Below are 56587 nucleotides of genomic sequence, written 5' to 3' on the forward strand. Positions count from 1 at the left end.
AGGCACCGCGGTGTTCGCATCGCGGCTGAAGCCGCTCCTACAGGTACGGCGCAGGCCTACTCGATGACCTGAACGGTCATCCCCACCTTTAGCTCACCCTCGCCGTCCACTGCCAGATTCTGGCCGAACAGCACATCCCCTTCCCGCTCGCGGAAAGTCTTCAAGGTGGTCAGGGGCTCCCGGTCCAGGCTGCGCTCGCCGGTTGCCGGGTCCAGTGTGGTCAGGATGCAGCGCACGCTTGGCTTGAGTACACGGAAGGTCATGTCGCCGATGCGGATACGCTTCCAACCATCTTCGGCGAACGCCTCTGCACCCTCGACAACAAGGTTCGGCCGAAAACGCAGCATTTCCATGGACCGCCCGACGCGTCGACTCAGTTCATCGAGCGAAGCCTGGCCAATGAGCAACAGGGGAAAACCATCGGGGAAGGCCGCACGGTCGCTGTTCAAGCCGTAACCGCTGGGCAGGTAGCGTGCCCGCTGTTCGGGGCAATGCACCAGACGCACCGACTTGCCAAGCACCTCGCTCAACCAGGCAGCGGCGGCATCACCGGCATCGGGCACGCGCAAGGTGTCACGCCAGATCGTTACGCCACGCAAGGCATCATCGGCAACCGGCTGCGCCACCTGCAACGGCGCAAGCCCGGCCGTCTCGAGCCGCAACCCGCCATCTGTCGCATGAAGAGCCTTGACCTGACCCAACCGTGGCCAGGCGCGCTGAGTGAGGAAGCGGCCGTTTTCCGCCTCCACCACCATCCAGCGCCGATCCCCCTCCAGCCCCAGGTTACCGACGGGTGAAGCCTGCAGACTCTGGGCCTGCGCCGACTTCACCGGATAGCGATACAACGCACTGAGAATCATCCTTGCCCGCCTTGCGCCCGTGAAAAACCCAAGCTTATACCGGACGGCGCAGGCGTGCAGGCATCAAGCCGGGACGTTGTCCATGCTCAAGCGCTGGCGCACCACATCCACCAGCCGGTCAGGCTGGAACTTGGAGAGGAAGTTGTCACAGCCGACCTTCTTCACCATGGACTCGTTGAAGCTGCCCGACAACGAGGTGTGCAGCACCACATACAGACCACGCAGGCGTGGGTCGCTGCGGATCTCGGTGGTCAGGCGATAGCCGTCCATCTCGGGCATTTCGGCATCGGTGAATATCATCAGCAGCTTTTCGCAAACATTCTCGCCCGCATCGGCCCAACCCTTGAGCAGGCGCAACGCCTTGAGGCCATCGCTGGCCACATGCAGCTTCACCCCCAGTTGCGACAGGGTGTCGCGCAACTGCGCCAGCGCCACGCTGGAGTCGTCCACCAGCAGCACCTCGCGGCCGCGGGCGCGTGCCAGCACCGGATCTTCCAGCTTGTCACGGGAAACCTTGGCGCTGTAGGGGACGATCTCGGCCAGCACTTTCTCCACGTCGATGATTTCGACCAGCTTCTCGTCGACCTTGGTGATCGCGGTGAGGTAATGCTGACGACCGGCACTGGTCGGCGGCGGCATGATCGATTCCCAGTTCATGTTGACGATACGGTCGACACCGCCCACCAGGAACGCCTGCACCGAGCGGTTGTACTCGGTCACGATGATGGTGCTGTCGGGGCTGGGCTGCAGCGGGCGCATGCCGATGGCCTGGGAAAGATCGATCACCGGCAAGGTCTGGCCGCGCAGATTGACCACGCCACAGACGAAGGAGTGACGCTGCGGCATCAGGGTCAGCTTCGGCAGTTGCAGCACTTCCTGGACCTTGAACACGTTGATGGCGAACAGCTGCCGACCCGCCAGGCGGAACATGAGGATTTCCAGGCGGTTCTCACCTACCAGTTGCGTACGTTGGTCTACCGTGTCGAGAATGCCGGCCATGTGGACAACCCCCTGGCTTGAGTCGGGAAAAATGATTGCATCCACCTTGTATCGGCGGATACTCGCGTAGCTTGACCCCCGGTGGAAAAAGCTGCGCAGAGCGATTGATATCACTTTACCATCATGCTTTACTGCTGCCACACCTGCCGCCTTACTCCCCCTCATCGAACGAGCCCGCCGAAACCACATCAGGGAAACCCCTAGTGGCAATCGGGTGCAACCTGATGTTCGCAATATCCATTAGCCATTAATGTGACGCCATTCTCAATGCATGAACGGAGTCAGGCTTTTGCTAGCGATCGTCTCGGTGTGGCCAACCCTTGCCCCAGCCCTGCACGCTGGAGCGTCATGATGGACAGCACGCCCCAGAACAGCACAGCCTTGCAGGACTTTTTGCTGGATGCACAAGACCTGCTCACGAAGTCCCAGGAATGCCTGCAGCACCTGGAACTGATCGACAACGACCCGGATGCCTGCCAGTGCCTGGGGGAGACCCTCGACCTTCTGGCCCGCCGGGCGGACTCGCTTGGCCTGCTCGAAGTCGCCCACTACACCCGCACCCTGCAACAATTGCTCGCCCCCGCATGCAATCAACGCCACCTGCGTGGCGAAGCCCTGCCGGCACTGGGCGCCTGCCTGACACTCCTGGCCTGGCAACTGGAGCTGGTCGACCCTCTGACGGGCCGCCTGGGCATGGATATGCAGGAGCAGCACCTGCTGCTCAGCGACTTGGCCACCTCGTTGGGGCAGCCCGCCGCGCAATTGTGCGCACCATGCCAGGAAGTCGGTCGCTTCTGCGCCCATCCGCACACCCACGAATTCGACAACGACGGCGTGCCCACCACGCCAGACTGCAATCACTGACCGCTTGAGCGCGCGGCAACTTAGCATCACCGCAAGCAACTTGTGAAAGTTGCATGAGCGCCTTCAATGCGCTCTAGCGAGGGCATTCTTAGTTGCACTCACAGAGAAGGAAGCGCTGTTCAGTACTGGCACTCTGCTAGTTGCACCTTCACCCCTCCGTTACTCGCCAGCCCAGAAATTCAGAGGTTTCAAGCAGTTGCACCCCCGCGACCAAATCAGACCAAAGTGATAACATGCGCACATTCGAACATGCGCACCGTGGATAGTGGGCGATTGAACGCGTGCCCGGCGCTTTATTGAGAGCGGGACGCCAAAGCTCTGGCCAGACATGTGCAATGCCCACCAACAGCAATAACTCAGTGGCCTCCCTCTCTATGCTTCCACGCTTGAAGATTCTCCAGCGTAGCCGCTCCAGAGCTGTCCTGCTCCGATGGGCGACCACGCTGCTGTGCGTGGTTTCGCTCACAGCGAACCTGCTGTGCTATCTACGCGGCCAACCACTGCCGACCGAATTGCTGCTGTTGCAGCTGGCGGCGATGATCGGTGTGGGTTGGCATTTGCGCCATTGGGCACGCTCCATCAGCTTGCGCCCCGCCGAACTGGCCGACCGGATGCTCAAGGTGCAGGAAAGCGAACGGCAACGCCTGAGCCGTGAACTGCATGACGACATCGGCCAACTCCTGACCGCCGCCAAGCTGCAGGTCGATTGGCTGCATCGCCGCGTGCCAACGGAACTACAGGCCCACTGTGGCACCTTGCGCAGCACCCTGGACCACACGTTGAGCAACGTGCGCGACGTTTCCGCCATCCTCAACCCCCGGCAATTGGCCAGCCTGGGCCTGGAGGCCAGCCTGCGCGCCCACCTGCTGCGCACACTGGAAAACTGCGACGTGCACTGGAGCCTGGAGTGCCACCAACGCCTGGGCGGCATCAGCGAAGACGTGGCCATGGCGGCCTTTCGCATCACCCAGGAAGCCGTGACCAACATTCTGCGCCATGCCAGCGCCCGCAACCTGGTCATTCGCCTGCAACGCACGCCTTCCGGCCTCGCCCTGACGATCCAGGACGACGGTCGCGGTTTCGTGCCCGCCCCGGACCCTGCCGAAGCCGGGCAACGCGGCATGGCTGGCATGCTCGAGCGGGCGACCGCACTGCAAGGCAGCCTGCACATCTCCAGCCGGCCCGACGAGGGCACCCAGATCAACGCCTTGTTCCCATGGCCGCCTCGCAGCCAGGAACGCGCCAGGACCCCTGCCTCCAATGACCTGTAGATTGCTGCTGGTGGACGACCATTCCCTGATTCGCGCCGGGGTCCGCTCACTGGTATCGGATATTCCCGGATACGCCGTGGTTGGCGAAGCCGAGGATGGCGACCAACTCCTCGACCATGTGTTGCGCCTGAACCCCGACATTGTCCTGCTCGACATTTCCATGCGCTCGACCAGCGGGCTCGACGCACTTACGCAATTGCGCGCAAACGGTTGCACCTGCAAGGTCCTGATCCTCTCCATGCACACCGATCCGGACCTGATCATGCGCGCACTGGAGAGCGGCGCCCATGGTTACCTGCTCAAGGACACCACCGGCAGCGAACTGGAGCAGGCCCTGACGGCGCTGCGCAACGACGAACGCTACCTCAGCCCGGCGATCGCCCATACCGTGATCAACCAGGCCCTGATACGCGCACAGAACGGCAACGATTACCGCCAGCACCTGACCGCGCGCCAATTGGAAATCCTGCGCCTGATCGTGCGCGGCAAGTCCACGCGGGAGATCGCCGGCGGCCTGGGCCTGTCGATCAAGACGGTGGAGACCCACCGCTCGCAGATCATGAAGCGCCTGCAGATCTACGACGTGGCAGGCCTTGTGCTGTTCGCCGTGCGCGAACGGATCATCAGCCTGGACGACTGAGCAATGGCGAGCCTGCCGGCAAGTGCAGGCGCAAGGCGCCGGGCAGCGCCTCGAAGCGCAGGCTGTCTGCCTGCAGCGGCTCGCCATCGAGGTTGATATCCAACCCCTGCGAACATTTGATTTCGACCCATGGCAGACGCGCCCGCACGAACAACTCCTCGCCCGCCAGCAAGCCGCGCAAGGCCCCCACCACTTCCTGTGGCGCGGGAAGAATGCCGATATCCAACAGACCGTCATCGACCTTGGCATCCGGGCACAAGACGTGTCCGCCGCCCGCCTGCCGGCCATTGCCGATTCCCAGCGCCAGCAACGCTCCTTGCCAGTGGAACCCTGGCCCCTGCAGCGTCACCGAGGCCGCCTGCAACTCACTGAAGCGCGACAACCCGGTGAACAGGTAGGCTGCAGCCCCGAGCACCTTTTTCAGGTCTTCGGAGGTGTTGGCCGTGACCTGGCTGCCAAATCCACCGGTCGCCATGTTCAGGAACAACTGATCCCCCACCTGCCCCAGATCGATGGACTGTGCCGGCGCCTCCAGCAAGGCCAGGGCTGCGGCGGGCTCGAGTGGCACCCCGGCGGCCCTGGCGAAGTCATTGGCAGTGCCAAGCGGCAGCAGTGCCAGGCTGGCCTGGGTACGGGCAAGCCCCATGGCTTCAGCCACATCGCGCAGGGTGCCGTCGCCACCGCCGGCCACCAACTGAACATAGCCTTGCTCCAACGCCTCATCCACCAGGCGCCGGGCGTCGCCGGCCTCCCAGGTGAGGCGCACATCCAGGTCCCACCCACGCTCGCGCAACTGGCCGACTGCGGCGCGCACTTCGTCATTGGTGGCCTGCTTGCCATGCAGGATCAGCATTGCCTTGCGTTCGCCCATCGTCGTGCTCCATGAAAAGGCCTGTGGTTATCTCGACCACTGCAATTCGAGAATGACTCCTCTGCGTCGGAAAACGATCAGGCGCCCCGCAATGGCCATTGAAAGCCCCACGCATCGGGTGCATCATGTGACAAATATTTGGCCATCACGGAAAAGCATGCACATAAAAGTCATTTAATTGACTTGCCGCTGCCCGATGCCTGACAGGTCGTGTTTCCTTCATCGCGCCGCCCCTCTACATCTGATATCGAGGCTTTGACTATGAGCGCACCGATTCCCTGCATCATTGCCGACGGCGCCGACACCCGAATGTTGCCGGTCTTCCGCAAGGCCATGCCCAACTTCCGCCCCCAGGACGAATACCGCCAGGCCAACCAACCGCGACTCGCCCTCGACTTCATTACCGAAGCGTTCGGCCTGGTGATGATCGAGTTGCAAAGCGGCGAGTACCTGGGCGAAGAGGGCATCGTGCGCTTTACTGATATCCATGGACGCGCCCCGGCAGCCGCTCTCGGTTGACTGCCCTCGGGCGCGTTTTTCTTCCAGGGCCATCAACGAGGAATCGGGGCCATGCGCATACTCTGGACACTGCCCTACCTGCCCTGGCCCACGACCAGCGGCAGCAAGACCCGGCAATACCATCTGCTGCGCGCACTGGCGCAGCGTGGTCACCGGATCACCTTGCTGGTGCAGTCGAAAATTCCGCTGGGCGAGGCCGCGCGCGAGGCTCTGGAGCCCTGGCTGGAACGCCTGATCGTGCTGCCCAGGCGCCCTGTGCACAGCCCGTTGAACCTGCTCGCCTCGCCCATCATCGACTACCCCATGCGGGCAATCATCAATGGCCTCGCACCCTGCCTGCGCCACCGCTTCGAGCAACTACTGGACGAACCTTGGGACGTAGTGCAGATCGAACACAGCTACAGCTTCCAACCCTTCGAGAAAGCCCTGCAGGCGCGCGGGTTACCCTTCATGCTCAGCGAACACACCCTGGAATCGGTGATGGGCGCTGTCCGCCACGACCGCCTGCCCCTGTGGTTGCGTCCACTCAACGCTTTCGATCGCTGGCGCTACCGGCGCTGGGAGCAACGTGTGCTGCGCCAGCCCAGCGAGGTGGTGGCAGTCAACCCTCACGACGCCGACCTCATCGGACAGATCAGTGGGCGCCCGGTCAATGTGGTGGTCAGCGGGGTGGACTGTGATCATTACCAGGACATTCGCCCCGCACCGCACAGCCAACGCCTGTTGTTCGTCGGCAATTTCGAATACGGCGCCAACCTCGAAGCCATCGAATGGGCGCTGGAGGAGATCCTGCCCCAGGTCTGGCTGAGCAACCCGGCAGTGCGCCTGGCCATTGCCGGGCACGCCCTGCCCGCCAGCTGGAAACTGCACTGGAACGACCCGCGCATCGAGTGGGTCGGCTACCGACCCGACCTGCGCGAGCTGCAACGGCGCTCGGCACTGTTCTTCGCCCCACTGCGGCATGCGGGCGGCTCCAAGGTGAAGATCCTCGAAGCCATGGCCGCCGGCCTGCCGGTGATCACCACCAGCAGCGGCGTGTCAGGATTGGCGGTCAACAATGGCGAACACTACCTGGGCAGCGACGACAGCGGCCAACTGGCACTGCTGGTCACCCAACTGCTCAACCAACCCTGGCGCATGTCGCAGTTGGGCGAGGCTGGCCGTCAGTTCACCCGCCAGCGCCATGACTGGAGCGTCGCCGCGCAGCAGCTGGAAAACGTGCACATGCGCCTGACCCAGCAGGCCACAGCCGGCGTGACGGCCCTCGGCGGGGCTAGCCCAGCAGCTCGCTGAAGGGGATGAAAGGCACCGGATCCCCTTGTCGCGGCGTACTGCCCTCGCGCACTTCCACCACGCCCTCGGCCCAGGCGGCACTGCGCAGCACGCCTGAACTCTGGTTCTTGTAGATGCGCACGCGGCCATCCTCGATACGCGCACGCAGGTATTCCCGGCGAACGCCCGGTTTGGGCCAGTCGAAACCGGCCGGCACACTGAAGCGCAGCGGCGCGACATCGGCCACACCCTGGCGGCGCAGCAAGTAAGGGCGAGTCAGCAGGCCGAAGGTGACCAGGGTCGACGCCGGATTGCCCGGCAAACCAATGACCGGAACGCCCTGGTAATGCCCGAAGGTGAGCGGCTTGCCCGGCTTGATCGCCAGCTTCCACAACGCCAGCTCACCGGCCTCGCGCAGGGCCATGCCCAGGTAGTCGGCCTCCCCGACCGAAACGCCACCGGTGGAAAGGATCAGGTCGACATCGCCCAGGCCGGCCAGGCACTGACGGGTGCGCGCCAGGTCATCGGCAAGGATGCCCGCATCCACCACTTCACAGCCCAGGCGCTGCAACCAACTGACCAGCAGCCTGCGGTTGCTGTTGTAGATCTGCCCCGGACCCAGCGGCAGACCAGGCTCGACCAGTTCATCCCCCGTCGACAGCACGGCCACCCGTGGGCGACGCACCACTTCGAGCCGGGCGAAACCGAGGGTGGCGGCCAACCCCAACTGAATCGGCCCCAACCGGGTACCGGCGCTCATCACTTGCTCGCCGGCACGGGTTTCCTGCCCCTTGGGGCGCACATTCTGTTCGATGGCCAGCGACTCGAGAAAACGCACCCGGCCATCCTCGAGTACCTCGGTGTTTTCCTGCATCTCGACGCAGTCGGCCCCCTCTGGCAGCGGCGCCCCCGTGAAGATCCGTGCGCAAGTACCCGGCTGCAGCGGCGCCGGCGCATGGCCGGCGAAGATCCGCTGGCTGACCGGCAGCGGATCGCCCTGCCAGTCCGCGAGGCGCAGGGCATAACCATCCATGGCGCTGTTCGGCCAGGGCGGGAGGTCCAGCCCAGCCACCAGCGCTTGGGCGAGCACCCGGCCTTCGGCTACCGCGAGGTCGACCGTTTCAGTCTGCCGGATCGGCGCGGCCTCGGCCAACGCCAGTAAACGCTCCAGCGCCTCCTCCACCGGCATCAGTGGCCGGGCCTGCATGGCCTCAGCCACGGCTGTCGCAGGCCGCTGCCTGCTTGAGGTGAGGCACGAAGTTGCATGGACGATGACGCGCGTCGAGCTGCTCGGCCAGGATGCCGTCCCAACCGGTGCGCACTGCGTTGGTCGAGCCCGGCAGGCAGCACACCAGGGTACCGTTGGCCAGGCCGGCCAGGGCACGGGACTGGATGGTGGAGGTGCCGATATCGGCCACCGAGATCTGCCGGAACAGTTCGCCGAAGCCTTCCACCTGCTTGTCCAGCAGGCACGCCACGGCTTCCGGCGTACTGTCACGGCCGGTAAAACCGGTGCCACCGGTAACCAGCACGACCTGGACCTGCTCGTCGGCGATCCAGGTGGCGACCTGCGCGCGGATCTTGTACAGGTCGTCCTTGAGCAGCACGCGCGCGGCAAGCTGGTGACCAGCCGCGGTGAGGCGGTCGACGAACAGCTGGCCAGAAGTGTCGGTGTCGAAGGTACGGGTGTCGCTGACCGTCAGCACGGCAATGTTCAGCGGCACGAAAGGGGTATCTGCCTTGGCTTTCATGAGGGTACGTCGCAGGGGAACAGGGATGTGCGCTGTTATATCACAGGCCGGCCCCGCCGTAGTTCTTGGTCAATCCCGTTGCGATGGCGCTATGCTGCCCTTTTCAAGGAACTTGCGTGGACGCCCTGCGTCTCAATGTTATCTAGCACCCTCGCACTGGAGAAACACGATGATCCAACGGACCCTTCCCGCCTTCCTGCTCGCCCTGGGCCTTGGCGCCCTTGCCGGCTGCTCCTCGCCCACCGTCATCACCCTGAACGACGGCCGCGAGATCCAGGCGGTGGACACCCCTAGCTACGATGAAGACTCCGGCTTCTACGAGTTCGAACAGCTTGATGGCAAGCGCACCCGCATCAACAAAGATCAAGTCCGCACCGTCAAGGACCTGTGATCGACACGGCTTTTTCTCATAACCCCTTTTTGCAACAAGGGGTTGCGTGAGAAAAAGCGATGCAGTAGGATTTTGGCCATCGGAGTGTAGCGCAGCCAGGTAGCGCGTCTCGTTCGGGACGAGAAGGCCGCAGGTTCGAATCCTGTCTCTCCGACCAAACCCCTCAAAAAAACCCGCCTCGAGCGGGTTTTTTGTTGCCTGCGCAAAAATACGATTTCGTAGGAGCCGGCTTGCCGGCGAACGGGGTTGTACCCGATTCGCCGGCAAGCCGGCTCCTACGTAGTGTCAGTGCGCGGCTTCCGGCAACACCGGCACGTACAGCAGTTGCAGGCGCGCGCTGCTCCACTCGCGGGTCGTGTTGGTCAGCACCAGGTCGTTGTTGAGCTTGCGCCCATAGGTCGGCACGATCTCTTTGAGCTTCGCCTGCCACTCCGGCGTCTTGATCCGATCCTTGAAAGTCTTCTCCAGCACGCTCAGCATGATCGGCGCAGCGGTCGAGGCACCTGGCGAGGCACCCAGCAGCGCGGCAATGCTGCCATCCTGGGCGGCCACCACTTCGGTACCGAACTGCAGCACGCCGCCGTGCTCAGGGTCCTTCTTGATCACCTGGACGCGCTGCCCGGCCTGGAGCAGTTTCCAGTCTTCGTTCTTGGCGTTGGGGAAGTACTCGCGCAGCGCCGCCATGCGGTCGTCGAAGCTGAGCATCAACTGGCCCATCAGGTAGGTGCTCAGGTCGATGTTGTCGATGCCGGCATGCATCATCGGGCTGAGGTTGTGGCTGTTCAGGGAGGCGAACATGTCCAGCAGCGAGCCGTTCTTCAGGTACTTGGTGGAGAAGGTCGCGAACGGGCCGAACAGCAGTACCTCCTTGCCATCGATCACCCGGGTATCGAGGTGCGGCACCGACATCGGTGGCGCGCCGACCGAAGCCTTGCCGTACAGCTTGGCCTTGTGACGGGCAACCAGGTCCGGGTTGTCGGTCATCAGGAACTGGCCACCCACCGGGAAGCCGGCGTAGCCCTCGGCTTCCGGGATGCCGGACTGCTGCAGCAGCTTGAGCGCGCCGCCACCGGCGCCGATGAACACGAACTTCGCCTTGACCACACTCTGCTTTGCGCCGTTGGCCAGGTCGGCCACCACCACGTTCCAACTACCATCCTGGTTGCGGGCGATATCGCGCACTTCATGGCTCAGGTGCAGCTTGACGTTAGGGTTGCGGGTCATCGAAGCGAACAGCTGGCGGGTGATCTCCCCGAAGTTCACGTCGGTTCCGATCGCCATGTGGGTGGCGGCGACCTTCTGCCCCGGATCACGCCCCTCCATCACCAGCGGCACCCACTTGCGGATCTGCTCGTGGTCCTCGGAGATCTCCATGCCACGGAACAGCGAGCTGTGGCGCAAGGCCTCGACGCGCTTGTGCAGGAATGCGACGTTCTCGTCACCCCAGACGAAGCTCATGTGCGGCACGTTGTTGATGAACGAACGTGGGTTGTTCAACACACCCTGTTCGACCTGGTAGGCCCAGAACTGCTTGGACACCTCGAACTGCTCGTTGACGTTGACCGCCTTGCTGATATCGATGCCGCCATCCGCACCGACACTGGTGTAGTTCAGCTCGCAGAAGGCCGAGTGCCCGGTGCCGGCGTTGTTCCAGGCGTTGGAGCTTTCCTCGGCGACCTGGTCCATGCGCTCGTAGACGTCAACGGTCCAGTTCGGTTCCAGCTCGGTGAGGTAGGTCCCCAGGCTCGCGCTCATGATGCCGCCGCCGATCAGCAGGACATCGACGGTCTTTTCCGGCTCCGAGGGCTTGGAGCAGCCGATGACGCTCAGGCACAGGAGCGTCAGCAGGAGTTTTTTCATTAGCTCAATCCAATTGAAGTGAAGGACTGGCAGTCGTTGCCCCCGGTGTGCACGCCCGGATGTTGTTGTTCTGGTTCGCAGGAGTCTTGCGGGATCGGGGCACGATCGCCTCGGGCCGTGGCCCGGAGCGCCGTAAAGCAGGGAGTGTGCCAGGTGTGGCGGGGCCAGTATCCATGCGGGGACTGGGCTGCACACGGGCCCATGGGGTGGCGGTAATCCGCCAAGCACATGAATATCTGGCGGATTCCCCGCTCCCTGTAGGAGCCAGCCTTGCTGGCGAACCGGCGATCGACATGACGTCGGTGTCGCATTGGTTCGCCAGCAAGGCTGGCTCCTACAGGGGATAGTGTCAGCGAGTGAGGCGCGCGGTCACTTCACCCAACTGCCCCGACAAGCCATGCAGGTGCTGCCCGGCCTGCTCGGTATGCTGCACCGCCTCCTGGTTGGCCGTGGCGATACGGGTGATCTCGACCAGGTTGCGGGAAATGTCCTCGGCGACGCTGGTCTGCTCCTCGGCGGCCGTGGCGATCTGCCGGTTCATGTCGCGGATCGCCTCCACCGCGGTGGTGATGCGCTGCAGCATCTGCCCGGCCTGCTGCACCTGCTCGGCACCCTCCTCGCTGCGTTGCTGGCCGCTTTCGATGGCCTTGACCGCTTCCACCGCGCCGGACTGCACGGCCTCGATGATCTGGTGGATCTCGGCGATCGACGCCGCGGTGCGCTGGGCCAGGCTGCGCACTTCGTCGGCGACCACCGCGAAACCGCGCCCGGCCTCGCCGGCGCGGGCGGCCTCGATGGCGGCGTTGAGCGCCAGCAGGTTGGTCTGCTCGGCAATGCCACGGATCACCTCGAGCACCTTGCCGATGCGCGTGCTGTCGTTCTCCAGGTGGCGGATCACCGCAGCCGTGCCAGCAATCTCGCGGTTGACCAAGGCAATGATATCGATGGTCTGCTGCATCACCCGATCACCCGCCTGGGCACTGTGGTCGGCATCGTCCGCCGCACGCGCCGCCTCAGCGGCATGGCGGGCCACTTCCTGGGCCGTGGCGGACATTTCGTGCATGGCGGTGGCAACCTGGTCGGTGCGCTGGAACTGGTCCTGGGTACCGTGGGCCATGTCGCCGGCAATATTGCGCAGCCGGCCGCTGGCGCTTTCCAGCTCTTCGGCGTTGCCTTTGAGCCGGCCAACGGTGTCGGCGAGAAAATCTCGCAGGGTGTTGGCCGCCAGCGCCAGCCGCCCCAGTTCGTCTTCGCGGTTGCTTTGCACCCGGGCGCCAAAGCGGCCCTGGCTGAGCTGGGCGACGTATTCGATGAGCTGACGGATCGGCTCGACCAGGCTGCGGTTGACCAGCCACAGGCTGAACAGACCTACAAGCACCGCCGAGGCCAGCATCACCAGCACACCCAGCCATACAGTGCGCTCGGCGCTGGCGCTGATGGCGCTGGCGCGACTACCGGCATCGGCCCGCAGTTGCTCGACCAAGGCGCTCATCTGGTCACTGGTGGCGCGATCAACGCCCTTGACCGCCAGGTCACCTGCCACGGGGTCGCCACCGGCGGCGAGGAAGGCCTGGCGCCCTTGTTCATAGGCCGCGCCCAACTGGCGATGGCTGTCCTTGAGTTGCTCCAGGCGGCCCTTGAGCGCCGGGTCGCCATTGGTGATCAGTTGCCCCAGCAATTGCTGCACCTGCTGCTCACGCGCCTGGAACTGCTGCCAGTACTTGTCCAGCTCGGCCGGCTGGCGGCCGCGCAGCAGCACGTTCTTCCATTCCTGCACCTGGATCTTGAACTGCAGGTTGGCTTCATCAATCAGTTGCGAGGCACGCAACGGCCCGTCAACCAGCTCGGCATAGCCACGCACGCTGGAGGACAGGAACTGGAAGCACACCAGCGCGATCAGCAGGATCGCCACCAGGCTGCCACCAAGCAGGGAGAGAATTTGCACTCTGAGGGATTTACGCAACATTGCGGATCTCGGAACAAGGAAGTAAGGAAACGGCACACGCGAGCGCTGCCGGCAGAGGCATCCTTGTCCTCGTTCTCGGGCCAAAAAAAAGCCGCCATCGGTCGATAGCAGCCAGGTCGAGCACTTACGCAACAGCTGAGCCAGATAGTCTCAGGCAATTGCTACAGAAATGTTACAAATTCGCGACAAGCTCACCTGCCATTGAATTGCAGCGCTGCCAGCCGGGCATACAGCGGGCTGTCCTCGAGCAACTGGCGGTGTGTACCAAAGGCGACCAAGCGGCCCTTGTCGATCACCGCGATACGGTCGGCATATTGCACCGTGGCCAGGCGATGGGCAATGACCAGCGTGGTGCGTCCGACCATCAGCAGTGGCAGTGCCTGCTGGATCAAATGTTCGCTTTGCGCATCGAGGGCGCTGGTGGCCTCATCCAGCAGCAGGACCGGGGCGTTCACCAACAATGCCCGGGCAATCGCCAGGCGCTGGCGCTGCCCACCGGACAGGCCGCCACCGCCCTCGCCCAGTGGCGTCTGGTAGCCCTGGGGCAGTTGCACGATGAATTCGTGAGCATGGGCACTGCGCGCCGCGGCTTCGACGTCGGCCAGGCTGGCTTCGGGCCGGCCATAACGAATGTTGGCCTCCACCGTGCCACGAAACAGCGCGGGCTGCTGGGCGACCAGGGCGAACTGGGCACGTAGCTCGGCTGGCGACAATGTGCTGATAGGCTGGCCGTCGAGCAGGATGCTGCCGGACTGCGGGTCGTAGAAGCGCAACAGCAGGTCGAACAGGGTCGACTTGCCGGCGCCAGAGGGTCCGACCAAGGCCACCGTCTGTCCGGGTTGAACCCGCAGGCTCAGGCCATCCACGGCCGCCGCCGAGGGGCGTGACGGGTAGGCGAAACGCACCTCGTGCAGCTCGATGGCACCACGGGCACGCCCACCCGGCAGGCAGCCCGCCTCGACTGGCGGCAGGATCGCACTCTGCGCGGCCAGCAGCTCAGCAATGCGCTCGGCGGCGCCCGCCGCCCGTTGCAGTTCGCCGATCACTTCGCTCAAGGTGCCGAAGGCGCTGCCGACGATCAAGCTGTAGAACACGAACGCCGCCAGCTCACCGCCAGAGATCCGCCCGGCGATCACATCCATGCCGCCCACCCAGAGCATCACCCCCACCGCGCCGAGCACCAGCACGATCACCAGGGTGATCAGCCAGGCACGCTGGGCGATTCGCCGCCGCGCCACAGCGAACGCCGCCTCCACGGTCTCGGCGAACAACAGGCGGTCACGCGCTTCATGGTTGTAGGCCTGCACGGTCTTGATCTGGCCCAGGGTTTCGGCGACATAGCTGCCGACATCGGCGACCCGGTCCTGGCTCTGGCGCGACAGGCTGCGCACCCGTCGGCCGAACAGCAGGATCGGTGCCAGCACCAGCGGCAGGGCCAACACCACGATGCTGGTGAGCTTGGGGTTGGTCACGAACAACAGCAGCACACCCCCGACCACCATCAGGGCATTGCGCAGGAACATCGACAGCGACGAGCCAATCACCGATTGCAGCAGCGTGGTGTCGGCGGTCAACCGAGACTGGATTTCCGAGCTGCGGTTATCCTCGAAAAAGCCGGGATGCAGGCTGACCAGATGATCGAACACCACTCGACGGATATCGGCGACGCAGCGCTCGCCGATCCATGACACCAGGTAGAAGCGGGCGAAGGTGCCGACCGCCAGCGCCATCACCAGCAGCAGGAACAAACCGATGGTCTGGTTGAGCTGGTGGGGCGAGCGGGTCATGAAGCCCTGGTCGACCAACAACCGAATACCCTGCCCCATCGACAAGGTGATGCCGGCGGTGACCACCAGCGCCAGCAAAGCCAGCAGGGCCTGGCGACGGTATGGGCGGATGAATTGCCAGCCCAGGTGCAGGGCACGGCGTTGGCGGGAAGAAATCGTTTCAGGCATGGCGACCGTCGTTCGACACAGGTGAGCACAAAGACTACCACTCGTCCGCCTGGCGGGAACGCCTGGCAACCGGTGGCATCGCATCACAGGTAGGTGAAACGGCCACTCGACAGTCCCTAGACGGATTCGTTCTAACGTATCACTGGAGCTTTGCCGTGGTTTCTGTTGGACTGTCCTGGCCGTGACACCCAGGAGCTGTCACAGGTTTTTCACGGCGCGGACAGTATCCTGAGCTTGAACCTGAAGAGGAGACAGGACATGAGTTTGCAGCACCGCAACGAGACCCCGAAGGCGCAACAACCGTCGCAACCCCAGGTGTGCGGTTCGGTCATCGATGCCCAGGGCCGCGAAATCCCGATTACCGAGCAGATGATCCAGAAAGCGTGCGAGGATCTTGAACAAAGCCGGGTCAAGAAAGTCCGCAAGGGCTGAAAGCCAGAACAAGAATTCACTGCAACCCGGCGCATGCGCCGGGTTTTTGTTGGGTTTCGTGTCGTGTGCACCAACGCCTGTAGGAGCGGCTTCAGCCGCGAACACCGGCGCAGCCGGTGCCAGGCACCGCGTCGCTTGCTTCGCGGCTGAAAGCCGCTCCTACAGGGGTCACGCTACGCAGACCAGCTCCGCTCCCAGTGCACTGACCATCTGCGCCAGCTGTGGTGCTTCACCGCGCACACCTACTGCCAACCCTTCGATCTCCCGCCGCACCGGGTAGTGCTTGCGCAGCAGGTCGAATGCCGCGCGCTGCTCAGCCACGTCATCGCTCAGGCTGCGGCGGAAATCGGCATCGTCGCGGCGCGGGTCATACACCGCACGGCACAGGGTGGCCAACGCCCAGGCTGGTTCTGCATTGGCATCCAGTTCGATGCGCGCCAGCGAATGTGCCGGCAGCAGGTCGGCCAGGCGCACCTGCTCGGGCTCACCGCGCCAGCGACAGAACGCCTGGTAGATCTGCGCGGTGCCGCGTTGCTTGCCATCCAGGCTGTAGCCGGCGATGTGCGGGGTGGCCAGGGTGCACAGGTCGGCCAGTTGCAGGTCCACCTGCGGCTCGCCTTCCCAGACATCGAGCACCGCATGCACGTCCTCGCGGTCAAGCAGCAGCTCGCGCAGGGCCACGTTGTCCACCACAGGGCCGCGGCTGGCGTTGATCAGCCAGGCACCGGGGCGCAGGCTTGCCAACCTTGCCTGGTCAAGCAGATGCCAGGTCGGATGCTCGCCACCTCGCTGCAGCGGCGTGTGCAGGCTGATCACGTCGCACTGCGCAAGGATCGTCTCAAGGCTGGCGAACGCCCCCCCTTCACTGGCCTCGCGCACCGGGTCGCAGACCAGCACTTTCCAGCCCAGGCCATGCAGCACCCGCACCAGGCGCCCCCCCACCTCACCCGCGCCGACCACGCCATAGACACGCTTGTCCAGGTCGACACCTTCGAGTTCGGCCAGGGTCAGCAGGCTGCCCAACACATAGTCGACCACACCGCGGGCGTTGCATCCCGGGGCACTGCTCCAGTGGATGCCGGCACCGGAGAAGTAGTCGAGGTCCAGGTGGTCGGTGCCGATGGTGCAGGTGCCGACGAAGCGCACCTTGCTACCATCGAGCAGTTGCCGGTCGACACGGGTCACCGAACGCACCAGCAGCACGTCGGCGTCCTTGACGCTGGCGGCATCGATGGCACGCCCAGGGTAACGACGGATCTCGCCGAACCCGGCGAAGAAGGCATCGAGCAGCGGGATATTCTCGTCGGCAACTATCAGCATGGCGCTCTCCTGTCAGGGGAGCGCAGTGTAGCGCGATCGCGCGGGGCTCAGTCGGCCTTCTTGCGGATCCAGTACAGGTAGGTGCCGGCCTCTTCCTGCTGGGACAGCAGCTCGTGGCCGAGGAAGACGCAGAATTTGGGAATGTCGCGGCGGGTCGACGGGTCGGTGGCAATCACCTTGAGCACGCCGCCGGCTGCCAGCTCGCGCACATGCTTGTGCAGCATCATCACCGGCTCCGGGCAGTTGAGGCCGGTGGCGTCGAGGGTCGCGTCGTGGGTCAGGTCGGTCATGGGGGGCTCCGCTAAATGAAAGGCATTGTGGCGCATCGCCGGATGGACTCCAAGCCCACCTGCCGGCGCTCATGGATTTGGCGCGACCTCTGTAGGCGCGACTTCAACCGCGATCACCCGCGAAACGGGCGTCGCCTGCATCGCGGCTGAAGCCGCTCCTACGGAAGGCCCTGTTCCCTGCGCGATTTCCTGCGGGGCATCAGCTCAACGCGGCTTCAGGTCCAGCCGACGCAGGTGGCAGGTCACTTCCTCACGGTCGTGATACAGCTGCTTGCAGGCGATCGACACCTTCACCTTGCGCTCTTTGAACCCGGCTTCGATACGGTCGAGCAACTTGCGCACTTCGGCATGGCGCTGCTTCATCGGCAACTTGAGGTTGACCACCGCCTCGCGGCATAGCCCTTCGCCCAGCCACGTCTCGATCAGCGAGGCCGTGCGCGCGGGCTTCTCGACGATATCGCAGACCATCCAGTCCACCGTCTGCTTGGGTTTCCAGGTGAAACCGTCGGCCATCAGGTGCGTCACCAGGCCGGTGTCCATCAGGCTCTCGGCCATGGGGCCGTTGTCGATGGCGGTCACCAGCATGCCGCGCTTGACCAGCTGGTAAGTCCAGCCGCCAGGCGAGGCCCCCAGGTCGACACCGGTCATGTCGTCGTTCAGGCGCTGGTCCCACTGCTCACGCGGGATGAACTGATGCCAGGCCTCCTCGAGCTTGAGGGTCGAGCGGCTGGGTGCCTCGCGGGGAAACTTCAGCCGTGGGATGCCCATCGGCCACAGGGCCGAATTATCCGCCTCGGCCAGGCCCAGGAACACACGCCGACCACTGATGAACGTCAACAACAGACGCGGGCGCCGGGCATCGTCGACCAGCCTGCCGGCTTTCTCCAGCGCTTTGCGCAGGGGCACTTCGAACTTGCGGCAGAAGGTCGACAGCTCCTTGCCTTCGTTGCTGTCGAGCACTTCCAGCCACAAGCCGCCGCACACCGGCAGGTCGGCCAGGTGTTCCAGCAGCACGCTGATGCGGTCTGTCTCCGGGAGTTCGACGAAAGCCCCCCTCGCCCACTGGCGCGGGAAGATCAACTGGGCAAAGCGCAACTCATGCATCAGCCGCTGCGCGCCATCGGGCTCGGTGCAGACGAACTCGGCGCACGCACTCTGTGGTTTGCCCTTGGCATAGCCGGCCACCCCAAGGTGGGCAGCGTGTTCGCTGATTTCGGCGCAGACCTCGCCCTCGAAGCCGGGCCGGCAATGCATGAACAGGGTATTCATTTCTCACTCCACATCACTGGCGCAGACGGCGCCAGGGCGGCGAATGATAAAGGAAGATCGGAACCGACGACATGCCCCATCGGTCCAGAAAAGGGGCAGGCCCGGCAAACGGGTCTAACCTGACTGTTCAGCCAGGTCCGTGCCGTGCGGACCGATCCAGAGCGGTGACACCGGCGAGCAACCTGTATCAGCCGGGCACCGGAGCACTAAGGAGTTGTAGATGCCCTCGCTCGACAGCCTGAAAACCCTCAAGACCCTCGACGTGGCCGGCCACGTCTACCACTATTTCAGCCTCGCCGAGGCCGCCCGCCAGTTGGGTGACCTGCAGCGCCTGCCCATGTCGTTGAAGGTGCTGCTGGAAAACCTGCTGCGTTGGGAGGACGGCAAGACCGTCACCGGCGACGACCTGCGCGCCCTGGCCAAGTGGCTGGCTGAACGCCGCTCGGATCGCGAGATCCAGTACCGCCCGGCGCGGGTATTGATGCAGGACTTCACCGGCGTACCCGCGGTGGTCGACCTGGCCGCCATGCGCGCCGCCATGGCCAAGGCCGGTGGCGACCCGCAGCGCATCAACCCGCTGTCGCCGGTGGACCTGGTGATCGACCACTCGGTGATGGTCGACCGTTACGCCAGCCCCAGCGCCTTCACCCAGAACGTCGACATCGAGATGCAACGCAACGGCGAGCGCTACGCCTTCCTGCGCTGGGGCCAGAGCGCCTTCGCCAACTTCCGCGTGGTGCCGCCGGGCACCGGTATCTGCCACCAGGTCAACCTGGAGTATCTGGGCCGCACGGTCTGGACCAACGAGCAGGATGGGCGCACCTACGCCTTCCCCGACACCCTGGTCGGTACCGACTCGCACACCACCATGATCAATGGCCTGGGCGTGCTCGGCTGGGGCGTGGGCGGCATCGAGGCCGAGGCGGCCATGCTCGGCCAGCCGGTATCGATGCTGATCCCCGAGGTGATCGGTTTCAAGCTGACCGGCAAGCTGCGCGAAGGCATCACCGCCACCGACCTGGTGCTCACGGTCACGCAGATGCTGCGCAAGAAGGGGGTGGTGGGCAAGTTCGTCGAGTTCTACGGCGATGGCCTGGCCGACCTGCCGCTGGCCGACCGCGCCACCATCGCCAACATGGCCCCGGAGTACGGCGCCACCTGCGGTTTCTTCCCGGTCGACCAGGTAACCCTGGACTACCTGCGCCTGTCCGGGCGCCCGGAGGCGACCGTGCAACTGGTCGAGGCCTATTGCAAGGCGCAGGGGTTGTGGCGCCTGCCTGGGCAGGCGCCACAGTTCACCGACACGCTCGCCCTGGACATGCATGAAGTGGAAGCCAGCCTGGCCGGGCCCAAGCGCCCGCAGGACCGGGTGGCACTGGGCCAGGTCAGCCAGGCGTTCGACCACTTCATCGAGCTGCAACCCAAGCCTCTGGCCAGGGAGCTCGGCCGCCTGGAAAGCGAAGGCGGCGGAGGCGTGGCAGTGGGCAATGCCGACCAGGCCGGCGAAATCGACTACGCCCATGACGGCCAGACCCACACCCTGCGCGATGGCGCCGTGGTAATCGCCGCCATTACCTCCTGCACCAACACCTCCAACCCCAGCGTGATGATGGCCGCCGGCCTGGTGGCGAAGAAAGCCGTGGAAAAGGGCCTGCAGCGCAAACCCTGGGTCAAGAGCTCCCTCGCACCGGGCTCGAAGGTGGTCACCGACTACTTCAAGGCCGCAGGCCTCACCCCCTACCTCGACCAGCTCGGCTTCGACCTGGTCGGCTATGGCTGCACCACCTGCATCGGCAACTCCGGGCCACTGGACGATGCCATCGAGAAAGCCATCGGCAGCGCCGACCTGACCGTCGCCTCGGTGCTGTCGGGCAACCGCAACTTCGAGGGGCGCGTGCACCCGCTGGTCAAGACCAACTGGCTGGCCTCGCCGCCCCTGGTGGTCGCCTACGCGCTGGCCGGCAGCGTGCGCGTGGACCTGACCCAGGACGCCCTGGGCACCGGCAAGGACGGCCAGCCTGTGTACCTGCGCGATATCTGGCCCAGCCAGCAGGAGATCGCCGAGGCGGTCGCCAATGTCGACACCCGCATGTTCCACAAGGAGTATGCCGAAGTGTTCGCCGGCGATGCCCAGTGGCAGGCCATCGCAGTGCCCAAGGCCGCCACCTATGCCTGGCAGGGCGACTCCACCTACATCCAGCACCCGCCGTTCTTCGACGACATCGGCGGCCCGCCGCCGCAAGTCCGCGACATCGAGGGTGCGCGCATCCTCGCCCTGCTGGGTGACTCGGTGACCACCGACCATATCTCCCCGGCCGGCAACATCAAGGCCGACAGCCCGGCCGGGCGCTACCTGCGCGAGAAGGGCGTGGAGCCGCGGGACTTCAACTCCTACGGTTCGCGGCGCGGCAACCACGAAGTGATGATGCGCGGCACCTTCGCCAACATCCGTATTCGCAACGAGATGCTGGGCGGCGAGGAAGGCGGCAATACCCTGTACGTGCCCAGCGGCGAGAAGCTATCGATCTATGACGCCGCCATGCGCTACCAACAGGATGGCACGCCACTGGTGGTGATTGCCGGCCAGGAGTACGGCACCGGCTCGAGCCGCGACTGGGCGGCCAAAGGCACCAACCTGCTTGGGGTCAAGGCCGTGCTGGCGGAAAGTTTCGAGCGTATCCACCGCTCGAATCTGGTCGGCATGGGGGTGCTGCCGTTGCAGTTCAAGGCCGGGGACGACCGCAAACGACTCGGCCTGACCGGCAAGGAGCGCATCGATGTGCTGGGACTCTCCGGTGCACAGATCCGCCCCGGCATGAACCTGCCCGTGCGCATCACCCGAGAGGATGGCCAAACGGTCCAAATCGAAGTGCTGTGCCGGATCGACACATTGAATGAAGTGGAGTACTTCAAATCGGGAGGGATCCTGCACTATGTACTGCGGCAATTGATCGCGGGGTGAAAGACGACAGCCTTGCTGTGATCTTGAGATCGAGCGCCGCCCGTGCGGCGCATCGCGGATGAATCCGCTCCTACAGGAGCGGATTCATCCGCGATAGCGAAAGCAAGTGCCCCGAGGCCCCTCAGGTGAGTCCAACTCTCCACGGACTCACCGGCACAAGGAACTCCAATGCCTCTCCTCCACTGGATCGCTCTGCTCCTGCTCGGCCTCGGCTATATCCTCGCACTGACCTTCGGCAACCTGGGCCTTGCCGCCCTGCCCGCCTTGCTCGCCCTGCTGTGCAGCGCCTTGCTGGCACGTCGGCGGGTGCGCTGGCAGCAAACCCTCGGCCACGCCCTGTTCGTCGCCCTCGCCGTCGCCCTGGCGCTGCACTGGCTACCGGGTTTCAACGGTGCCAGGGTGATCGACAAAGTCGTGCTCAGCGAAGGCGCCATTCCCTTCTCGATGTACCTGAATCTGGACAAGCCGCTGATCGGCGCATGGCTGCTGCTGGCCTGCCCATGGTTGGTGATGCTGCGCCTGCGTGGCCTGGCCACGAGTCTGGGTGTGATCCTGCCACTGACGCTGCTCGCTTGCCTGGGTGGCGCCTGGTCGCTGGGCCTGGTGGCCTGGGCCCCCAAGTGGCCGGACCAGGCCTGGCTGTGGCTGCTGAACAACCTGCTGCTGGTCAGCCTGACCGAGGAATTGCTGTTCCGTGGTTATATCCAGGGCGGGCTGCAACGTCTGTTCAAGCATGAGGGTCTGGCGTTGATCGCCGCCGCGCTGCTGTTTGGCCTGGCACACCTGGGCGGTGGCTGGCAGTGGTTCTACCTGGCCAGCCTCGCCGGGGTGGGGTATGGTCTGGCCTATCGCCATGGCGGACTGACGGCAGCGGTGCTGTGCCATGTTGGTGTCAACCTGGCGCACTTCGCCGGCTTCACTTATCCGATGCTGGCCCAGAGCTGAACAATCGGTCATTATCCGACCTAGCCGTCACAAACCATAAAGAAAACTGCAACATTGGCAGCAACTTACGCGATCATGCCGGCTTCACTACTTCAGCCGCAGCATCGCCACCTTGCGCCAGGTCAATGGCAGTTAAATATTCATTCAATAAAACCAGAGGCTTGCCGATACCCGTCGAAAGCCTTGCGGATTGAACAGCCAATGCGTAACAACCAGCCGATTACCCAGAGAGAACGGACTTTCCCTGCCCAGCAGCGGTTGATCTCCACCACCAACGCCAAAGGCGTGATCACCTACTGCAACGACGCATTCATCGAGATCAGCGGTTTTTCCCGCGAGGAACTGATGGGCGCGCCGCACAACCTGGTTCGCCACCCCGATGTGCCGCCGGCCGTATTCGCCCACATGTGGCAGACCCTCAAGCAGGGCCTGCCGTGGATGGGTATCGTCAAGAACCGCTGCAAGTCGGGCGATCACTACTGGGTGAACGCCTACGTCACCCCAGTGTTCGACAGCAACCAGGTGGTCGGCTACGAATCGGTACGGGTCAAACCCACCGCCGAGCAAATCCGCCGCGCCGAGGCGCTGTACCAGCGCATCAACCAAGGCAAGTCGGCCATCCCGAAACGCGACAAATGGCTACCGGTGCTACAAGACTGGCTGCCCTTCATTCTCATCAGCCAGGTCGGCTTCCTGATCGGCAACTGGCTGGGCCACTCCTGGGGCTTCGCCCTGGCGGCCGGCCTGTCGGTCCCCCTGGGCCTGCTTGGTCTGAGCTGGCAGCAACGCGGCCTCAAGCGCCTGCTGCGCCTGGCCGAACAGACCACCTCCGACCCGCTGATCGCGCAGATGTACACCGACAGCCGCGGTGTCCAAGCCCGCCTGGAAATGGCCATGCTCAGCCAGGACGCACGGATGAAGACCTGCCTGACCCGCCTGCAGGACAGCGCCGAGCAACTGAGCGACCAGGCTCGCCAGTCCGACGCCCTCGCCCACCAGAGTTCCTCGGGCCTGGAGCGCCAGCGCGTGGAAACCGAGCAAGTGGCCGCCGCGGTCAATCAGATGGCCGCCACCACCCAGGAAGTGGCCAACCACGTGCAACGCACCGCCGACGCCACGCAAGAGGCCAATCGCCTGACCAGCCAGGGCCGCCATATCGCCGGCGAGACGCGCGACGCGATCGAACGGCTGTCCGCCGCCGTGGGCGAGACCGGCCTGACCGTCACGCAACTGGCCAAGGACAGTGACGAAATTGGCGGCGTGGTCGATGTGATCAAGGGCATTGCCGACCAGACCAACCTGCTGGCACTCAATGCCGCCATCGAGGCTGCCCGTGCCGGCGAGATGGGCCGGGGCTTCGCGGTCGTCGCCGACGAAGTCCGCCAACTGGCCCAGCGCACCGCCGAGTCCACCGGGCAGATTCATGGCCTGATCGCCAAGCTGCAGCAGACCGCCAACAATGCGGTGCAAACCATGGAAACCGGCCACCGCCAGGCCCAGGAAGGCGTCGAGCGAGTGATGGAGGCAGACCAGGCCCTGGTGGGCATCAGTGAAGCGGTGGCCAACATCACCGACATGGCCACCCAGATCGCCGCCGCCACCGAGGAACAGACCGCGGTGGCCGAAGAGATCAGCCGCAACATCAGCACCATCGCCGACCTGGCCGACCAGACTGCGGGCCAGGCCCAGCGCTCGGCACTGCTCAGCGAAGAGCTGACCAGCACCGCGGGCACTCAATACTCGCTGGTGGAACGCTTCAACCGCTAGACAACGGACGGCGCCCCAAGGGGCGCCGTCTGCTTTACCACGCCAGGCTCAACCTGCTTTCGAAATACCGCTCCTCGCCACTCAACGGATCCTTGAAACGCAGGCTGTGCGCCAGCAGCTTCAGCGGCCGCGTGTAATCGTCCTGCTCATTGGCCAGCTGAGGATAGAACGGGTCATTGCAGATACCCGCGCCCAGCGAAGCCATGTGCACCCGCAACTGGTGGGTCTTGCCCGTCACCGGCGACAGGCCATAGCGCCATAGTTCGCCCTGTTTCTCCAGCACGCAGGCGTGGGTTTCGCTGTTATCGGCCCCCTCGACCTCATGCATGCGGAAGAACGGCTCGCCGTGCACCAGGCGGCTGCGGTGCACCAGAGGAAACACATGCTGCGGCATGGCCGCGGCAATTGCCTGGTAGTGCTTGTCAATGCGCCGCTCCGGGAACAGGCGCTGGTAGGCGCCACGGGTCTGTGGGTTGGCGGAGAACAGCACCAGGCCGGCCGTATGCCGGTCGATGCGGTGCAGGGGAACCAGATGCGGGTTGTCCAGGCGACGGATCAGGCGACGCAGCAGGGTCTGCTCGACATATTCGCCAGTGGGTGTCACCGGAAGGAAATGCGGTTTGTCCGCTACCACCAGATGCTCGTCCACGTGCAGGATCTCTTCCTGCACTGGAATCGGCTTCTCGTTGGGCACCTCGCGAAAGTAGTGCAGGCGCAGGCCTTGGCGATAGGGAAGCTGCGCGGCAATCGCACGGCCTTCACTGTCCAGCACCCGGCCACGGGCAAAGCGATCGAGCCACTGCTCGCGGGGGATACCCTTGAAATGATCGCACAGGCAATCCAGCACCGTCGCCCAGCGACCTGGAGGCAGGCATACGGTGCTGGCTTGCTGGTGGGCGGGGTTGAAAGGTGTGGTCATCGGCGGGCTCGGCATCACAGGAGTAATGCATTATCCCCGAGTCAGCGCGCCTCAACCAGCCTCGCTGGCCGGCTCACAGCGCGCCTTCAGCCAGCGCAGCACCTGCACGGCGTCCCAGCGCCCCGGGTCATAGAGGGCATAGCTCAGGCCCTGGTAGCCCACGACATCCAGCGGGCGATGAAACCCCGCGCGCTGGAACAACGCCTCGATCTCGGCGAAGCAGGTGTTGAAGTGAACCTTGCCAAAGGGCGTCTGGTCGTCGGTCACGATGCCATCAAGTCGCAATTCCAGCACAGCGTCACGCACACGCTCAGGGGACATGTGGTTGATGCTGTACTTGAGTTGCTCGACATTGAGCATGGCTTCACCTCGATACTGTATTTATATACAGCATACGGAGCGCGCCACCCTATCGTCAATCAGCGGTTCAGCGCAGAAACGCCACCACCTGCTCGGCATCGAACGGCCAACCCAGTTCAGCGCCTGTATCGCAGCGGCGCAACACCGGAATCTGCAGGCCGTAACGCTCGAACAGCGCCTCGCTATCCGCGATGTCGACCAACTCGACCAGCAGGCCGTGCTCGACGAACGGCATCAGCATGGCTTCCGCCACTTCACACAGATGGCACCCGAGGGTACCGAACAACTGGCATTCAGGGAGCATGAACGGACCCGGAAATCATCTTCAAGGATGCTTATTCTAGGTCCAGACCCTGCAACCTGCACCTGCGCCAGGTCAATCCTGGCTGGTCGCGCCAATGCGGTGCAGCGACAGGTCGGCGCCCTGGAACTCCTGCTCGTGGCTGAGGCGCAGGCCATGCAACGCCTTGATCGAACCATACACGACAAAACCGCCGGCCAACGCCACCACGACACCAGCGAGGCTGCCCAGCAACTGACTCACCAGGCTGACACCGCCCAACCCGCCCAACGCCGCCTGCCCGAACACGCCACAGGCGACTCCACCCCAGACGCCACACAGGCCATGCAGCGGCCACACACCGAGCACATCGTCGATCTTCCAGCGGTTCTGTGCCGCGGTGAAGCTCCAGACGAACAGGCCTCCCGCCACCAGACCGACCACCAGCGCCCCCACCGGGTGCATCAGGTCGGAACCGGCGCAAACCGCCACCAGCCCGGCCAGCGGGCCGTTGTGCAGGAAACCCGGGTCATTGCGCCCTGCCAGCAAGGCCGACAAGGTGCCGCCCACCATGGCCATCAACGAATTGATCGCCACCAGCCCGCTCACGCCCTGCAGGGTCTGCGCGCTCATGACGTTGAAGCCGAACCAGCCAATGATCAGGATCCAGGAGCCCAGCGCCAGGAACGGGATGCTCGACGGCGCGAAGGCCACCAGCCGGCCATCGCGATAACGACCGCGACGCGCGCCCAGCAGGATGACCGCCGCCAGGGCCAGCCACCCGCCCATGGCATGCACCACCACGGATCCGGCGAAGTCATGGAACGGCGCGCCGAAGCGTGCCTGCAGCCATGCCTGGATACCCAGGTTGCCATTCCACACCACCCCTTCGAAGAACGGATAGATGAACGCCACGATCAACGCGGTCGCGCACAATTGCGGTATGAAGCGTGCCCGCTCGGCGATTCCACCCGAGATAATCGCCGGGATAGCCGCGGCGAAGGTCAGCAGGAAGAAGCATTTGACCAAGGCGTAACCATGGTCGCGGGCCAGCTCGGCCGCCGGCTGCAGGAAGTTAACGCCATAGGCGATCCAGTAGCCGATGAAGAAGTACACCAGTGCCGAGATGGCGAAATCACTGAGAATCTTCGACAAGGCGTTGACCTGGTTCTTGTGGCGCACCGTACCGACCTCGAGAAAGGCGAAGCCGGCATGCATGGCCAGGACCAGGATCGCTCCCATGAGGATGAACAAGGTGTTCGAGCCATGGACCAGGGAGTCCATCGCGTTGTGCATGTTTTCCATGAAGTGGCAGACCTGCAAAAAGGCACCAGGACAGTTCAAGAACCGGCATCCCTGCACCTGATCGGTGCCAGGCCCCTGCTCCATTTCAGTGACCGTGCGGGTGCCTGCGTGGTTTTTTCTTGGGTTTGTCGTGGATTGGGTTAAGGTTTGTCGGTGTCCGCGCGGCTGGCGCACGCTTTCAGCGCAGGCGCCGGCAGGCACGCCCCGATTGATAGCAAGGGCCGTACCAGCCCCTGCCACTGAACCTTCAGCGCGCGTCATTACTCGAAATAGCCATACACACCCACAGGGAGAGGCCCATTCATGGCCAGCAAATCGGCAAAGACTGCACAAGACATACTGATGGCTGACTTCCAGGCCCTGGTCCGCGACACCGAAAAGCTGCTCGCCGACACCGCCAACCTGGCGGGCGACCAGGCCGATGAACTGCGCGAGCAGATCCACGAGCGCCTGACACAGGCCCGCGAAACCTTGCAACTGACCCAGGATTCGGTACGCCAGCGCGGCCAGGCCGCCCTTGGCAGCGCCGAGCAGTACGTGCAGGAAAACCCCTGGCAGGCCATCGGCATCGCTGCCGGCGTCGGCTTGCTGATCGGCCTGCTGGCCAAACGCTGAGAGGTGCCCATGGACAACGACGGCAACAGCGCCGCCACCTCTGGCAGACGCCTGGGTGCGGCGGTGCTGGGTTTGCTGCACAGCCATATCGAGCTGTTCGGTATCGAGTTGCAGGAGCAGAAGGCGCGTACCCTGAGCCTGCTGCTGTTCGCCGGGCTTGCGCTGGTCTTTGCCCTGCTGCTGCTGACCGCCCTGTCCGGGCTGGTGCTGGTGCTGCTGTGGGACAGTTATCGCCTGGCCGGCATCATTGGCCTGTGCGTGTTCTATGGCTTGGCCGCGCTGTTCTGCGGCTTGCGCCTGAAAGCTGCGGTGTTCGACGAGTCTTCACCGTTCGGTGCCACGCTCGAGGAGCTGGCCAAGGACAGGGAGCGCCTGCTGCCATGAACCTGCCCGAAATACCTGATACCCGAAACCCACGGGAACTGCGCAAGGCGTTGCTGCGCCTGCGCATGGAAATGCACCGCCAGCAGATCCACCACGAATCCACCCAGTTGCTTGAACCGGTGCGCCGCCTGCGCGGCATGGGCAGTTCATTCGGCGAGGGCCTGGGCGTCCGGCATGGCTCGCTGTGGGGCCTGGGCGCTGTCGTGGCGCTGGGCTTCCTCACTGGCAAAGGGGTGCGCAGTGGCAACTTGCGGCGCCTGTTGCGCCTGGGCTCCAGCCTGGCACCGCTGATCCGCCTGTTCCTGAGCAGCGGCCGCCGCCCCTGAGCCCTGCACGCCCGTGCTTGCACGGGCGTGCCAGACACGGGAAGCTATGCCTACTCAATGACGGGAGAACGAGCCTTGGACTGGCATACCCTGCTGACCCGCGAACGCCTGGGCAAGGCCCTCGGCAGCTCTGAGGAACTGGGCCGCAGCCCCTTTCACAAAGACCACGACCGCGTCATCTTCTCTGGCGCCTTCCGCCGCCTGGGGCGCAAGACCCAAGTACACCCGGTCAACAGCAACGATCACATCCACACGCGCCTGACCCACTCGCTGGAAGTGAGCTGCGTCGGCCGCTCACTGGGCATGCGCGTAGGCGAGACCCTGCGCGACAGGCTGCCGAACTGGTGCGAGCCCAGCGACCTGGGGATGATCGTGCAGTCTTCCTGCCTGGCCCACGACATTGGCAACCCTCCGTTTGGCCACTCCGGTGAAGACGCCATACGCCACTGGTTCCAACAAGCAGCCGGACGTGGCTGGCTGGACGACATGACGGATGACGAACGTGCCGACTTCCTGAATTTCGAAGGCAACGCCCAAGGTTTTCGCGTCCTCACCCAACTCGAATACCACCAATTCGATGGCGGTATGCGCCTGACATACGCCACCCTCGGCGCCTATCTCAAGTACCCCTGGACCGCTCGCCACGCCGATGCCCTGGGCTACAAAAAACACAAGTTCGGCTGCTACCACAGCGAGCTGCCGCTGCTCGAGCAGATCGCCGGCAAGCTTGGCCTGCCTCAGCTCGAGCACCAGCGCTGGGCCCGCCATCCCTTGGTCTACCTGATGGAGGCGGCCGACGATATCTGCTACGCCTTGATCGACCTCGAGGATGGCCTGGAAATGGACCTGTTGCAGTACGCCGAAGTCGAGGCGCTGCTGCTCGACCTGGTCGGCGACGACCTGCCGGAAACCTATCGCCAGCTAGGGCCCGGAGCGTCACGCCGGCGCAAGCTGGCAGTCCTGCGGGGCAAGGCGATCGAACACCTGACCAATGCCGCCGCCCTCGCCTTCGTCGAACAGCAGGATGCCCTGCTTGCTGGGCGACTACCGGGGGACCTGGTCGAACACATGCACGGCCCGGCCCAGCGTTGCGTACTGCAAGCCAAGGACATGGCCCGCAAGAAGATCTTCCAGGACAAACGCAAGACCCTCCAGGAGATCGGCGCCTACACCACCCTGGAAATCCTCCTCAATACCTTCTGCAGTGCCGCCCTGGAACAGCACGGCGGGCGCACGCCTTCGTTCAAGAGCCAGCGCGTGCTGGACCTGATCGGCAACAACGCCCCCAATCCGCACGGTACCTTGCACGACGCCTACCTGCGCATGATCGACTTCATCGCGGGCATGACCGATGGCTATGCCAGCGAAATGGCCAGCGAGATGACCGGGCGCTCCAGCCCGACATAACGGGCGTGCAGCAGTGATGACGGCATAGGCCGTCAACCACTGCATTAATCTGTAAGAAACTTCTTACCTCCTGGCGACAGGTCAAAACACAATTTCAATTTTTCGCAAAAACAACCAAAAATCCGAGTGACAAACCACTCAACCTCTACACGTCCTGTAGCAGGATATCGATTTAGCTGTAAGCAAATTCCTATATATAGTTTTCCAACTAACCTTCTCTGCCCGCCGACATTCATCTGAGCTAATGTGCCGACTGTTTTCGTCACGCCGCATGGAATGTTGAATATGCACTCAGTATTTATTGTCGACGACCACCCAGTAATCCGCCTGGCAATCCGGATGTTGCTGGAAAATCAGAATTACACAGTGATTGGTGAATCGGACAATGGCGTCGATGCCATGCAGATGATTCGCGAAATACGCCCGGACCTGGTAATCCTGGACATCAGCCTCCCCAAGCTCGACGGCCTGGAAATGCTTTCCCGCCTGCAGACCATGGCCATCCCCCTCAAGGTTCTGGTACTGACCGCGCAATCGCCAGCGCTGTTCGCGATCCGCTGCATGCACTCGGGGGCCGCCGGCTACGTCTGTAAACAGGAAGACCTGAGCGAGTTGCTCAGCGCCATAAAGGCGGTGCTTTCCGGCTATAACTACTTCCCCAGCCAGGCACTCAATCCGGCCCAGGTAGATCGAGGGCAGGAACTGGAACTGTTCCGCCAGGTGAACGACCGGGAGCTGATGGTCTTGCAACTCTTCGCGCAGGGTAGAAGCAACAAGGAAATTGCCAAGGGCATGTTCCTCAGCAACAAGACCGTCAGCACCTACAAAAAGCGCCTCATGCACAAACTGCGCGTAAACACGTTGGTGGAACTCATCGACATCGCCAAGCGCAACGCGTTAGTCTGAGGTCACAATGTGGAGGTACTTTGCAACATCCCTGCTCTGCCTGAGCCTCGGCACCCCCCTGCAGGGTGCCTGTGTATCCAATTCCCCAGGCCAAACATACACCCTGCTCAGCCGCGCTTCACCGACATCGGTCCAACCCTCGCTCACCCCGGCCCAACGTGATTGGCTCACTACCCGTCAGGAACTGGTCCTGGGAACATCGGCACCGGATTATCCACCGTTCGACATTGCCACCCGCGGCAATGAGTACCAGGGGCTCACCGCAGACTACGCTGGCGTGATCGGCAACGCCCTCGGCCTGCCGGTCCGTGTGCAACGCTTCCCCAGTCGGGCTGCGGCGGTCGCCGCCTTGAAGAATGGCCAGATCGACCTGCTGGGAAGCGCCAATGGCTACGAAGCCTCGACGCAGGGCCTGGCCCTGTCACGGCCCTATGCCATCGACCAACCGGTGCTGGTGACCCGCGAAGACGAGACACGCGCGCTGGATACAGGCCTGGACGGCATGCGCCTGAGCATGCTCTACCACTACCTGCCACCCGAAGAGATCAACGCCACCTACCCCCAGGCCGAGCTCCTGACCTTCGAGTCGTCCACCCAGGCCTTGAACGCGGTGGCCTTCGAGCAAGCCGACGTGTTCATCGGCGACACCGTGTCCACTCACTACCTGATCAGTCGCGGCCATTTGCCACGCCTGCGCATGGCCAATTTTGGCAAGCACGAGGCCATTGGATTCAGTTTTGCCTTGCGCGACAACAACGGGATGCTGCTGACGTTGGTCGATGCTGCGCTGGAAGCCCAGTCAAACAGTACACGAAACGACATCTTCAAACGCTGGAGCGCCAGCAGTGGCAGCTTGCTGACCGACCGCAAGCTGCAATTGTCGCCCCGGGAGGACCAGTGGTTGCGCGAGCATCCGGTGATGCGGGTGGTGGTCAACGATACCGCTGCCCCCCTGACCTTTTTCGACAGCAACGACCGCCTGCGCGGTATCGTCGCCGATCTGCTTGAGCTCATTCGACTGCGCACCGGCCTGCGCTTCGAAATCCAGCGTGCCAGTGGCGATGGCGACATGATCGAGCAACTTGAATCCGGCCGTACCGACATCATCGCCACCCATTCCACCGATTCGCGTCGCACTAACGCATTGCAGGTCAGCAGGCCCTACCTGGAAAGTGCCTATGTGCTGGTCGGTCGTAGCGGAGCCGATCAACCCAGCTCACTGAAGCTGCTCAAGGGCAAGCGCGTAGCCGTCCCTCGTGACAGCAGCGCGGCAGCGCTACTGACCACCCACCACCCACTGGTTCGCCAGGTCGCAACGGAGAGCGCCTACTACGCCACGGCATTGCTTGAAAGCGGTGCCGTGGATGCTGCGATCGCCACCCTGATCGATGCCAATCACATGGTGGCGACCAGCAGTGACCTGGTTATCCGCAGCACGGTCGGCACGGAACCGGCAACCTTCTCGATGGCGACTACCGCCAATGCCGGCGAGCTGGCGTCGATACTCGACAAGGCACTGCTGAGCATATCCCCCGAAGAACTCGGGGTGATCAACAGCCGCTGGCGGGACCACGGCATGCGCGATGACTCCTACTGGCGCCATTACCGCAAGGTCATCGTGCAGGTGGTAGGTGTCATCGGCATGCTACTGGTGCTTGCACTGATCTGGAACGCACGCCTGCGCCGCCAGATCAAGCAACGTCAGCGAGCCGAGCGTGCCCTGAACGACCAACTGGAGTTCATGGGTGCCTTGCTCAACGGCACCCCCCACCCGATGTACGTTCGAGACCACGAAGGGCGTTTGCAGAGCTGCAACGACAGCTACCTGAAAGCGGTTGGCGCCAGTCCCGAGCAGATCATCGGCAAACGCCTGGAGGACACCCCGTTCTGCGATCTTGATTACACCCGGCAGATCCAGGGCGACTACCAACGTGTCATGGCGCAGGGTAAACCCTTGATTCTGGACCGCCCTCTGCGCCTGAATGACCAAGAACTGACGATCTATCACTGGATCCTTCCCTACCGCGACTCGCTGGGCGAAATGCAAGGCATCATCGGCGGTTGGATCGATATCAGCGAACGCCGCAACCTGGTCCAGGACCTGCGCCTGGCCAAACAGCAAGCAGATGACGCGAACCGCGCCAAGAGTACCTTCCTCGCCACCATCAGCCATGAGATCCGCACACCGATGAACGCGCTGATCGGCATGCTGGAGCTGGCCCTGCGCCGCGCAGAGCAGGGCCAGCTCGATCGACCTGCCTTGGAAATCGCCCACCACTCGGCCCAGGACCTGCTCGGCCTCATTGGCGATATCCTGGATATCGCTCGCATCGAATCCGGCCACCTGAGCCTCGCGCCCGAACCCGTCGACCTGGTCATGCTGGTCGAGTCCGTCGGCCGGGTATTCGATGGCCTGGCCCGCCACAAAGGCCTGGTATTGAAGGTGGCCATCAGCGACGCGGCGCGTTGTCATGTGATGCTTGATCCACTGCGTTTCAAGCAGGTGCTGTCGAACCTGGTCAGCAACGCGATCAAGTTCACCGAGCAGGGGCAGGTGCGCATCAGCGTGAAGCTGCGCAACGACAACGAACGGACGGCCCCCACCCTTGACCTGGAGGTGCGTGACAGCGGAATCGGCATCCACGAGGAAGACATGCAGCGACTGTTCACGCCCTTCGCCCAGGCCAATCCCTACAGTGATGGCGCCCGCGCCGGCACCGGGCTGGGGCTGGTCATCAGCCGCAACCTGTGCGCGATGATGGGGGGCGAACTGAGCCTGCAGAGCCTGCAAGGCGTGGGAACGCGCGTACGCCTGATCATGCCCCTGCAATGTGTCGACCCCGTGGAACAGCTCCCCCGCATGGCCACGGACATCGTACAGCCGGATGCGCGCCTGAAGACCCTGGTGATCGACGACCATCCCGCCAACCTGCTGCTCATGGCACAGCAGTTGAGTTACCTTGGGCTGCGCCAGGAGAGCGCACGCGATGGTCGCGAAGGGTTGCGCAAGTGGCGTGAAGGTTGTTTCGATGTATTGATCGTCGACTGCAACATGCCGGGCATGAATGGCTATGAACTGGCCCGGACAGTCCGTGCCGAAGAGCGCCTGCACGGCCGCCCGCGCTGTACCATGCTCGGCTACACCGCCAATGCCCAACCAGAGGTGCGCCAGCAATGCCTGGATGCGGGAATGGATGACTGCCTGCTCAAACCCATCGGCCTGCAATTGCTCGGCCAGCGCCTTGCGGGCATCGCCCGCCACGGCAGACCATGCAATGGTTGCGACGAACCAGGGCATCGCTTCGACCTGGACGGCCTGAGTGCCATCGTCGGCGACAACGCCAACGACCGCGACCGTATACTGAATACCTTGTACCAGAGCCTGCAGCAAGACCTGATCACACTGATGGCTATCGACCCACGGCAACAGGCGGACGAACTGGCGGCCCAGGCACACAAGATCCTCAGCGCGGCGAGGATGCTGGATGCGAGATCGTTAATTCAGGCATGCGAAGCGCTCGAGGAACCTGATTTGTCCCAGAACGAGCTGAAAGTACGCCGTCAGGCATTGGCACGGCATATGCGCCGAGTGGAGAAAGCCCTGGCCAGGCAATTGGGCAACCTGGCCGAGGCGGAGTAAGCGGCACAGCAATTGTGCCGCCCACCGATCACGATGCCGGGTTGATCGGTTTTTCCGGGTACCAGGCGTCCAGCAGCGGGCTGACTTCGATGTTGGTCAGTTCGCTGCGGCCTTTGAGCCAGGCTTCGACAGCGGCGCGCTGCTCTTCGGTGACCGAGCCACGTTCGGCCTTGCAGACCAGACCGAAATCGTCGCCGCCGACATAGTCCAGACCATTTGCATCCATGGCTTCAGCCAGGAAGGCGTCGAGGAAGGCATCGATGGCTTCATCGGACAGGTCTTCCTTGAAACCCAGGTTCAGTTCGAAACCCAGCTCCTGGAATTCGTCCACGCACAGTTTCTTGCGCAGGCGACGGGAACGGTTGGTAGCCATGAAACAATCCTCTCAAGTAATTACGCGCGGCACTTTACCAGTTTCCGGCGGCAAGCGGCGCTTTTCCGTCGAATACAGCCCATCGGCGCTACGCTTGGGGCATAATGCGCGTTCTATTCGCCCTGGGGTCATCATTTTCTTACAGCCCCGTTACTCTTTTCCCTCGTGCAGGGTTCATACCTTTATGATCAAGACGCTCCGCCCACTGCTGCTCGCCGGCGTGTTGCTGCCCCTGGCCTTCCCCAGCCAGGCCGCCGCCGTCAACACCACCCTCCCGCCCAAGGTGCAACAGGCACTCAAGACCAACAAACTGCAGGACTCGGCGCTGTCGCTGGTGATGCTGCCACTGGATGGTCCGGGCACCGCAACGGTGTTCAACGCCGACGTCTCGGTCAACCCGGCCTCGACCATGAAGCTGATCACCACTTACGCCGCGCTGGAGCTGCTGGGCCCGACCTATCAGTGGAAGACCGAGTTCTATACCGATGGCACCCTGAGCAACGGCGTGCTCAACGGCAACCTGTACCTCAAGGGCGGCGGCGATCCCAAGCTGAACATGGAGAAACTCTGGCTGCTGATGCGTGACCTGCGGGCCAACGGTGTACGCACGGTGACCGGCGACCTGGTCCTGGACCGTAGCCACTTCGCACAGCCCAACCTGCCGCAGTTCGATGACGACGGCGGCGACGTCAACAAGCCGTTCCTGGTCAAGCCCGACTCCCTGCTGGTCAACCTCAAGGCCCTGCGTTTCGTGGCCCGCAACGACGGCGGCAAAGTGCTGGTATCGGTCGAGCCACCGATCGCCAGCATTCGCATCGACAACCAGGTCAAGCCAGTGGCCGGCAAGCAATGCACAGGCGACGTGCGCTACAACCCGGTGACACAAGCCGACGGTGTCAGTGTGACCGTTACCGGCCAGCTGGCTGACGGTTGCAACTCGCAGACCTACCTGTCGCTGCTGGATCACCCGGCCTACGCCGCCGGTGCCGTACGCGCCATCTGGAACGAACTGGGTGGCACCATTCAGGGCCGCGACCGCTTCGAGGACGTCCCCAAATCCGCCCGCCTGCTGGCCCGTGCTTTCTCGCCAGACCTGGTCGAGGTCATCCGCGACATCAACAAATACAGCAACAACACCATGGCGCAGCAGTTGTTCCTCAGCATCGGCGCGCAGTTCCGCACCGACGCCGATGGCGATGATGCGCGGGCCGCCCAACGCGTGGTACGCCAGTGGTTGGCCAAGAAAGGTATCACCGCGCCCCACCTGGTGATGGAGAACGGCTCGGGCCTGTCCCGCGCCGAACGCGTCAGCACCCGCGAAATGGCCGCGCTGTTGCAGGCCGCCTGGAAGAGCCCCTACGCTGCCGAGTTCATCAGTTCGATGCCGCTGGTGGGCATGGACGGCACCATGCGTAAACGCCTGAAGCGTACCGCCATGAGCGGCGAAGGGCACATCAAGACTGGCACGCTCAATACCGTGCGGGCAATTGCCGGGTTCAGCCGTGACAGCAACGGCCACACCTGGGCGGTGGCGGCCATCCTCAACGACCCCAAGCCATGGGGCGCCTCGCAGGTGCTTGACCAGGTATTGCTGGACCTCTATCGACAGCCGAAAGTCGGCAATGGCACCGTGGGCGTCATGCCCTGATGCCCGCCTGACCCCACGCAGCGCCTTGCGCGCTCGTGGGGCGTACTCGATCGGGCTTCAGACAAAGACCTGACCACGCAAGTACAGGGCACCTCGCCCGCTGATGATCACCCGTCCGTTCCCCGACACCTCGCACTGCAACTGCCCCTTGCGCGCCCCACCCTGTTCACAGCGCACGCTGGCCTTGCCCAGGCGCTCCGACCAGTAAGGCGCCAGCGACGTGTGTGCCGACCCGGTAACCGGATCCTCGTTGACCCCCACCCGCGGCCCAAACCAGCGCGTGACGAAATCGAAACCGCGCCCTGGCGCAGTCACCGCGATCCCGCGCACATCGAACGCCGACAACGCGACGAAATCCGGTTTGAGTGACTCGAGCAGCGCCGCATCATCGATCACCAGCACATAGTCGTCTGTCCGATACAACGCACGGGCGCTCTCCAGGCCCAATGCCGCCAGCAAACCATCGGGCATTTCCACGGCTACCGGCTGCTTGGCGGGGAAGTCCATGGCCAGCAGGCCGTCGGCCCCACGACTCACCCGGAGCTCACCGCTGCGGGTATTGAAACGCAGCACTTCGGCCTGCTCACCCAACTGCTCGAACAGCACCCAGGCGGCTGCCAGCGTCGCATGGCCACACAAGTCGACCTCGACGGCCGGAGTGAACCAGCGCAACTCGAAAGCCTCGCCATTGCGCACGAAATAGGCGGTCTCGGACAGATTGTTCTCTTCGGCGATACGTTGCAGCAGGTCATCCGGCAGCCACTGCTGCAAAGGAATCACCGCTGCTGGGTTGCCGCCGAACGGCTCGGAGGAAAACGCATCGACCTGGAAAATCTCGAGTTGCATGCAACGACTCCTTTCAAGCCCGACACAACGCCGGGCGGGTATCGGAAAACGGCTTAGCCACGCACTGGGGTCAGTACTGGTTCACCCGCGAAGAACGCCTGCAGATTGCGCAGCACCAGGGCCACGGTATCACGGGCAGCCTCAGGGGACTGACCCGCGACGTGTGGGGTCAGCACAGTATTGCCCAACGCCTTGAGCGCATCAGGCACGGCGGGTTCATCGTCGAAGACGTCCAACGCGGCGCCGGCGATCTGGCCCTGGCGCAAGGCAGCGACCAAGGCCTCGGTGTCCACTACGCTGGCGCGGGCGATATTGACCAGGTAACCCTCGGCGCCCAATGCCTCGAGCACCTGGGCATCGACCAGGTGGCGAGTACCGTTGCCACCCGGGGTGGCGACCACCAGAACATCCACTGCGTCGGCCAAGTGCCGTGGGCTGTCGTACCAGGTGTAGGGCACATCCGCACGCGGGGTACGGCTGTGGTAGCTGACATTCATGTCGAAGCCAAGGGCGGCGCGCCGGGCAATCGCCTGGCCCACTGCGCCAAGGCCTATGATACCCATGCGCTTGCCACTGACCGAGGGGCTGATCACCCGATTCCACTCACCACGGCGAGTGCTGGCATCGGCGCGGGGAATCTCGCGCAGCAGCGCCAGCAACAGGGCCATGGCATGGTCGGCAACAGGGCCGGCGTTGGCACCTGCGCCATTGGTGACGGTGATACCCCGGGCTGCTGCGGCGGCCAGGTCGACTTGCTCGTAACCGGCGCCGATCACGCAGATGATCCTGAGGTTGACCAGCGTATTGATCTCGTCAGCAGTCAGGCCCAGCGGTCCACGGGTCAGTACGGCGTCGATCTCATGGGCATGGCGGACGATGGCCGCGGCGCGCATCTGCGGTGATGGCGCACGAATCAGCCGGTAGCCGGCCCGCTCCAGCAGGGGAAGATAATCATCAACGGTTTCCACCAGGACCAGGACTGTCTTGCTCATGCCACCTCCGGTTCAATGCGAAGGGGCATTATGCGCGGGCAACGCGGGATGGGCTATCCATGCGTGGGCGCGCCGGCCGAGCGAATCCTATTGGGCGAACGCACGCCCCAGGCCACCCGGCACCCCACTGCTGTCGGTCTCCTGCCAGGGTCCATTAGGGCTCAGCGACCAGCTCCAGCCGTTGTTCCAGCGGTAGTAGGTGCGCTGGCGGTAGAAGGTGTTGGGTTGCTTTTCCAGCACGTAGACGCCCATTTTCGGGTCCCAATGGCTGGCGCCACCGGGTGGTGGCGCAAAGCTGGCCGAGGTGCGTGGCATGGGTTTGGGTGTCGCAGCAGGCTGGCTTGGCTTGCTACCCGGCAATGGCTTGGCCGCTGGCTCTTTGTGCGCGGGCGTGGACTCGATTGGCGGTAGCGATTGCCGCTCGCCTGGCTGATGCACCGTACACGCGGAAAGACCCAGGGCCAGGGTGATCAGGGTCAGGCGGACGGTGCTGTTCATGGGGCTGCTCTCTTATGAGTCGGGGCTGTCGATAATCAGGTGCTGGGGTGCTCGCGTAGTGGTGGGCAGGGGCGCCCCCTGGGCTTTCCATTCCCCACGGGTGGGAACACCGGCGCGCGAGACCCGGGCAACCAGTTGGACTTCGGCAAAGTCCGACAGTTTCATTTGCGGCATCATCGCATCGGCGTCCGACAGCTCCACCTCGATGGGCAACTGCGCCACCGTGACACGCTTGGCGGCCAAGGGCATGGGCGGGCCATTGCTGGCACGGGCGAAGATAAACACGGTGTCATCCGGGCGGACCTTGTCCTTGAGCGCCGCAGCCAGTTCGACCCGCACTTTCAGCCGTGCCGCCTCGGCTACCTTGCCACCGGAGGCCTTCAGTTTGTCCGCCGCTCGGTCGATACCGCCCTGCAGCGCGGCGCGCGAGGCGTCGCCCTCCGGCAGTTGGGCGAGCAGGCGTTGCCAGAAATCGATAGCCTCCTGATAGCGTTCACCCTCGAAGGCAGCAATACCCCGCAAGCCAAGGCTGGTGACCTCTCGCGGGTCGGCCTTCAGTGCTTCGTCGGTCAATGCCAGCAGCTGTGCGTTCCATTGCTTGTCGCCAGCGAAGTACAACGCCTGGGCCCATTGCCCGAGCAGTTCGGGCTGACGCCCGGCCAGGGCCACGGCACGCTCGAAGGCCTTGGCGGCATCCGCCGGGCGCTGATCGGCCATGTACGCCCGACCGAGGAAGTACAACCCTTCGGCGGAGTCCGGCTGCGCCTGCACGGCACGCTCTAGGCGCGCCGTCATTTCCTGCATGGATTGCGGCGCGCTGGCGAACTCCTGGGTCAGCTCGACCTTGTCGGCGGCACCGAAGTGCAGATACAGCCCCAGCGCCATGGCTGGCACCAGCACCGATGCCAGTAGCGGGACCGCCTTGCCCAGATGGCCTTGAGCGGACGCGTCGTTGCGCTCGGTGTCAGCCAGCAGTTCACGGGCAGCCTCATCACGGCCCTTGGCCAGTTGCCCGGCATCGAGCACACCCGCCTGCTGCTGGGCTGCCAGTTCGGCGACCCGCTCTTGATAGAGCGCCACATTGAGTGCGGTACGGTCCTGTTCGGCTTGCTGGCGACGACGGCCACGCAAGATGGGAATCAACAGGAATGCCAGGGCGGCGAGCAGCAACAGGCCCGCGCTGAGCCAGAATTCAGTCATGGTCGGTTTCTTTTTCCAGCAGTTTGGCGAGACGCTCGCGTTCAGCGGCGGACAGTTCCGAGGTGCCGGCCACGGCTTGGTTGCGACGACGACGGACGATCACCGCCAGCACCACGAAACCACCGGCCAGCAGGATGCCCGGACCGAACCACAGCAGCCAGGTGCGCCCGCTGAGCGCCGGTTTGTAGCGCACGAAGTCGCCATAGCGGTCGACCATGAAGTCGACGATCTGCGGATTGCTCTTGCCCTCGCCGAGCATACGGAAGATCTCGCGGCGCAGGTCGGCGGCGATCGGCGCGTTGGAGTCGGCGATATCCTGGTTCTGGCACTTGGGGCAGCGCAGCTCCTTGGTCAGTTGCTGGTAGCGCTCACGCTCGGCTTCGTCGCGAAACTGATAGGTGTCGATGGCCGCCCTGGCCACACCGGCCAGGCTCACGCCCAGCACGGCGGCTGCAAGCCAGCGCTTCATGGCCTGGCCTCGTCGACCAGGCCCTGGTACAGCGGTGCCAGCTGCTCGCGCCAGACCGTGGCGTCGACCACGCCCACATGCTTGTAGCGGATGATGCCTTTCGCGTCGACCAGGAAGGTTTCCGGCGCGCCGTACACGCCCAGGTCCAGGCCCAGCGAGCCTTGCGGGTCGGCGATGTTCAGCTGGTACGGGTTGTGGAACTCCGCCAGCCATTTCAGTGCGGCGGCGTTGTCATCCTTGTAGTTGACCCCGTGGATCACCACGCCCTGCTCGGCCAGCTGGTTGAGGTACGGGTGCTCGACCTTGCACGAGGGGCACCAGGTACCCCACACATTGACCAGCGCCGGGCGGCCGACCAGGTCGGCTTGGGTGAGCGTGCGGTCACCCTGCACGGTACCCAGCGAGAACACCGGGAACGGCTTGCCAATCATCGCCGAGGGCAGCTCGTCGGGCTTGAGGAACAACCCCTTGTAGAGAAAGACCGCCACCAGCAGAAACACCGCCAGTGGCACTACCATGATCCAACGCTTCATGCAGTCGCTCCAGACACGCCCAGCACATCACGCACGCGGGCTTTGACCTTGACGCGGTAGCGCCGGTCGAGGGCCGCCAGGAAACCGCCCAGCGCGGTCAGCAGACCACCCAGCCAGATCCAGCGGACATAGGGTTTGATATGCACCCGCACCGCCCAGGCGCCGTTTTCCAGCGGCTCGCCCAGGGCGACATACAGGTCGCGGGTGAAGCCTGCGTCGATTCCGGCCTCGGTCATCATCGATTGCTGCACGGTGTACAGGCGCTTCTCCGGGTGCAGCACAGTCACTTCGCGGCCGTCGCGCGAGACACGCACAGTGCCCTTGTCGGAGATGAAGTTCGGCCCCTCGAAGTGCTTCGCGCCTTCGAACAGGAAATGGTAGCCACCCAGCTCGACGGTCTCGCCCGGCGCCATGCGCAGGTCGCGCTCGGCACTGTTGTTGCTCGACAGCACCACGCCCAGGGCGCACACCGCCAGGCCCAGGTGCGCCAAGTGCATGCCCCAATAGCTGCGATTGAGGCCGGCCAGGCCTTTGACCAAACCCTTGTGGCGGGTCTTGTCGAGGATGTCGCGTACACCGCTGAGCACCACCCAGGCGGCCAGGGCGAACACGCTCAGGATCGGCCAGTCGAAGTCATCGACGATCAACCCGGCAACCGGCGCCAGCACCGCGCTGCCGACCAGCACCGGGGTCATCATGCTCGCCAGCCATCTGCCTGGCGTGTCCTTCCAGCGCACCACCACCCCAACGCCGAGTACCAGCATCAGCAACGCCATCAACGGCAGGAACAATGCGTTGAAGTACGGCGGGCCGACCGACAGCTTGGCGCCGGTCAAGGCATCGAGCACCAGCGGATACAGGGTGCCGAGCAGGATCGTCGACGCCGCCACCACCAGCACCAGGTTATTGGCCAGCAGCAGGGTTTCACGGGACCACAGCGCGAAGCCGACCTGGCTCTTGACCACCGGCGCGCGCAGGGCGAACAGCGTCAGCGAGCCCCCCACCACGAACAGCAGGAAGAACAGGATGAAGATGCCCCGCGACGGATCGGCGGCAAAGGCGTGCACCGAGGTCAGCACCCCGGAGCGAACCAGGAAGGTGCCCAGCAGGCTAAGGGAGAACGCAGCGATGGCCAGCAGCACGGTCCAGCTCTTGAACACCCCGCGCTTCTCGGTGACCGCCAGCGAGTGGATCAGCGCCGTGCCCACCAGCCAGGGCATGAACGAAGCGTTCTCCACCGGGTCCCAGAACCACCAGCCGCCCCAGCCCAGTTCGTAATAGGCCCACCACGAGCCGAGGGTGATCCCCACGCCGAGAAATGCCCAGGCAACGATGGTCCAGGGCCGTGACCAGCGCGCCCAGGCCGCGTCCAGGCGCCCGCCGAGCAATGCCGCGATGGCGAAGGCGAAGGCCACCGAGAAACCCACGTAGCCCATGTACAGCATGGGCGGGTGAACGATCAGGCCGAAGTCCTGCAGCAGCGGGTTGAGGTCGCGGCCGTCGCCCGGCACCTGCGGCAGCAGGCGCTGGAACGGGTTGGAGGTGATGATCAGGAACGACAGGAAGCCCACGCTGATCATGCCCATCACCGCCAGTACACGGGCCAGCATCACCTGTGGCAGTTGACGCGAGAACACCGAGACGGCGAATGTCCAGCCACCGAGAATCAACGCCCAGAGCAGCAGCGAGCCTTCGTGGGCGCCCCATACGGCGCTGAACTTGTAGTACCAGGGCAAGGCGCTGTTGGAGTTGCTGGCCACGTAGGCGACCGAGAAGTTGTCGGTCATGAAGGCGTGGGTGAGGCAGGCGAAGGCGAAGGCGAGGAAGGCGAACTGCCCCCAGGCAGCCGGACGCGCCAGGCCCATCCACAGAGAATCGCCGCGCCAGGCCCCGAGCAATGGCACCGTGGCCTGCACGGCGGCGAAGCAGATGGCCAGGATCATCGACAACTGGCCCAGTTCGGGGATCACCAGGGCCGCATTCATGGCTTGGCCCCCGCGTCACTGGCCGCCTGGCCGCTTTCCTTGAGCGCCTTGGTGACTTCGGGCGGCATGTATTTCTCATCGTGCTTGGCCAGCACTTCATCCGCGACCACCACGCCGTCGGCATTGAGCTTGCCAAGGGCGACGATGCCCTGCCCTTCGCGGAACAGGTCGGGGAGAATGCCGCGATAGGTGATCGGTACGGACTTGGTGTAGTCGGTGACCACGAAGCGCACGTCCAGCGAGTCGGCCGAGCGCTGCACCGAGCCTTTCTCGACCATGCCGCCGGCGCGAATGCGGGTATCCAGCGGCGCTTCGCCATTGGCGATCTGCGTCGGGGTGTAGAACAGGTTGATGTTCTGTTGCAGGGCGCTCAGGGCGAAGCCCACGGCCACGCCGACACCGACCAGCAGGCCGAGGATGAGGAACAGGCGTTTCTTGCGCTGCGGATTCACGGTTTGCTCTCCCGGCGCAGACGGCGCGCCTCTTCTTGCAGGTAGCGACGGCGGGCCAGCAGTGGCGCGGCGACATTGAGCGCCAGCACCGCCAGGCAGATGCCGTAGGCCGACCAGACGTACAGGCCATGGTGGCCCATGGCGAGGAAATCACTGAAGGAGGCGAAGCTCATCGTGCTGTCTCCCGACCCAGGCTGTTCATCACTTCATCCCTGACCCAACTGGCACGCGCCTCGCGCTTGAGCACTTCGAGGCGCATGCGCAGCAGCAGCACGGCCCCAAAGAAGCAATAGAAACCCAGCGCCGTGAGCAGCAGCGGCAGCCACATCTCCACCGGCATGGCGGGTTTTTCAGTGAGGGTGAAGGTGGCGCCCTGGTGCAGGGTGTTCCACCACTCCACCGAGTACTTGATGATCGGGATGTTCACCACCCCGACGATGGCCAGCACTGCGCAGGCCTTGGCTGCGCTGTCGCGGTTGCTGATGGCCTGGCCCAGGGCGATGATGCCGAAGTACAGGAACAGCAGGATGAGCATGGAGGTCAGGCGCGCATCCCAGACCCACCAGCTGCCCCAGGTGGGCTTGCCCCAGATCGCGCCAGTGACCAGCGCCACCGCGGTCATCCAGGCACCAATCGGTGCCGCGCACTGCAAGGCGACATCGGCCAGCTTCATCTTCCATACCAGCCCCACCACCCCGGCCACCGCCAGCAGCACATAGCAGGACTGCGCCAGCATCGCCGCCGGGACGTGGATATAGATGATGCGGAAGCTGTCGCCTTGCTGGTAGTCCTGGGGGGCGAAGGCCAGGCCCCAGGTGATGCCCACCAGCAGCAGCAGGATGGCGGCGACGGTCAGCCACGGCAGCATGCGGCCGCTGATGGCATAGAACCATTTGGGAGAGCCCAGCTTGTGGAACCACGTCCAACTCATTTTCATCAGGGTACATCCAGGGTGTTGCCCAGGCTGCGGTGCCCGGGACTCGTTATTCGCCGACGCTGATCTTCAGGCCGGCCGCGATCGCAAAGGGTGCCAATGTCACAGCCAAGGCAGTCAGGCTGGCGAGCCAGAGCAGATGACCGGTCGCCGGCATATTCTGCAACGCGGCCTGCAACGCGCCACTGCCCAGGATCAATACAGGGATATACAACGGCAGAATCAGCAGCGCCAGCAGCAAACCGCCGCGCTTGAGACCGACTGTCAGCGCGGCGCCCACCGCGCCCAGCAAGCTCAGCACCGGCGTGCCCAGCAGCAGCGAAGCCAGCAGGACCGGCAGGCAGCTGGCGGGCAGGCCGAGCATCAGCGCCAGCAATGGCGCCAACAATACCAGCGCCAGACCGGAAAAGATCCAGTGTGCCAGTACCTTGGCCAGCACCAGCATGGCCAGTGGGTGCGGTGACAGCACCCACTGCTCCAGCGAGCCATCCTCGAAATCGCTGCGAAACAGCCCGTCCAGCGACAGCAGCACGGCCAGCAATGCCGCGACCCAGACCAGTCCTGGAGACAAGGTTTGCAACAATTGCGTCTCGGGACCGACCGCCAGCGGGAACAAAGCGACGACGATGGCGAAGAACACCAGCGGATTGGCCAGTTCCGCCGGACGGCGGAACAGCAGGCGCGCCTCGCGGCGCAGCAGAAGAAGGAATACGCTCATGCCGCCCACTGCCCCAGGTTCAGTTCGCGGTAGCCGGACGGCTTGCGCTCGAGGGTGTGGTGGGTGGTCAGCACCACGGTGCCACCCTGCTCGCAATGCGCCGCCAGGTGCGTCTCGAGTTGCGCCACACCCTGTTTGTCGAGGGCGGTGAAGGGCTCGTCGAGAATCCACAGCGGTGGGCTGTCCAGGTGCAGGCGGGCCAGGGCGACACGCCGTTGCTGGCCGGCGGAGAGGGTATGACAAGGCACATCTTCGAAACCACGCAGGCCGACAGCCTCCAGGGCGCGCCAGATGGCCTCGGGGCTGGCCGGCTGGTGCAGGGCGCACAGCCAGGCGAGGTTCTCCTCGGCGGTAAGCAGGTCCTTGATGCCCGCGGCGTGCCCGATCCAAAGCAGGATGCTGGCCAGCGCATGACGCTGTTCGGCCAGCGGCTGGCCATTGAACAGGATGCGCCCGGCGGTCGGCTGCATCAGCCCGGCCAGCAAACGCAGCAAACTGGTCTTGCCACTGCCGTTGGGGCCGGCGATCTGCAGCATGTCGCCGGGGCGCAGCTCGAAGTCCAGGTGCTCGAACAACAGTCGCCAGTCGCGCTCGCAGGCCAGGCCCACGGCTTGGAGGTGAAGGGTCACGGTTATGCCTTATGCGATTGGGTTCATATCCGGTGTCGCCTGCCTCGCGGGCGACACCGATCATGAACCTTGTGTCTCAAGTGCCCCTGCTCGCTGCCGTTATACTGGCAGTGGCAGGCGGCGGGCATTATTACATGCACTGCTCCGCTGCCAAGAGGGCTGGTCCGACAGGTTGTATACAATCATGACTGAAATCAATAGTCTCGGCGCACAAACTGCGCTAGCCCCCCAGGCGACCAAGGCCGCGATGACTGGCGAGCTGCTGCGCCTGCTGCAACCACAGCCTGGTTTGCTAGCTCCAGGCGAGACAGCGCGCGCCGAAGTCATGTCGATGCGCCAGGTCGGTGCGGACTTCCAGATGTTGCTGCGCCTCACCCAGGCCAACGGCACCCAGACCCAGTTGCAGGCCAGCACCGGCCAGCCCCTGCCCCCGGGCAGCCAGATCACGGTCAGCCAGACCGAGAGCAACCGCCTGGCGGTCATGGTGCAACAGGTCAATGCCAACAACATCGCCACCCTCACCCGCCTTGATACCCACCAGGTCCCGGTCGGCACACTGCTGCAGGGCAAGGTCCTGACCAGCCAGGCACTGCCACAGAATGCAGGCGAGATCGCCACCTTCCGCTCGCTGGTGAGCCTGCTCAACAGTAGCCAGGCGGGCGCCACCCTGGCCATCGACAGCCCACGTCCGCTGCCTGTCGGCAGCCTGCTGAGCGCGCTGGTGCAAGGTGACCAGTCATTGCGTTTCGTCCCCCTCAGTGGCCGTCAGGATCAATTGGCCATCGCCCAGCAACTGTTGACCCAGCAGGGCCGGCAAGCCTCACTGCCAAGCCTGCTCAACGCCCTGCAGCAGATCGCCACCTCGGGCGATGCCGGAACGCAGCTGCGCGCCAGTGCCGAGCGCCTGCTGGCCGGCTTGCCCGATGCCCGCCAGCTGGGCGATGCGAAAAACCTCGCCCAGGCCCTGAACAACAGTGGCGCCTTCCTCGAGGCCAAGCTGCTTGGTGGCCAGGCAAGCGGCGTGACACCGGACCTGAAGACGCAATTGGTCAGGTTGGTCGCGCAGTTGACCAACCCGACCACGGGCCAATCGCTGCCCCCCGCACTGACCAGCACCCTGGCCCAGGCGCTGCCCGGCTTCGCCCGAAGCGCCCTGGGCATGCTTGGCCAGGTGACCCCACGCCAGCTGCCTGGCGCCTTCCCCCTGCCCTCGCGCCTGTTGCAGAGCCTGGAAAACGAAGGCGACCTGCAGCAGTTGCTGCGCCTGGCCGCCGCCGCTGTCTCGCGCCTGCAAAGCCATGCGCTGTCCAGCCTGCAGCAATCCGGCCCGCTGGAGAACGGCAACCAGCAGACCACCTGGCAATCCGAAATCCCCATCCGCCACGGCCAGGAATTCATTCCGCTGCAGGTCAAGCTGCAGCGCGAGGAAACGCCGGAGCAGCAAGCGGATCGCGAACGTGAGGGGCGTGACCCGCTGGAGGCCATGTGGCGTATCGAACTGGCCTTCGACCTGTCACCGCTAGGCCCGCTGCAGGTCCAGGCGCAACTGCTGCAAGGACGGCTGTCGGGACAACTGTGGGCAGAGCAGGAGCAGACCGCACGCCTCATCGACAGCCAGCTCGGCACGCTGCGCGAACGCCTGCTGGCCCGCGGCCTGGATGTCGGCGACCTGGAGTGCCACCCTGGCACACCTCCGCAAGGCCCGCACACACGCCTTGAACAACGCTGGGTGGATGAGACCGCATGAAACACAAGCAACCCCGCCAGGCCATCGCCCTGAGCTATGACGGCCAGCAGGCGCCGACCCTGAGCGCCAAGGGTGACGACGAACTGGCCGAAGCCATCCTCGCCCTGGCCCGCGAACATGAAGTGCCGATCTACGAGAACGCCGAGCTGGTGCGCCTGCTGGCGCGGCTGGAATTGGGCGAACAGATCCCCGAGGCGCTGTACCTGACTATCGCCGAGATCATTGCCTTCGCCTGGCAACTGCGTGGCAAAGTGCCCGTAGGTTTCAGCGACGAGCCCGCCGCCGAGCGCGATATCACTCCCCACCTGCCAGGCCTTCCTTACTGCCCTTGATCGCGGGTGGTAACCCGTTGCCGCTCACGCGCAGGCGGCATCAATCAGGATGGCGACTCATTTCCAACCTGGGTCACCACCATGAAAACTCGTTACGTCAGTCATGCCGGTGTGCGCTATGTCAGCGACCACCTCAAGGACTTCCCTCGCCCCGACCGCGCCGCCGCCACGGCCATCCGCAACTGGGCCGCTCGGCGCGGGCAAACCCTCGACCCCGACCGTACCGATGTGGTCGTGCTGCACCATCAATGGCGCCACGGTGTTGGCGAGGTTGGGAGGGTGGTACAGAAGATGACGCTGACCCAGGCGGTGCTGGCCAACTGGCAGGGCGAGTCGAGCAACAACCTCCTCGGCGCAGCCTTCGGCAGGCCCTGGGCCGGGAGTTTTCCGGACAGCCAGCGCATCACCCTGGTCGACCGGCTCACCCCGCCGAACCCGCTGCCCAACGCTAGCGCCTACGGCATCTACAACGGCCTTTTCCGCCAGACCGAACCCAGCGAGTACAGCGCCCGTACGCATGTAGCGCTCGCAGCGGAAGACTTCCAGCAGTTCATCTGGGACCTCGACTTCCACAGTACCTACAAGACCATGCTGGATACCTACTGGCGCCGCCGCGCCAGCAGTCACCGCCTGGCAGCGAAGATCGCCTTCATCACCGCCTGCAACCGCCAGGTCGCCGAAGGCAGCCTCGACGACCCGGCGCGCCGCCTCGCCTGGCGCGCGGCGGGGCTGGAGCAGGCGCCCGCACCGTTACACCTGCGCTTTCTCAACATCTATGGCTATGTCGCCACCGACCTGCTGCAGATCAGCGACCCGGCAAGCGGCCTGACCCTGCTCTACATCCCAGGCAACGCCGCGCCGCTGCATACGTTCGCCAGCCCCAGCGCGCTGCAGGACTGGGTCGCCAGCCTGTGCCGCAAGCCCGACACCCGTGCCGCCCTGCAACAGCACTTCGCCTTGGCCGACCTGCCCGACGGCCTCGACTTCAGCGGCCTGGCCACCGCGCTGGACGGTCTCGCCGTGTACCCCGCCCTCAACCACCTGTCCAGCAACCGTCCAGGCTTCACCGCTGAAGGCGTTTGGCATCCACACACCTATGTCAACTACAAACCCGACCAATACAGCCCGCTGATCGAGGGCGACCTGTTCCTGGCCCTGACCCGGCAGCAACGCAAACGCAGCTACGAGGATGCCGACTACCGCATCACCAGTAACGGTGAAGTGAGCAAAGCCCGCTGGCGGGGCTACCTGAACGCGGCGGTCAACCTGCTCGCTCCGCTGGCCATCGTGGTGCCAGAACTGGCGCCGATCTTCGCCCTGGGCGGCATCGCCCAGTTCGGCCTGGGCCTGGACCAAGCGATCAATGCTCATGGCCAGGAGGAACGCGCCGAGGGCGTGGGCAACGCCACCTTCGGCCTGCTCAATGCCCTGCCGCTGGTGCACGCTGGCCTGACCCGCGACGTAGCGCCATACCGAGTCAGGAACGAGGGTTTCATCGCGCCACAGGAGGTCAATGGTCGCTTGGGATACCCACTGAGCCCAGTCTCACCACCGCACTTGCCGGTCGACGAGGTCGCGCCTTACTTTCATATCCCCGAAGCCATTCCAGCAATCCCGGGTGCCGATGCAGCCACCTACGCAGCCATCGACCGGGTACCCCGCTACGACGGGACGCCTGACCTGCTGGCCGCCTCCGTGGGTGGGTACAACGCAGAGATGGTCTACGACCTGGAGAGTGACAGCTTTATCTTCGAAGGCGACCTCAACGAAGTCGACCCAATTCATTACACCCCCCAGGCTGGCAGCCGCGACCTGCTACCGGTGAATCTGCGCAACCGGGTCGTCACCGACCCGATGCGCATGGCCACCCTGCGCGCACTCGGCGTGGACCTGCACCTGCCGGTGGCGATACCCGATGCGCCAACCACCGGCATCCAGCCAATTCCACGGCAGTTCCTTGGTCTCTGGATCGGCGACAAGATCATCGACGCGCCATTGCTGACCAATCTGGGCAACAACGCCGAACGCTTGAATGAAACTGCCTACAACCTGCGCCTTTACCTGTCCAAGGCCAACGCTGGCCCCTACGCCGAAAACCTGCGCCTGCTGGGAATACATGCACCCGGCATCCAGGTGCTGCCCCTGGAAGAACAACCATGGTTCATCAGTTTTCGAGATGGGCCCTACCATGCCCAGTACCAAGCCGCGATAGCCGGTGGCAACTTCTCGTCAGCCTCGGATGTGCTGCGTTATCCAATGCTGCACAGTGAAGGCGGCATCTACATGGACGTCGACGACAGCTTGCTGGCCGTGGGTGAACATCCCTATGTCGCCGCCGGTCAACCGCTCGGCAACCCAGGCGAAGCCATCGAGCAAGTCGAGCTAAGCACCAGCGACGACGGGCTGCTGCTGTTCCCACCGATGTCCAATGAAAAGCTCGGCATGAACTGGCAGTTCAATACCAGCGTGATCGGCAGCCACGCCGGCAACCCGACATTGCGGGCGATCAGCGAGGAAATGCGCAGCCGTTACCTGGCCGAACCAGGTTTCTATGACAGCCGGCCCAGCCTGCGCCAGGACCCGCAGGGCTTCTATCGCTATGCCGCCAATCTCAACCGCCTGACCGGTCCCGGGCTGCTCACCGACGTGGTCGACCAGCACCTGCCGACGCTCAAGCTCCTGCGGCAGATCACCAACCTGTACCAGATGCCCCGCATCAACGCCGGCGTGTATGTGGACCTGGACCGCTTTCAGGCGGTCTCGCGGCATTTGCTGCCGTTCAACCGCTTGGTGCGCGTGGGAAACAATCACTCATGGGCCAAGCCTTGAACCACAGGGCCTGACACGCCCACCGAGCCCGTAGGAGCCAGCTTGCTGGCGAACCAAGCACCGCAGTACCTGGCACCGGCTGCGCCAGTGTTCGCCGGCAACGCCGGCTCCTACAACAATCTTTCAGCGGCCAAGGACTGCACGACTCAAGGTAGTAAGCATGTACAACAGGTCGAGCCATGGCCTTCGCTACCGTGGGGTCTCTATTTCGCCACAACGATAGACTCTCCATGACATCCACCTTCGTAAACGCTGCGGGCAAACAGTTCGTACGCGACCACCTTAAACACATCCCGCAGCCCTATGAGCAAGCCTCCATCGCCATGCGTGAATGGCTGCAGGAACAAGGTCATGACTTCGACCCGGATCAGACAGACGTAGTCACCCTGCGCTACTTTGGCAATCAGGCAGTCATCGACCAGCGTCTTTCACTCACCCAGGCGTTGCTCTCGGACTGGCAAGGTGAAAGTGAGGTCCTGGTCGGGATTTTCACTGGCCACTGGGTGGGCCGCTTTCCACAGGGACCACTCACCCTTGTTGATCGCCTCCCTGATATCGGGGCGATTAACGGCGCCCTCACCTTCAGCACTTTCAACGGACTTTTCCGCAGGACCACCCCGCCTCGCTACGACAGCACCACGCTCTTGTCGGTGGATGTCGAGGCCATGCAGAAATACATCTCTCACCTGAATTTCCACACCCTCTTCGTCTCGCAGCTGGACGCTTACTGGCAACAGGGTACGAACACCCATGCCCAGTCTTTGCAAATAAGCTACCTCGCCGCCTGCAACAAACAGGTCGAGGAAGGTTCATTGAGCGACGCTGGCCGGCAGATGGCCTGGCAAGCCGCTGGGATCATGGACAAGGTCGATGACCTGCAGGTCAGGCCCTTGAACGTTTATGGCTACGCGGCCACCGACCTGATCTACATCAAACGCCCAGCACAGCCGCAGGTGCTGCTGTACCTGCCAGGCAACGCTTCGCCCTTCCACGAGTTCGACACCCTGTCGGCAATGAAGGACTGGTTCGCGCAACAGTGTCGCGACAGCGCAAAGCGTCAGAGGCTGCTCCAATATTTCAAAATGTCCGACGCCCCCGACGGGTTCAATTTCAGTGGGCTGGAGACCGCCCTCCACGGCCTTGCCGCCTACCCACAGCGCTACGAACGAGGCTATGAATCCGGCTTTACCTACGACGGCTACTGGCCCGCTGGCGAATACGTCAACTACAAGTCCGACCATTACAGCCCTGCGCTCGAAGGTGACCTGTTCACCGCCATTACTGCGCGACAACGAAAACACAGCTATGACGATGCGCATTTTTCCATCACCACCAATGCACAAGTGTCCAAGGCACGCTGGCGCGGCTACCTGGTGACCACGCTCAATCTGGTGGCGCCCCTGGCCCTGGTGGTTCCCGAGCTGATTCCACTGCTCGCCGTCGGCGGTATCGCGCAGCTTGGCCTGGGCATCGACCAGATCGTCAACGGCAAGACCGCCCAGGATAAGTCCGATGGCGGGGAAAACGTCCTGTTCGGTCTGTTGAATGCCGCCCCCTTGACCGTCTTGGCTGCCGATCGCGTGCAAACGTTCTTCACTGGAAACAGCCTGGAATTCGTCGCCCCCCATCGCGTTAACGATCAGATTGGCTACCCCCTGAGCCCCGTGGGTGCATCTCGTTTACCCCAACTTGACGAAGCGGTGGCAGGCGCTTTCTCCCCAAACGTACCGGTAGCGCTTCCGGAAGATAGCTATTTAGCCGATCACATCACCCGGTTCCTTGATAGTAAAGGCATTAACCAGATGACGGCTGTCATAGAGGAAAAACCGGTCGACATAGTGTATGACAGTGAACACGATGCCTTCATGGTTAAACCCGTTGCAGGAAGCCACGCAGCACCGACCTATTATCGAGTAGAAAACCCAGAAGACGGTTGGGTGGCCATCGATGCTCCATCACCGGCCACAGATGAAATGCGTATGCGCACATTGCGAGCGCTGGGTGTGGACCTGCAGCTGCCGATCAAGATCCCCCCGTTGGAAACCAGCAAATTAGCCAATCTCCCGAAGAAAATTTTCAGCATCTGGATCGGCGACAACCCCATCCCCTCGGATCAACTGGAAACACTCAGAAGCAACGTCCAAAAACTATCGACCTCCGACAGTAAATTCACTTACCAGGTTTACCTGTCAAACAAAAATCCCGCTGCGTACGCGGCGCAACAGGAACAGCTTAGAGGGTTTCCCCCGCCATTGAAGGTGGAAACACTGGAAGATCAAATCTGGTACAACGAGGTTGAACAACCTCATTTCTTCGACCACTACAGCAAGGCACTTGACAACAAACACTACGCCATGGCCAGCAATGTACTCCGCTATCCAATTCTCAATCAGGAGGGCGGATTCTATATGGACATTGACGACACCTTACTAACCGACACCACATCCAACGACAACATAGCCCTCATCGCAAAACACAACATCCGGGCCCCCGAAGAAGGGCTGGTACTGAAGCGCCCCGTAAACTTCGAACCCCTGAACTTGCATTGCGACTATGCCAATACCCCTATCGGCAGCCATGCCAATAACGATGTGCTAACGCAAATCTCTGATTTGATGCGCGACCGCTACCTCGAAAACGAAGAGTTATATGACACTCTTCCACCGCAAAAAACCGATCCCGGGTTCAAGGAATACGCCTTGAAAACGAACACAATGGATGGGCCTCGCTTGCTCAATGATGTAATCAAGAATGCGGATAAATTGGCGGACAACAGCCTGTACAGACTGTACATCGGGCAGCAGTTAAAAAAACTGGAAGTACTCCCCCAGAAAAGTCCAATTTTTCTCCTGAGGGATTCACTTTCCGACGCTATAGGCATCGAGGCACAAGAGTGGGCATTGGATCAGTTCATAAAGGTCGGCAACCTTCATTCCTGGATCCAACCCTGACAAAAGCCGGGCAGAATGCCCGGCATATCACTCACCGCGGTGCAGCTTGCTCATCAGCTGCGCCTCGGCCTGGGTCAGGCCGCAGGTCTGGGTGAGCTCTTCGACGCTCGCGCCCATCCCCACCAGCTTGGCCGCCTGGGTGAAGGTGACGCTGTTGGGATCGCGCTGCTCCAGTTGCTGGAGCTTCTCGGGCAACGGCGCCACCACCGCGCGCAACTCGTGGATGGCCTCACCCATGCGCACGGTACCGTTCTGGTAATCGTCCAGGCGCTTGCCCAGGTCCTTGATGCGCTGGTCGCGCAGGGCGTCGCCCTGGGCCTGCTGGGCCGCCAGCTCGCGCTGGCGCTTGCTGTAGTTGAGGAAGAACCACAGGCTCAGCGCCCAGAGCAGCGCCAGGAAGATGACAGCAACCTCGAAGATCAACTCAGATGTTCTCCAGCTCGGACCACTCTTCCTCGGTCATCATCTTGTCCAGTTCGACCAGGATCAGCAGTTCGCCGTTCTTGTTGCACACGCCCTGGATGAACTTGGCCGACTCTTCGTTGCCGACGTTCGGCGCGGTCTCGATCTCCGACTGACGCAGGTAGACCACTTCAGCGACGCTGTCGACGAGGATGCCGACCACCTGCTTGTCCGCCTCGATGATGACGATTCGGGTGTTGTCGGTGACTTCGGTGGGCATCAGGCCGAAACGCTGGCGGGTGTCGATCACCGTCACCACGTTGCCGCGCAGGTTGATGATGCCCAGCACGTAGCTGGGGGCGCCCGGAACCGGGGCGATCTCGGTGTAGCGCAGGACTTCCTGCACCTGCATGACATTGATGCCGTAGGACTCGTTGTCCAGACGGAAGGTTACCCACTGCAGGATCGGATCTTCGGAACCTTGTGCAGACGACTTTTTCATTCCCCTAGCCCTCTAAACCCGCCATCGGCGGTGTGCTCTGTATTGCCGCGGCAGTAGCGGCGTTGATTCAGTTGTGTTTGGTGTTCATCTGCTTGACGGCGCCGCTGGCGATCAGCTCGGCCAGCGCGGCGACATCCAGCAGCGCGCACATGTGCTCGATCACCGTGCCGGCCAGCCAAGGGCGCTGCCCACGCTGGCTGCGCCACTTGATCTCGTTCGGGTCCAGGCGCAGGGAGCGGCTGACCTGGTGCACGGCCAGCCCCCATTCGTAGCCCTGGACGGAAATCACGTATTGCAGGCCCTGGCGAAAATCATCGCGGTAACGGTCGGGCATGACCCAGCGCGCGGTATCCAGCACCTTCAGGTTGCCAGCCTGGCAGCTGAGGATGCCAAGGAACCAGTCCGGCTGGCCGAACAATGGCGTCAGTTCCTGGCCGGCCAGGCTGTAGATCGAGCCCAGGCACACCAGTGGCACCGCCAGGGTGAGCCCGGCCACATCGAACAGCAGGCATTCGAACGGCTCGGCCGCCCAGTCCGGCCGACCATCGACCGTGGCGGGCGGCACCGGTGCCGCTGGCGCAGGCAAGTGGACATCGACCAGCGGCGCGACTGGCTCGGCGACCTGCACTTCGGTCAGGACTGGGATGCTGGCCTCGGCCACTACCTCAGTGTCGACCACACTGACGACCGGCTCAGGCACTGGCTGCACCGGTGGCAGTACGGTAGGCAGCACCTTGGCCTGGGGCTCGGCGAACGGCCGTGCCGCCACCGGCGCCGGGCTGGCGTGGCGCTGGGCGTCCAGGGCCTGCTCCTCGCGGACTGCGGCCTCGAACTCGTCGCTGGGCGCCTCTTCCACGTCGCCTGCCTCGTCCGCCGTCACTGTCTCAGGCAATTCGGGCAGGTCGAGGGTCTCGGTGGCTTCCTGCAACAGGCCATCGAGGTAGGATTGCAGCGCCAGTTGCGGCTTGCTGGTGATGCGCGGTGCCGAGTTCATCAAGCCACCTGCAGCGCGGAACGGTAAGTGAGCAGATGCTTGAGCAGCGCCCGATAGGCGACCACTCCACGGCTCTTGCCGTCGAACTGCGACGGCGTGACACCGTTGCGGCTGGCGTCACGCAGGCGTGTATCAACCGGGATGTAGCCCTGCCAGACCTGGTCGCCATAGGTGTCGCGCAGCACCTTGAGGGTGCCCAGCGAGGCCTGGGTGCGACGGTCGAACAGGGTCGGGACGATCTGGTACGGCAAGGCCTGCTTGCGCGAGCGGTTGACCATGGCCAATGTGCCGACCATGCGCTCCAGGCCCTTGACCGCGAGAAACTCGGTCTGCACCGGGATCACCAGTTGCTGGCTGGCGGCCAGGGCGTTGACCATCAGCACGCCCAGCAAGGGCGGGCTGTCGATCAGGGCGAAGTCGAAATCCTGCCACAGCTGCGCCAGACTCTTGGCGATCACCAGGCCCAGGCCACTCTGGCCCGGCGACTGGCGCTCCAGCACGGCCAGCGCCGTGCTCGACGGCAGCAGCGAGATGCGCTCGTCGCTGGTGGGCAGCAGCAGCTGGCCCGGCAGGCCCTCGGGCACCGTGCCCTTGTGCAGGAACAGGTCGTAGCAGCTGTGCTCGAGCGCGTCGGGGTTGTGCCCGAAGTAGCTGGTCATCGAACCGTGCGGGTCGAGGTCGACGACGACCACGCGCTTGCCCGCCTCGGCCAGCAGGCCAGCGAGGGCGATGGTGGTGGTGGTCTTGCCGACGCCACCCTTTTGATTGGCTACTGCCCAGACTCTCATCGTGCGTTGCTTCCTCCCGGTATGGCCGACAGCCTTGCCGGGAACGGTGTGAAATTCAATGACGGGGTTTTGACGGATTCAGCCCCCGGTCGACGGTGCTGGCGTGGCAGGTGCACTTTGTGTGCCAGCCCGGTGCATGGCGGCATCGGGGGTGGCGTTGGCACTGCCGCTGCCGGTCAGGCTGCGGCGCACTTCGAGGTTGCGCGAGATCACCAGCACCACGCGGCGGTTGCGCGCGCGACCGTCGGCCGTGTCGTTGCCAGCCACCGGCTGGTACTCGCCGTAGCCCACCGAGGCCATGCGCGCCGGGTTGACTCCTTCCATCGCCAGCAGGCGAACGATACTCGCCGCCCGCGCCGACGACAGCTCCCAGTTGGTCGGGTACTGCGCGGTACGGATCGGCAGGTTGTCGGTGAAGC

At 63.8% G+C, this 56587-nt stretch carries 53 protein-coding genes, 1 tRNA gene and 2 pseudogenes (1 of these 56 cut by a window edge); 22 read left to right on the top strand and 34 right to left on the bottom strand.

The features are described from left to right. Positions 1-56: 56 nt before the first annotated feature. Positions 57-860 carry an MOSC domain-containing protein gene (locus P5705_RS02665; protein WP_277459461.1) on the bottom strand — a complete coding sequence of 268 codons (804 nt, stop codon included), beginning with the start codon at positions 858-860 and terminating at the stop codon, positions 57-59. Positions 861-923: 63 nt separating this feature from the next. After that, the gene (locus P5705_RS02670) at positions 924-1859 is read right to left on the bottom strand and encodes a chemotaxis protein CheV (RefSeq protein ID WP_277459462.1); all 936 of its coding nucleotides are present in this window, start codon (positions 1857-1859) and stop codon (positions 924-926) included. 351 nt (positions 1860-2210) lie between these two features. Here P5705_RS02670 and P5705_RS02675 point away from each other — a divergent pair, with 351 nt between their 5' ends. The 3 genes from P5705_RS02675 to P5705_RS02685 all read left to right on the top strand — a co-directional run bounded on the left by P5705_RS02675 (position 2211) and on the right by P5705_RS02685 (position 4634). After that, on the top strand, positions 2211-2723 hold the full coding sequence (locus P5705_RS02675; RefSeq protein WP_277459463.1) for a histidine kinase: 513 nt from the start codon (positions 2211-2213) through the stop codon (positions 2721-2723). Positions 2724-3097: 374 nt separating this feature from the next. Beyond that, positions 3098-3994 (top strand): sensor histidine kinase, encoded by an 897-nt coding sequence (locus tag P5705_RS02680; RefSeq protein WP_277459464.1) that lies wholly within the window; start codon positions 3098-3100, stop codon positions 3992-3994. Next, on the top strand, positions 3984-4634 hold the full coding sequence (locus P5705_RS02685; protein ID WP_277459466.1) for a response regulator: 651 nt from the start codon (positions 3984-3986) through the stop codon (positions 4632-4634). The genes P5705_RS02680 and P5705_RS02685 overlap by 11 nt, the downstream gene beginning before the upstream one ends. Here P5705_RS02685 and yegS read toward each other — a convergent pair. Then, positions 4618-5505, bottom strand: coding sequence for a lipid kinase YegS (gene yegS, locus P5705_RS02690; protein ID WP_277459467.1), 888 nt, complete (start codon positions 5503-5505; stop codon positions 4618-4620). The two genes, P5705_RS02685 and yegS, sit on opposite strands and share 17 nt — an antisense overlap. 417 nt (positions 5506-5922) lie before the next feature. Here yegS and P5705_RS02695 point away from each other — a divergent pair. Together P5705_RS02695 and P5705_RS02700 are read left to right on the top strand one after the other, a co-directional pair. After that, a pseudogene (locus P5705_RS02695) lies at positions 5923-6024 on the top strand (hypothetical protein); the annotation flags it as partial. Between the two features lie 51 nt (positions 6025-6075). Next, positions 6076-7317 carry a glycosyltransferase family 4 protein gene (locus P5705_RS02700; protein ID WP_277459468.1) on the top strand — a complete coding sequence of 414 codons (1242 nt, stop codon included), beginning with the start codon at positions 6076-6078 and terminating at the stop codon, positions 7315-7317. Here P5705_RS02700 and P5705_RS02705 read toward each other — a convergent pair. Next, complete coding sequence (locus P5705_RS02705) at positions 7298-8503, bottom strand: molybdopterin molybdotransferase MoeA (RefSeq protein ID WP_277459633.1); 1206 nt, start codon at positions 8501-8503, stop codon at positions 7298-7300. The two genes, P5705_RS02700 and P5705_RS02705, sit on opposite strands and share 20 nt — an antisense overlap. Positions 8504-8507: 4 nt before the next feature. After that, positions 8508-9047: a molybdenum cofactor biosynthesis protein B gene (gene moaB, locus P5705_RS02710; protein ID WP_277459469.1), complete on the bottom strand. Its 540-nt coding sequence runs from the start codon at positions 9045-9047 to the stop codon at positions 8508-8510. Between the two features lie 169 nt (positions 9048-9216). Between moaB and P5705_RS02715 the strand changes: the two genes are divergently transcribed. Both P5705_RS02715 and P5705_RS02720 read left to right on the top strand, forming a co-directional pair. Further along, positions 9217-9438, top strand: a complete 222-nt coding sequence (locus P5705_RS02715; protein WP_011534841.1) for a YgdI/YgdR family lipoprotein — start codon at positions 9217-9219, stop codon at positions 9436-9438. A gap of 80 nt (positions 9439-9518) precedes the next feature. After that, a tRNA-Pro gene (locus P5705_RS02720) sits at positions 9519-9595 on the top strand. A 128-nt stretch (positions 9596-9723) separates the two neighbouring features. Here P5705_RS02720 and mqo read toward each other — a convergent pair. From mqo to P5705_RS02735, 4 genes and pseudogenes are all read right to left on the bottom strand, one after another. Further along, positions 9724-11298 (bottom strand): malate dehydrogenase (quinone), encoded by a 1575-nt coding sequence (gene mqo / locus P5705_RS02725; protein ID WP_277459471.1) that lies wholly within the window; start codon positions 11296-11298, stop codon positions 9724-9726. A 349-nt stretch (positions 11299-11647) separates the two neighbouring features. Further along, a complete protein-coding gene (locus tag P5705_RS26305) occupies positions 11648-12415 on the bottom strand; it encodes a methyl-accepting chemotaxis protein (RefSeq protein ID WP_420806628.1) in 768 nt (255 codons plus the stop codon). 165 nt (positions 12416-12580) lie between these two features. Then, positions 12581-13264 (bottom strand): annotated as a pseudogene (locus tag P5705_RS26310) (methyl-accepting chemotaxis protein); the annotation flags it as partial. 191 nt (positions 13265-13455) lie between these two features. Continuing rightward, entirely contained in the window at positions 13456-15219 is a 1764-nt protein-coding gene (locus P5705_RS02735; protein WP_277459473.1) for an ABC transporter transmembrane domain-containing protein, read from the bottom strand. Positions 15220-15477: 258 nt separating this feature from the next. Here P5705_RS02735 and P5705_RS02740 point away from each other — a divergent pair, with 258 nt between their 5' ends. Continuing rightward, positions 15478-15651, top strand: coding sequence for a PA1571 family protein (locus P5705_RS02740; RefSeq protein WP_277459474.1), 174 nt, complete (start codon positions 15478-15480; stop codon positions 15649-15651). A gap of 168 nt (positions 15652-15819) precedes the next feature. Here P5705_RS02740 and pdxB read toward each other — a convergent pair whose 3' ends face one another. From pdxB to rlmM, 3 genes are all read right to left on the bottom strand, one after another. Further along, positions 15820-16971 (bottom strand): 4-phosphoerythronate dehydrogenase PdxB, encoded by a 1152-nt coding sequence (gene pdxB / locus P5705_RS02745; protein WP_277459475.1) that lies wholly within the window; start codon positions 16969-16971, stop codon positions 15820-15822. A 47-nt stretch (positions 16972-17018) separates the two neighbouring features. After that, on the bottom strand, positions 17019-17252 hold the full coding sequence (tusA, locus tag P5705_RS02750) for a sulfurtransferase TusA (RefSeq protein ID WP_213661213.1): 234 nt from the start codon (positions 17250-17252) through the stop codon (positions 17019-17021). A gap of 213 nt (positions 17253-17465) precedes the next feature. Then, positions 17466-18530 (bottom strand): 23S rRNA (cytidine(2498)-2'-O)-methyltransferase RlmM, encoded by a 1065-nt coding sequence (gene rlmM / locus P5705_RS02755; protein ID WP_277459476.1) that lies wholly within the window; start codon positions 18528-18530, stop codon positions 17466-17468. A gap of 220 nt (positions 18531-18750) precedes the next feature. Between rlmM and acnA the strand changes: the two genes are divergently transcribed. From acnA to P5705_RS02770, 3 genes are all read left to right on the top strand, one after another. Continuing rightward, positions 18751-21492, top strand: coding sequence for an aconitate hydratase AcnA (acnA, locus tag P5705_RS02760; protein ID WP_277459477.1), 2742 nt, complete (start codon positions 18751-18753; stop codon positions 21490-21492). 168 nt (positions 21493-21660) lie between these two features. Beyond that, positions 21661-22437 carry a CPBP family glutamic-type intramembrane protease gene (locus tag P5705_RS02765; RefSeq protein WP_277459478.1) on the top strand — a complete coding sequence of 259 codons (777 nt, stop codon included), beginning with the start codon at positions 21661-21663 and terminating at the stop codon, positions 22435-22437. A gap of 201 nt (positions 22438-22638) precedes the next feature. Further along, entirely contained in the window at positions 22639-24204 is a 1566-nt protein-coding gene (locus tag P5705_RS02770; RefSeq protein WP_213657679.1) for a methyl-accepting chemotaxis protein, read from the top strand. 34 nt (positions 24205-24238) lie between these two features. Here the strand turns inward: P5705_RS02770 and P5705_RS02775 are convergent, their stop codons facing one another. The 4 genes from P5705_RS02775 to P5705_RS02790 all read right to left on the bottom strand — a co-directional run bounded on the left by P5705_RS02775 (position 24239) and on the right by P5705_RS02790 (position 27068). Further along, a complete protein-coding gene (locus tag P5705_RS02775) occupies positions 24239-25123 on the bottom strand; it encodes a pseudouridine synthase (RefSeq protein WP_277459479.1) in 885 nt (294 codons plus the stop codon). Positions 25124-25174: 51 nt separating this feature from the next. Continuing rightward, positions 25175-25483, bottom strand: coding sequence for a hypothetical protein (locus P5705_RS02780; RefSeq protein ID WP_011534853.1), 309 nt, complete (start codon positions 25481-25483; stop codon positions 25175-25177). Between the two features lie 67 nt (positions 25484-25550). Continuing rightward, positions 25551-25787, bottom strand: coding sequence for a glutaredoxin family protein (locus P5705_RS02785; RefSeq protein WP_277459480.1), 237 nt, complete (start codon positions 25785-25787; stop codon positions 25551-25553). A gap of 72 nt (positions 25788-25859) precedes the next feature. Next, complete coding sequence (locus P5705_RS02790) at positions 25860-27068, bottom strand: ammonium transporter (protein ID WP_277459481.1); 1209 nt, start codon at positions 27066-27068, stop codon at positions 25860-25862. Positions 27069-27371: 303 nt separating this feature from the next. Between P5705_RS02790 and P5705_RS02795 the strand changes: the two genes are divergently transcribed. The 6 genes from P5705_RS02795 (at position 27372) to P5705_RS02820 (ending at position 34346) form a co-directional block, all read left to right on the top strand. Beyond that, positions 27372-27683 (top strand): DUF883 family protein, encoded by a 312-nt coding sequence (locus P5705_RS02795; protein ID WP_153785158.1) that lies wholly within the window; start codon positions 27372-27374, stop codon positions 27681-27683. 9 nt (positions 27684-27692) lie between these two features. Next, positions 27693-28067 (top strand): phage holin family protein, encoded by a 375-nt coding sequence (locus P5705_RS02800; RefSeq protein ID WP_277459482.1) that lies wholly within the window; start codon positions 27693-27695, stop codon positions 28065-28067. Further along, entirely contained in the window at positions 28064-28393 is a 330-nt protein-coding gene (locus P5705_RS02805; RefSeq protein ID WP_248920871.1) for a hypothetical protein, read from the top strand. The genes P5705_RS02800 and P5705_RS02805 overlap by 4 nt, the downstream gene beginning before the upstream one ends. A 75-nt stretch (positions 28394-28468) precedes the next feature. Continuing rightward, positions 28469-29800, top strand: a complete 1332-nt coding sequence (locus P5705_RS02810; protein ID WP_277459483.1) for a deoxyguanosinetriphosphate triphosphohydrolase — start codon at positions 28469-28471, stop codon at positions 29798-29800. A 285-nt stretch (positions 29801-30085) separates the two neighbouring features. Further along, positions 30086-30706: a response regulator transcription factor gene (locus P5705_RS02815; RefSeq protein ID WP_277459484.1), complete on the top strand. Its 621-nt coding sequence runs from the start codon at positions 30086-30088 to the stop codon at positions 30704-30706. 7 nt (positions 30707-30713) lie between these two features. Continuing rightward, the gene (locus P5705_RS02820) at positions 30714-34346 is read left to right on the top strand and encodes a transporter substrate-binding domain-containing protein (RefSeq protein WP_277459485.1); all 3633 of its coding nucleotides are present in this window, start codon (positions 30714-30716) and stop codon (positions 34344-34346) included. A gap of 28 nt (positions 34347-34374) precedes the next feature. On the opposite strand, the gene P5705_RS02825 is transcribed toward P5705_RS02820, so the two are convergent. Then, positions 34375-34719, bottom strand: coding sequence for a YggL family protein (locus P5705_RS02825; protein ID WP_213657687.1), 345 nt, complete (start codon positions 34717-34719; stop codon positions 34375-34377). Positions 34720-34903: 184 nt separating this feature from the next. On the opposite strand from P5705_RS02825, the gene dacB reads away from it, so the two are divergent. Further along, a complete protein-coding gene (gene dacB / locus P5705_RS02830; protein WP_277459486.1) occupies positions 34904-36367 on the top strand; it encodes a D-alanyl-D-alanine carboxypeptidase/D-alanyl-D-alanine endopeptidase in 1464 nt (487 codons plus the stop codon). A gap of 57 nt (positions 36368-36424) precedes the next feature. Here the strand turns inward: dacB and P5705_RS02835 are convergent, their stop codons facing one another. From P5705_RS02835 to ccmA, 12 genes are all read right to left on the bottom strand, one after another. Next, complete coding sequence (locus P5705_RS02835; protein ID WP_277459487.1) at positions 36425-37213, bottom strand: PhzF family phenazine biosynthesis protein; 789 nt, start codon at positions 37211-37213, stop codon at positions 36425-36427. Between the two features lie 53 nt (positions 37214-37266). Beyond that, positions 37267-38205, bottom strand: coding sequence for a 2-hydroxyacid dehydrogenase (locus P5705_RS02840; protein WP_277459488.1), 939 nt, complete (start codon positions 38203-38205; stop codon positions 37267-37269). 87 nt (positions 38206-38292) lie between these two features. Beyond that, entirely contained in the window at positions 38293-38703 is a 411-nt protein-coding gene (locus tag P5705_RS02845) for a hypothetical protein (protein WP_277459489.1), read from the bottom strand. Positions 38704-38715: 12 nt separating this feature from the next. Next, the gene (gene ccmI / locus P5705_RS02850; protein WP_277459490.1) at positions 38716-39903 is read right to left on the bottom strand and encodes a c-type cytochrome biogenesis protein CcmI; all 1188 of its coding nucleotides are present in this window, start codon (positions 39901-39903) and stop codon (positions 38716-38718) included. Then, complete coding sequence (locus tag P5705_RS02855) at positions 39896-40372, bottom strand: cytochrome c-type biogenesis protein (protein WP_277459491.1); 477 nt, start codon at positions 40370-40372, stop codon at positions 39896-39898. The genes ccmI and P5705_RS02855 overlap by 8 nt, the downstream gene beginning before the upstream one ends. Then, positions 40369-40905: a DsbE family thiol:disulfide interchange protein gene (locus P5705_RS02860; protein WP_277459492.1), complete on the bottom strand. Its 537-nt coding sequence runs from the start codon at positions 40903-40905 to the stop codon at positions 40369-40371. The genes P5705_RS02855 and P5705_RS02860 overlap by 4 nt, the downstream gene beginning before the upstream one ends. After that, positions 40902-42875, bottom strand: coding sequence for a heme lyase CcmF/NrfE family subunit (locus P5705_RS02865; RefSeq protein ID WP_277459634.1), 1974 nt, complete (start codon positions 42873-42875; stop codon positions 40902-40904). The genes P5705_RS02860 and P5705_RS02865 overlap by 4 nt, the downstream gene beginning before the upstream one ends. A gap of 11 nt (positions 42876-42886) precedes the next feature. Beyond that, a complete protein-coding gene (ccmE, locus tag P5705_RS02870; protein WP_240064252.1) occupies positions 42887-43342 on the bottom strand; it encodes a cytochrome c maturation protein CcmE in 456 nt (151 codons plus the stop codon). After that, positions 43339-43515, bottom strand: coding sequence for a heme exporter protein CcmD (ccmD, locus tag P5705_RS02875; RefSeq protein WP_011534872.1), 177 nt, complete (start codon positions 43513-43515; stop codon positions 43339-43341). Before ccmD ends, ccmE begins: the two co-directional genes overlap by 4 nt. Then, complete coding sequence (locus P5705_RS02880) at positions 43512-44279, bottom strand: heme ABC transporter permease (protein ID WP_011534873.1); 768 nt, start codon at positions 44277-44279, stop codon at positions 43512-43514. The genes ccmD and P5705_RS02880 overlap by 4 nt, the downstream gene beginning before the upstream one ends. 46 nt (positions 44280-44325) lie before the next feature. After that, positions 44326-44994: a heme exporter protein CcmB gene (gene ccmB / locus P5705_RS02885; protein WP_134693825.1), complete on the bottom strand. Its 669-nt coding sequence runs from the start codon at positions 44992-44994 to the stop codon at positions 44326-44328. Next, entirely contained in the window at positions 44991-45623 is a 633-nt protein-coding gene (gene ccmA / locus P5705_RS02890; RefSeq protein ID WP_277459493.1) for a cytochrome c biogenesis heme-transporting ATPase CcmA, read from the bottom strand. Before ccmA ends, ccmB begins: the two co-directional genes overlap by 4 nt. A gap of 184 nt (positions 45624-45807) precedes the next feature. Here ccmA and P5705_RS02895 point away from each other — a divergent pair, with 184 nt between their 5' ends. The 4 genes from P5705_RS02895 (at position 45808) to P5705_RS02910 (ending at position 53482) form a co-directional block, all read left to right on the top strand. After that, positions 45808-47370, top strand: a complete 1563-nt coding sequence (locus P5705_RS02895; protein WP_277459494.1) for a flagellar hook-length control protein FliK — start codon at positions 45808-45810, stop codon at positions 47368-47370. Then, on the top strand, positions 47367-47702 hold the full coding sequence (locus P5705_RS02900; RefSeq protein ID WP_277459495.1) for an EscU/YscU/HrcU family type III secretion system export apparatus switch protein: 336 nt from the start codon (positions 47367-47369) through the stop codon (positions 47700-47702). Before P5705_RS02895 ends, P5705_RS02900 begins: the two co-directional genes overlap by 4 nt. Before the next feature lie 81 nt (positions 47703-47783). Continuing rightward, entirely contained in the window at positions 47784-50531 is a 2748-nt protein-coding gene (locus P5705_RS02905) for a dermonecrotic toxin domain-containing protein (RefSeq protein WP_277459496.1), read from the top strand. Positions 50532-50761: 230 nt separating this feature from the next. Continuing rightward, positions 50762-53482 (top strand): dermonecrotic toxin domain-containing protein, encoded by a 2721-nt coding sequence (locus P5705_RS02910; protein WP_277459497.1) that lies wholly within the window; start codon positions 50762-50764, stop codon positions 53480-53482. A gap of 27 nt (positions 53483-53509) precedes the next feature. Here P5705_RS02910 and P5705_RS02915 read toward each other — a convergent pair whose 3' ends face one another. From P5705_RS02915 to motD, 5 genes are all read right to left on the bottom strand, one after another. Next, positions 53510-53905 carry a DUF2802 domain-containing protein gene (locus tag P5705_RS02915; protein WP_011534879.1) on the bottom strand — a complete coding sequence of 132 codons (396 nt, stop codon included), beginning with the start codon at positions 53903-53905 and terminating at the stop codon, positions 53510-53512. A gap of 1 nt (position 53906) precedes the next feature. Further along, a complete protein-coding gene (locus P5705_RS02920) occupies positions 53907-54386 on the bottom strand; it encodes a chemotaxis protein CheW (protein WP_003254393.1) in 480 nt (159 codons plus the stop codon). Positions 54387-54453: 67 nt separating this feature from the next. Then, positions 54454-55380 (bottom strand): CheW domain-containing protein, encoded by a 927-nt coding sequence (locus P5705_RS02925; RefSeq protein WP_277459498.1) that lies wholly within the window; start codon positions 55378-55380, stop codon positions 54454-54456. Beyond that, on the bottom strand, positions 55380-56168 hold the full coding sequence (locus P5705_RS02930) for a ParA family protein (RefSeq protein ID WP_011534882.1): 789 nt from the start codon (positions 56166-56168) through the stop codon (positions 55380-55382). The genes P5705_RS02925 and P5705_RS02930 overlap by 1 nt, the downstream gene beginning before the upstream one ends. 78 nt (positions 56169-56246) lie before the next feature. Then, positions 56247-56587: the 3' end of a flagellar motor protein MotD gene (gene motD, locus P5705_RS02935; RefSeq protein ID WP_277459499.1), read on the bottom strand. 517 nt of this gene lie beyond the right edge of the window; 341 of the gene's 858 nt are visible here — the last part of the coding sequence; its start codon lies beyond the right edge, outside the window; the stop codon is at positions 56247-56249.

Source organism: Pseudomonas entomophila (assembly GCF_029478665.1).
Lineage (GTDB): Bacteria > Pseudomonadota > Gammaproteobacteria > Pseudomonadales > Pseudomonadaceae > Aquipseudomonas > Aquipseudomonas entomophila_F.

Excerpts from the sequence above, each read along its gene's own strand:
- P5705_RS02665 (WP_277459461.1), bottom strand. The coding sequence starts at position 860 with ATGATTCTCAGTGCGTTGTATCGCTATCCGGTGAAGTCGGCGCAGGCC.
- P5705_RS02670 (WP_277459462.1), bottom strand. The coding sequence starts at position 1,859 with ATGGCCGGCATTCTCGACACGGTAGACCAACGTACGCAACTGGTAGGT.
- P5705_RS02675 (WP_277459463.1), top strand. The coding sequence starts at position 2,211 with ATGGACAGCACGCCCCAGAACAGCACAGCCTTGCAGGACTTTTTGCTG.
- P5705_RS02680 (WP_277459464.1), top strand. The coding sequence starts at position 3,098 with ATGCTTCCACGCTTGAAGATTCTCCAGCGTAGCCGCTCCAGAGCTGTC.
- P5705_RS02685 (WP_277459466.1), top strand. The coding sequence starts at position 3,984 with ATGACCTGTAGATTGCTGCTGGTGGACGACCATTCCCTGATTCGCGCC.
- yegS (WP_277459467.1), bottom strand. The coding sequence starts at position 5,505 with ATGGGCGAACGCAAGGCAATGCTGATCCTGCATGGCAAGCAGGCCACC.
- P5705_RS02700 (WP_277459468.1), top strand. The coding sequence starts at position 6,076 with ATGCGCATACTCTGGACACTGCCCTACCTGCCCTGGCCCACGACCAGC.
- P5705_RS02705 (WP_277459633.1), bottom strand. The coding sequence starts at position 8,503 with ATGCAGGCCCGGCCACTGATGCCGGTGGAGGAGGCGCTGGAGCGTTTA.
- moaB (WP_277459469.1), bottom strand. The coding sequence starts at position 9,047 with ATGAAAGCCAAGGCAGATACCCCTTTCGTGCCGCTGAACATTGCCGTG.
- P5705_RS02715 (WP_011534841.1), top strand. The coding sequence starts at position 9,217 with ATGATCCAACGGACCCTTCCCGCCTTCCTGCTCGCCCTGGGCCTTGGC.
- mqo (WP_277459471.1), bottom strand. The coding sequence starts at position 11,298 with ATGAAAAAACTCCTGCTGACGCTCCTGTGCCTGAGCGTCATCGGCTGC.
- P5705_RS26305 (WP_420806628.1), bottom strand. The coding sequence starts at position 12,415 with ATGGCCCACGGTACCCAGGACCAGTTCCAGCGCACCGACCAGGTTGCC.
- P5705_RS02735 (WP_277459473.1), bottom strand. The coding sequence starts at position 15,219 with ATGCCTGAAACGATTTCTTCCCGCCAACGCCGTGCCCTGCACCTGGGC.
- P5705_RS02740 (WP_277459474.1), top strand. The coding sequence starts at position 15,478 with ATGAGTTTGCAGCACCGCAACGAGACCCCGAAGGCGCAACAACCGTCG.
- pdxB (WP_277459475.1), bottom strand. The coding sequence starts at position 16,971 with ATGCTGATAGTTGCCGACGAGAATATCCCGCTGCTCGATGCCTTCTTC.
- rlmM (WP_277459476.1), bottom strand. The coding sequence starts at position 18,530 with ATGAATACCCTGTTCATGCATTGCCGGCCCGGCTTCGAGGGCGAGGTC.
- acnA (WP_277459477.1), top strand. The coding sequence starts at position 18,751 with ATGCCCTCGCTCGACAGCCTGAAAACCCTCAAGACCCTCGACGTGGCC.
- P5705_RS02765 (WP_277459478.1), top strand. The coding sequence starts at position 21,661 with ATGCCTCTCCTCCACTGGATCGCTCTGCTCCTGCTCGGCCTCGGCTAT.
- P5705_RS02770 (WP_213657679.1), top strand. The coding sequence starts at position 22,639 with ATGCGTAACAACCAGCCGATTACCCAGAGAGAACGGACTTTCCCTGCC.
- P5705_RS02775 (WP_277459479.1), bottom strand. The coding sequence starts at position 25,123 with ATGACCACACCTTTCAACCCCGCCCACCAGCAAGCCAGCACCGTATGC.
- P5705_RS02780 (WP_011534853.1), bottom strand. The coding sequence starts at position 25,483 with ATGCTCAATGTCGAGCAACTCAAGTACAGCATCAACCACATGTCCCCT.
- P5705_RS02785 (WP_277459480.1), bottom strand. The coding sequence starts at position 25,787 with ATGCTCCCTGAATGCCAGTTGTTCGGTACCCTCGGGTGCCATCTGTGT.
- P5705_RS02790 (WP_277459481.1), bottom strand. The coding sequence starts at position 27,068 with ATGGAAAACATGCACAACGCGATGGACTCCCTGGTCCATGGCTCGAAC.
- P5705_RS02795 (WP_153785158.1), top strand. The coding sequence starts at position 27,372 with ATGGCCAGCAAATCGGCAAAGACTGCACAAGACATACTGATGGCTGAC.
- P5705_RS02800 (WP_277459482.1), top strand. The coding sequence starts at position 27,693 with ATGGACAACGACGGCAACAGCGCCGCCACCTCTGGCAGACGCCTGGGT.
- P5705_RS02805 (WP_248920871.1), top strand. The coding sequence starts at position 28,064 with ATGAACCTGCCCGAAATACCTGATACCCGAAACCCACGGGAACTGCGC.
- P5705_RS02815 (WP_277459484.1), top strand. The coding sequence starts at position 30,086 with ATGCACTCAGTATTTATTGTCGACGACCACCCAGTAATCCGCCTGGCA.
- P5705_RS02820 (WP_277459485.1), top strand. The coding sequence starts at position 30,714 with ATGTGGAGGTACTTTGCAACATCCCTGCTCTGCCTGAGCCTCGGCACC.
- P5705_RS02825 (WP_213657687.1), bottom strand. The coding sequence starts at position 34,719 with ATGGCTACCAACCGTTCCCGTCGCCTGCGCAAGAAACTGTGCGTGGAC.
- dacB (WP_277459486.1), top strand. The coding sequence starts at position 34,904 with ATGATCAAGACGCTCCGCCCACTGCTGCTCGCCGGCGTGTTGCTGCCC.
- P5705_RS02835 (WP_277459487.1), bottom strand. The coding sequence starts at position 37,213 with ATGCAACTCGAGATTTTCCAGGTCGATGCGTTTTCCTCCGAGCCGTTC.
- P5705_RS02840 (WP_277459488.1), bottom strand. The coding sequence starts at position 38,205 with ATGAGCAAGACAGTCCTGGTCCTGGTGGAAACCGTTGATGATTATCTT.
- P5705_RS02845 (WP_277459489.1), bottom strand. The coding sequence starts at position 38,703 with ATGAACAGCACCGTCCGCCTGACCCTGATCACCCTGGCCCTGGGTCTT.
- ccmI (WP_277459490.1), bottom strand. The coding sequence starts at position 39,903 with ATGACTGAATTCTGGCTCAGCGCGGGCCTGTTGCTGCTCGCCGCCCTG.
- P5705_RS02855 (WP_277459491.1), bottom strand. The coding sequence starts at position 40,372 with ATGAAGCGCTGGCTTGCAGCCGCCGTGCTGGGCGTGAGCCTGGCCGGT.
- P5705_RS02860 (WP_277459492.1), bottom strand. The coding sequence starts at position 40,905 with ATGAAGCGTTGGATCATGGTAGTGCCACTGGCGGTGTTTCTGCTGGTG.
- ccmD (WP_011534872.1), bottom strand. The coding sequence starts at position 43,515 with ATGAGCTTCGCCTCCTTCAGTGATTTCCTCGCCATGGGCCACCATGGC.
- P5705_RS02880 (WP_011534873.1), bottom strand. The coding sequence starts at position 44,279 with ATGAAAATGAGTTGGACGTGGTTCCACAAGCTGGGCTCTCCCAAATGG.
- ccmB (WP_134693825.1), bottom strand. The coding sequence starts at position 44,994 with ATGAGCGTATTCCTTCTTCTGCTGCGCCGCGAGGCGCGCCTGCTGTTC.
- P5705_RS02895 (WP_277459494.1), top strand. The coding sequence starts at position 45,808 with ATGACTGAAATCAATAGTCTCGGCGCACAAACTGCGCTAGCCCCCCAG.
- P5705_RS02900 (WP_277459495.1), top strand. The coding sequence starts at position 47,367 with ATGAAACACAAGCAACCCCGCCAGGCCATCGCCCTGAGCTATGACGGC.
- P5705_RS02905 (WP_277459496.1), top strand. The coding sequence starts at position 47,784 with ATGAAAACTCGTTACGTCAGTCATGCCGGTGTGCGCTATGTCAGCGAC.
- P5705_RS02910 (WP_277459497.1), top strand. The coding sequence starts at position 50,762 with ATGACATCCACCTTCGTAAACGCTGCGGGCAAACAGTTCGTACGCGAC.
- P5705_RS02920 (WP_003254393.1), bottom strand. The coding sequence starts at position 54,386 with ATGAAAAAGTCGTCTGCACAAGGTTCCGAAGATCCGATCCTGCAGTGG.
- P5705_RS02925 (WP_277459498.1), bottom strand. The coding sequence starts at position 55,380 with ATGAACTCGGCACCGCGCATCACCAGCAAGCCGCAACTGGCGCTGCAA.
- P5705_RS02930 (WP_011534882.1), bottom strand. The coding sequence starts at position 56,168 with ATGAGAGTCTGGGCAGTAGCCAATCAAAAGGGTGGCGTCGGCAAGACC.